The 57,671-nt window shown below is 40.0% G+C and carries 51 protein-coding genes and 2 pseudogenes (2 of these 53 cut by a window edge); 26 read left to right on the plus strand and 27 right to left on the minus strand.

From position 1 onward, the window contains the following. From NSMS1_RS29540 to NSMS1_RS29550, 3 genes are all read right to left on the minus strand, one after another. Positions 1-1,358, minus strand: partial view of a WD40 repeat domain-containing protein gene (locus tag NSMS1_RS29540; RefSeq protein ID WP_224088508.1) — the 5' portion only. It extends 328 nt beyond the left edge of the window; only the first 1,358 of its 1,686 coding nucleotides appear in the window; it begins with the start codon at positions 1,356-1,358; its stop codon lies beyond the left edge, outside the window. A gap of 60 nt (positions 1,359-1,418) precedes the next feature. Continuing rightward, positions 1,419-2,057, minus strand: a complete 639-nt coding sequence (locus NSMS1_RS29545) for a GTP cyclohydrolase II (protein ID WP_224088510.1) — start codon at positions 2,055-2,057, stop codon at positions 1,419-1,421. 357 nt (positions 2,058-2,414) lie between these two features. After that, on the minus strand, positions 2,415-2,723 hold the full coding sequence (locus NSMS1_RS29550) for an antibiotic biosynthesis monooxygenase family protein (protein WP_224088522.1): 309 nt from the start codon (positions 2,721-2,723) through the stop codon (positions 2,415-2,417). Between the two features lie 240 nt (positions 2,724-2,963). Between NSMS1_RS29550 and NSMS1_RS29555 the strand changes: the two genes are divergently transcribed. After that, on the plus strand, positions 2,964-3,689 hold the full coding sequence (locus NSMS1_RS29555) for a class I SAM-dependent methyltransferase (RefSeq protein WP_224088524.1): 726 nt from the start codon (positions 2,964-2,966) through the stop codon (positions 3,687-3,689). A 155-nt stretch (positions 3,690-3,844) separates the two neighbouring features. On the opposite strand, the gene NSMS1_RS29560 is transcribed toward NSMS1_RS29555, so the two are convergent. Further along, positions 3,845-4,267: a VOC family protein gene (locus tag NSMS1_RS29560; protein WP_224088526.1), complete on the minus strand. Its 423-nt coding sequence runs from the start codon at positions 4,265-4,267 to the stop codon at positions 3,845-3,847. Between the two features lie 70 nt (positions 4,268-4,337). Here NSMS1_RS29560 and NSMS1_RS29565 point away from each other — a divergent pair, with 70 nt between their 5' ends. The 4 genes from NSMS1_RS29565 (at position 4,338) to NSMS1_RS29580 (ending at position 7,472) form a co-directional block, all read left to right on the plus strand. After that, a complete protein-coding gene (locus NSMS1_RS29565) occupies positions 4,338-4,517 on the plus strand; it encodes a hypothetical protein (RefSeq protein ID WP_224088537.1) in 180 nt (59 codons plus the stop codon). A gap of 613 nt (positions 4,518-5,130) precedes the next feature. Continuing rightward, positions 5,131-6,242, plus strand: a protein-coding gene (locus tag NSMS1_RS29570; RefSeq protein ID WP_411908649.1) for an IS630 family transposase whose coding sequence is annotated in 2 segments (ribosomal slippage) — positions 5,131-5,551 and positions 5,551-6,242 — 1,113 coding nt in all. Because the reading frame shifts where the segments join, the coding sequence is not laid out codon by codon here. A gap of 230 nt (positions 6,243-6,472) precedes the next feature. Continuing rightward, positions 6,473-7,063 (plus strand): ParA family protein, encoded by a 591-nt coding sequence (locus NSMS1_RS29575; RefSeq protein ID WP_224088539.1) that lies wholly within the window; start codon positions 6,473-6,475, stop codon positions 7,061-7,063. A 145-nt stretch (positions 7,064-7,208) separates the two neighbouring features. Further along, positions 7,209-7,472: a CopG family transcriptional regulator gene (locus NSMS1_RS29580; protein WP_224088541.1), complete on the plus strand. Its 264-nt coding sequence runs from the start codon at positions 7,209-7,211 to the stop codon at positions 7,470-7,472. 154 nt (positions 7,473-7,626) lie between these two features. On the opposite strand, the gene NSMS1_RS29585 is transcribed toward NSMS1_RS29580, so the two are convergent. Together NSMS1_RS29585 and NSMS1_RS29590 are read right to left on the minus strand one after the other, a co-directional pair. Then, the gene (locus NSMS1_RS29585) at positions 7,627-8,145 is read right to left on the minus strand and encodes a GerMN domain-containing protein (protein ID WP_224088543.1); all 519 of its coding nucleotides are present in this window, start codon (positions 8,143-8,145) and stop codon (positions 7,627-7,629) included. A gap of 228 nt (positions 8,146-8,373) precedes the next feature. Continuing rightward, the gene (locus NSMS1_RS29590) at positions 8,374-8,868 is read right to left on the minus strand and encodes a TIGR00725 family protein (RefSeq protein ID WP_224088545.1); all 495 of its coding nucleotides are present in this window, start codon (positions 8,866-8,868) and stop codon (positions 8,374-8,376) included. Between the two features lie 102 nt (positions 8,869-8,970). On the opposite strand from NSMS1_RS29590, the gene NSMS1_RS29595 reads away from it, so the two are divergent. Both NSMS1_RS29595 and NSMS1_RS29600 read left to right on the plus strand, forming a co-directional pair. Beyond that, a complete protein-coding gene (locus tag NSMS1_RS29595) occupies positions 8,971-10,422 on the plus strand; it encodes an integrase (RefSeq protein WP_224088547.1) in 1,452 nt (483 codons plus the stop codon). 90 nt (positions 10,423-10,512) lie between these two features. Continuing rightward, positions 10,513-13,065 (plus strand): PAS domain S-box protein, encoded by a 2,553-nt coding sequence (locus NSMS1_RS29600; RefSeq protein WP_224088566.1) that lies wholly within the window; start codon positions 10,513-10,515, stop codon positions 13,063-13,065. Positions 13,066-13,072: 7 nt separating this feature from the next. Here NSMS1_RS29600 and NSMS1_RS29605 read toward each other — a convergent pair whose 3' ends face one another. The 5 genes and pseudogenes from NSMS1_RS29605 to NSMS1_RS29620 all read right to left on the minus strand — a co-directional run bounded on the left by NSMS1_RS29605 (position 13,073) and on the right by NSMS1_RS29620 (position 16,852). Continuing rightward, entirely contained in the window at positions 13,073-13,648 is a 576-nt protein-coding gene (locus NSMS1_RS29605) for a Uma2 family endonuclease (RefSeq protein WP_224088568.1), read from the minus strand. 219 nt (positions 13,649-13,867) lie between these two features. Next, positions 13,868-13,990 carry a hypothetical protein gene (locus NSMS1_RS35210; protein WP_263432548.1) on the minus strand — a complete coding sequence of 41 codons (123 nt, stop codon included), beginning with the start codon at positions 13,988-13,990 and terminating at the stop codon, positions 13,868-13,870. Between the two features lie 50 nt (positions 13,991-14,040). Continuing rightward, positions 14,041-15,095 (minus strand): IS630 family transposase gene (locus NSMS1_RS29610; protein WP_224085966.1). Its coding sequence is split into 2 segments (ribosomal slippage): positions 14,041-14,700 and positions 14,703-15,095, totalling 1,053 coding nucleotides; the frame shifts between segments, so codons are not numbered across the junction. 77 nt (positions 15,096-15,172) lie between these two features. Beyond that, positions 15,173-15,823, minus strand: a pseudogene (locus NSMS1_RS29615) (ABC transporter ATP-binding protein); the annotation flags it as partial. 39 nt (positions 15,824-15,862) lie between these two features. Next, positions 15,863-16,852: a FecCD family ABC transporter permease gene (locus NSMS1_RS29620; RefSeq protein WP_224088570.1), complete on the minus strand. Its 990-nt coding sequence runs from the start codon at positions 16,850-16,852 to the stop codon at positions 15,863-15,865. A 551-nt stretch (positions 16,853-17,403) separates the two neighbouring features. Between NSMS1_RS29620 and NSMS1_RS29625 the strand changes: the two genes are divergently transcribed. Then, positions 17,404-17,805: a PleD family two-component system response regulator gene (locus tag NSMS1_RS29625; RefSeq protein WP_224088572.1), complete on the plus strand. Its 402-nt coding sequence runs from the start codon at positions 17,404-17,406 to the stop codon at positions 17,803-17,805. Here NSMS1_RS29625 and NSMS1_RS29630 read toward each other — a convergent pair. Further along, positions 17,768-18,172: a DUF2294 domain-containing protein gene (locus tag NSMS1_RS29630; protein WP_224088574.1), complete on the minus strand. Its 405-nt coding sequence runs from the start codon at positions 18,170-18,172 to the stop codon at positions 17,768-17,770. The genes NSMS1_RS29625 and NSMS1_RS29630 overlap by 38 nt on opposite strands. Before the next feature lie 1,221 nt (positions 18,173-19,393). On the opposite strand from NSMS1_RS29630, the gene NSMS1_RS29635 reads away from it, so the two are divergent. From NSMS1_RS29635 to NSMS1_RS29645, 3 genes are all read left to right on the plus strand, one after another. Further along, the gene (locus NSMS1_RS29635) at positions 19,394-19,864 is read left to right on the plus strand and encodes a tetratricopeptide repeat protein (protein ID WP_224088576.1); all 471 of its coding nucleotides are present in this window, start codon (positions 19,394-19,396) and stop codon (positions 19,862-19,864) included. A gap of 305 nt (positions 19,865-20,169) precedes the next feature. Further along, the gene (locus NSMS1_RS29640; protein ID WP_224088578.1) at positions 20,170-20,349 is read left to right on the plus strand and encodes a hypothetical protein; all 180 of its coding nucleotides are present in this window, start codon (positions 20,170-20,172) and stop codon (positions 20,347-20,349) included. 106 nt (positions 20,350-20,455) lie between these two features. After that, on the plus strand, positions 20,456-20,617 hold the full coding sequence (locus tag NSMS1_RS29645) for a hypothetical protein (RefSeq protein WP_224088579.1): 162 nt from the start codon (positions 20,456-20,458) through the stop codon (positions 20,615-20,617). A gap of 97 nt (positions 20,618-20,714) precedes the next feature. Here the strand turns inward: NSMS1_RS29645 and trpC are convergent, their stop codons facing one another. The 3 genes from trpC to NSMS1_RS29660 all read right to left on the minus strand — a co-directional run bounded on the left by trpC (position 20,715) and on the right by NSMS1_RS29660 (position 24,645). Continuing rightward, positions 20,715-21,560 (minus strand): indole-3-glycerol phosphate synthase TrpC, encoded by an 846-nt coding sequence (gene trpC, locus NSMS1_RS29650; protein ID WP_224088581.1) that lies wholly within the window; start codon positions 21,558-21,560, stop codon positions 20,715-20,717. A 541-nt stretch (positions 21,561-22,101) separates the two neighbouring features. Then, positions 22,102-22,347, minus strand: a complete 246-nt coding sequence (locus NSMS1_RS29655; RefSeq protein WP_224088583.1) for a HetP family heterocyst commitment protein — start codon at positions 22,345-22,347, stop codon at positions 22,102-22,104. 117 nt (positions 22,348-22,464) lie between these two features. Then, complete coding sequence (locus NSMS1_RS29660) at positions 22,465-24,645, minus strand: anthranilate synthase (RefSeq protein WP_224088585.1); 2,181 nt, start codon at positions 24,643-24,645, stop codon at positions 22,465-22,467. Between the two features lie 1,697 nt (positions 24,646-26,342). On the opposite strand from NSMS1_RS29660, the gene NSMS1_RS29665 reads away from it, so the two are divergent. Further along, positions 26,343-27,209, plus strand: coding sequence for a DNA-binding response regulator (locus tag NSMS1_RS29665; protein WP_224095391.1), 867 nt, complete (start codon positions 26,343-26,345; stop codon positions 27,207-27,209). On the opposite strand, the gene NSMS1_RS29670 is transcribed toward NSMS1_RS29665, so the two are convergent. From NSMS1_RS29670 to NSMS1_RS29690, 5 genes are all read right to left on the minus strand, one after another. Further along, positions 27,206-27,520: a DUF3082 domain-containing protein gene (locus NSMS1_RS29670; RefSeq protein ID WP_224088587.1), complete on the minus strand. Its 315-nt coding sequence runs from the start codon at positions 27,518-27,520 to the stop codon at positions 27,206-27,208. The genes NSMS1_RS29665 and NSMS1_RS29670 overlap by 4 nt on opposite strands. 86 nt (positions 27,521-27,606) lie before the next feature. Beyond that, positions 27,607-28,554 (minus strand): 4-(cytidine 5'-diphospho)-2-C-methyl-D-erythritol kinase, encoded by a 948-nt coding sequence (gene ispE, locus NSMS1_RS29675; protein WP_224088589.1) that lies wholly within the window; start codon positions 28,552-28,554, stop codon positions 27,607-27,609. A gap of 58 nt (positions 28,555-28,612) precedes the next feature. After that, on the minus strand, positions 28,613-29,479 hold the full coding sequence (gene rsmA, locus NSMS1_RS29680; RefSeq protein WP_224088598.1) for a 16S rRNA (adenine(1518)-N(6)/adenine(1519)-N(6))-dimethyltransferase RsmA: 867 nt from the start codon (positions 29,477-29,479) through the stop codon (positions 28,613-28,615). A gap of 400 nt (positions 29,480-29,879) precedes the next feature. Beyond that, positions 29,880-31,064, minus strand: coding sequence for a methionine adenosyltransferase (gene metK, locus NSMS1_RS29685; RefSeq protein WP_224088600.1), 1,185 nt, complete (start codon positions 31,062-31,064; stop codon positions 29,880-29,882). Between the two features lie 61 nt (positions 31,065-31,125). Further along, positions 31,126-34,116, minus strand: a complete 2,991-nt coding sequence (locus NSMS1_RS29690) for a cation-translocating P-type ATPase (protein ID WP_224088602.1) — start codon at positions 34,114-34,116, stop codon at positions 31,126-31,128. Positions 34,117-34,549: 433 nt separating this feature from the next. Between NSMS1_RS29690 and NSMS1_RS29695 the strand changes: the two genes are divergently transcribed. Both NSMS1_RS29695 and NSMS1_RS29700 read left to right on the plus strand, forming a co-directional pair. Next, complete coding sequence (locus NSMS1_RS29695; RefSeq protein WP_224088604.1) at positions 34,550-34,993, plus strand: pyridoxamine 5'-phosphate oxidase family protein; 444 nt, start codon at positions 34,550-34,552, stop codon at positions 34,991-34,993. A 610-nt stretch (positions 34,994-35,603) separates the two neighbouring features. Further along, positions 35,604-36,116 carry a hypothetical protein gene (locus NSMS1_RS29700; RefSeq protein ID WP_224088606.1) on the plus strand — a complete coding sequence of 171 codons (513 nt, stop codon included), beginning with the start codon at positions 35,604-35,606 and terminating at the stop codon, positions 36,114-36,116. Positions 36,117-36,207: 91 nt separating this feature from the next. On the opposite strand, the gene NSMS1_RS29705 is transcribed toward NSMS1_RS29700, so the two are convergent. The 3 genes from NSMS1_RS29705 to cobS all read right to left on the minus strand — a co-directional run bounded on the left by NSMS1_RS29705 (position 36,208) and on the right by cobS (position 39,737). Continuing rightward, positions 36,208-37,674 (minus strand): aldehyde dehydrogenase family protein, encoded by a 1,467-nt coding sequence (locus NSMS1_RS29705; RefSeq protein WP_224088608.1) that lies wholly within the window; start codon positions 37,672-37,674, stop codon positions 36,208-36,210. Positions 37,675-38,038: 364 nt separating this feature from the next. Further along, positions 38,039-38,521: a peptidoglycan-binding protein gene (locus NSMS1_RS29710; protein WP_224088609.1), complete on the minus strand. Its 483-nt coding sequence runs from the start codon at positions 38,519-38,521 to the stop codon at positions 38,039-38,041. A 460-nt stretch (positions 38,522-38,981) separates the two neighbouring features. Next, entirely contained in the window at positions 38,982-39,737 is a 756-nt protein-coding gene (cobS, locus tag NSMS1_RS29715) for an adenosylcobinamide-GDP ribazoletransferase (protein ID WP_411908653.1), read from the minus strand. A gap of 113 nt (positions 39,738-39,850) precedes the next feature. Between cobS and NSMS1_RS29720 the strand changes: the two genes are divergently transcribed. After that, a complete protein-coding gene (locus NSMS1_RS29720) occupies positions 39,851-41,059 on the plus strand; it encodes a NupC/NupG family nucleoside CNT transporter (protein ID WP_224088611.1) in 1,209 nt (402 codons plus the stop codon). On the opposite strand, the gene NSMS1_RS29725 is transcribed toward NSMS1_RS29720, so the two are convergent. Further along, positions 41,060-41,464, minus strand: a complete 405-nt coding sequence (locus NSMS1_RS29725; protein ID WP_224088613.1) for a hypothetical protein — start codon at positions 41,462-41,464, stop codon at positions 41,060-41,062. 330 nt (positions 41,465-41,794) lie between these two features. Here NSMS1_RS29725 and NSMS1_RS29730 point away from each other — a divergent pair. Continuing rightward, positions 41,795-41,899, plus strand: a pseudogene (locus NSMS1_RS29730) (Uma2 family endonuclease); the annotation flags it as partial. A 117-nt stretch (positions 41,900-42,016) separates the two neighbouring features. Beyond that, the gene (locus tag NSMS1_RS29735) at positions 42,017-44,023 is read left to right on the plus strand and encodes a glycoside hydrolase family 10 protein (protein WP_224088620.1); all 2,007 of its coding nucleotides are present in this window, start codon (positions 42,017-42,019) and stop codon (positions 44,021-44,023) included. 202 nt (positions 44,024-44,225) lie between these two features. Here the strand turns inward: NSMS1_RS29735 and NSMS1_RS29740 are convergent, their stop codons facing one another. The 3 genes from NSMS1_RS29740 to NSMS1_RS29750 all read right to left on the minus strand — a co-directional run bounded on the left by NSMS1_RS29740 (position 44,226) and on the right by NSMS1_RS29750 (position 46,625). Then, positions 44,226-44,492, minus strand: a complete 267-nt coding sequence (locus NSMS1_RS29740) for a hypothetical protein (RefSeq protein ID WP_224088622.1) — start codon at positions 44,490-44,492, stop codon at positions 44,226-44,228. 437 nt (positions 44,493-44,929) lie between these two features. Then, positions 44,930-45,604: a response regulator transcription factor gene (locus tag NSMS1_RS29745; protein ID WP_224088624.1), complete on the minus strand. Its 675-nt coding sequence runs from the start codon at positions 45,602-45,604 to the stop codon at positions 44,930-44,932. A 1-nt stretch (position 45,605) separates the two neighbouring features. Beyond that, entirely contained in the window at positions 45,606-46,625 is a 1,020-nt protein-coding gene (locus NSMS1_RS29750; RefSeq protein WP_224095393.1) for a sensor histidine kinase, read from the minus strand. Positions 46,626-47,092: 467 nt separating this feature from the next. Between NSMS1_RS29750 and kdpA the strand changes: the two genes are divergently transcribed. The 9 genes from kdpA to NSMS1_RS29795 form a co-directional block, all read left to right on the plus strand. Continuing rightward, positions 47,093-48,838, plus strand: a complete 1,746-nt coding sequence (gene kdpA, locus NSMS1_RS29755; RefSeq protein ID WP_224088626.1) for a potassium-transporting ATPase subunit KdpA — start codon at positions 47,093-47,095, stop codon at positions 48,836-48,838. Between the two features lie 435 nt (positions 48,839-49,273). After that, complete coding sequence (kdpB, locus tag NSMS1_RS29760; RefSeq protein WP_224088628.1) at positions 49,274-51,415, plus strand: potassium-transporting ATPase subunit KdpB; 2,142 nt, start codon at positions 49,274-49,276, stop codon at positions 51,413-51,415. 87 nt (positions 51,416-51,502) lie between these two features. Continuing rightward, the gene (locus tag NSMS1_RS29765) at positions 51,503-51,739 is read left to right on the plus strand and encodes a potassium-transporting ATPase subunit F (protein WP_224088631.1); all 237 of its coding nucleotides are present in this window, start codon (positions 51,503-51,505) and stop codon (positions 51,737-51,739) included. Further along, complete coding sequence (gene kdpC, locus NSMS1_RS29770; RefSeq protein ID WP_224088640.1) at positions 51,739-52,350, plus strand: K(+)-transporting ATPase subunit C; 612 nt, start codon at positions 51,739-51,741, stop codon at positions 52,348-52,350. Before NSMS1_RS29765 ends, kdpC begins: the two co-directional genes overlap by 1 nt. Positions 52,351-52,423: 73 nt before the next feature. After that, a complete protein-coding gene (locus NSMS1_RS29775) occupies positions 52,424-52,606 on the plus strand; it encodes a hypothetical protein (RefSeq protein WP_224088642.1) in 183 nt (60 codons plus the stop codon). 29 nt (positions 52,607-52,635) lie between these two features. Continuing rightward, positions 52,636-54,003, plus strand: a complete 1,368-nt coding sequence (locus tag NSMS1_RS29780) for a serine/threonine-protein kinase (RefSeq protein ID WP_224088644.1) — start codon at positions 52,636-52,638, stop codon at positions 54,001-54,003. Between the two features lie 309 nt (positions 54,004-54,312). Beyond that, the gene (locus tag NSMS1_RS29785; RefSeq protein ID WP_224088669.1) at positions 54,313-55,941 is read left to right on the plus strand and encodes an iron uptake porin; all 1,629 of its coding nucleotides are present in this window, start codon (positions 54,313-54,315) and stop codon (positions 55,939-55,941) included. 174 nt (positions 55,942-56,115) lie between these two features. Then, positions 56,116-56,601, plus strand: a complete 486-nt coding sequence (locus tag NSMS1_RS29790; RefSeq protein ID WP_224088672.1) for a hypothetical protein — start codon at positions 56,116-56,118, stop codon at positions 56,599-56,601. A 260-nt stretch (positions 56,602-56,861) separates the two neighbouring features. Beyond that, positions 56,862-57,671, plus strand: the 5' portion of a protein-coding gene (locus NSMS1_RS29795; protein ID WP_224088674.1) for a DHA2 family efflux MFS transporter permease subunit. The gene runs 612 nt beyond the window's last position; only the first 810 of its 1,422 coding nucleotides appear in the window; it begins with the start codon at positions 56,862-56,864; its stop codon lies beyond the right edge, outside the window.

The following is a 57,671-nucleotide window of genomic DNA, read 5'->3' on the forward strand; positions in this document are numbered from 1 at the left end:
GCAATACGGTCATGAGCATTTTCTATACGTGAAATACATTCAAAGTCTAAGATGCCATGAAATGCAGCTGCACCTGTGGCGCAGACCGAAAAAATCCTCTCTCCTGCTGCGCTTACACCTTTAACTGCGTTGTTGTGCAGTTGAATAGTTGCAACAAGATTAATTTCACCATGCTCATTTTGCTGAAATACTAGACCTTCCCCAGTGTACGCACCGATAATTGCATGTGGTATGCCGTCTTTGACAAATGTAGCACCGCAGTTGAGGGGAGAATGGTGTTGGTAAATTGTTTTGCCGTTGACAGCATTAAAAACTATGCCTAATTGTCCACCAGTCAAGACTGTATCGCCAAATGGTAAGAGAAAATTACATAAACTGCCTAACTCAGCAATTGGCTGACCATCACGAAAGACAATACCTGCATCACCAACAGTATAAGTTTGATGATGGGCATAAGCTACAGCATTGAGGCTAATATCAGGTTCTATACCATTAACGTCCCAAACATTTGCGCTGTAGTCGTAAGTGGCAAAAGTCGAACCAAAAGTTCCAAACACTAATTTCGTGTCACTAAAAAAGGCGCAAGAGCGAGGCCAGACAACACTGGGTAAGTCTGCACAGCAGATTTTAGTTAAACTAGCTTCTGGACTGACTGACCAAATGATTAGTTTGCGGTCATAGCTGAGGCTGACTAACAGACGTTTTGCTTCATTATAAATAAGTCTTTTAATACCTGCATTGTGGGCTGGGATATGGCTGATACCAGTGCTAGCGATCGCAGATATTTTTCCTTCGTCATCGCCTGCAAAAATTACACCACTTTGGGTAATGACAATCGTATCAGTTTCCACGCCACTTAAGTCGATGGTTTCAATAAGTTCGCCAGTTAGTGTGTTCCATCTGCGAACCGTACCATCATCACTACTAGAAATTAAATAACAACCGTTGCTTTCCCAAGTTACTGAAATGACATCGGCTTCGTGTCCTTGCAAAGTTGACTTAATTGTCCCGTCTAGACCGAATATTTTAATTGTGCGATCGCGGGAACAAGTCGCAATTAAATCACCTTTTGAGTTAAATGCAGCCATTTCCACATCATCACTATGACCCGCTAATACAGCCTGTAATCGCATAGTAGGCACTTCCCACAGGCGTGCTGTGTAGTCACTGCTAGCACTGACCAAATATTTGCCATCAGGACTAAAGGCGCACTGATTAGCTAAATGATCATGATAAGAACGATGAATTGGCGTTTTTGTACTACCATCCCACAGCACAACTAAGTTGTCATAACCTGCTGTTGCCACGTATTTATCTTGATAAGCAGTAATTCCACTAATAGGGCCATAATGTTTCATAATTTTTCATTCCCGATTTTCAACAGCGAACTTTTGTTTTTAATATTTAATAATTAAGAGCTATTGAGAAGCCAGCAATTTATTTAATTGCCAGTTATTGTTTTGAGGTAAATTAATTATATGTTTGTGTTTCTTTACCTTAGCTTTCAAGTAACTAATATTATGCTTGTTTACATAAACTCCAGTTGAGATCATTTCTTTTACGTGGATGCCATAATCAGAAATTTGACGTAATTTATCTGGATTATTAGATAATAATTTAATCGATGTAATTTCTAATGCTTCCAGAATACCAGCCGCGCAAGCAAATTCTCGTGCATCATCTGGAAAGTTCAACTTGTTGTTAGCTTCATAAGTATCAAAGCCTTGGTCTTGAAGCACATAAGCATCAATCTTGTGATAAAGTCCTATACCACGACCTTCCTGACGTAAGTAAATTAAGTAGCCTCCTCTATCGGCAAGAACTTCCATTGCTTCTTTGAGTTGATTACCACAATCACATCGTAAAGATTGAAAAACATCTCCTGTTAAACACTCAGAATGAACTCGAACTAAAGGACAATCTTGATCGGGAGTACCGAACTTAATAGCAAAATGTTCTTGATGATTCTTAAAACCTAAAAATGTGTAAAAAGTCCCAGTTACACCCATTGATAAAGGAATATCTACTGAATTTCTCACTCTAACTTTTTCAAGCATTTTTCAAAAATCCTCTGTTTGCTATACAAATATCGACAGCCGCTAGAGCGATTTAACGCTCGTTTAGAAAATATTCTGTTTGAACATATATAATGTGTAATCCTACTTACATTTGGTGATGACTCAGCATCTATTTAAAGTAGAAAAACTGATGTGCAACTGAAAAACTTTCTCGTTTTTAGCAGTTAGTTATTATTCAGATTTAAGTTTTCTTTTTATGCAGGATATTCGTATTTGTAAAATTTCTTAACAAAGTCAGCAATTAATGGTTCAGATACATTGAGGTATAAGCATACAAATTGTACGTCCCTCAAACAAAATCGTTATTTAGCCAAAATTTTGGCAATCCTATACTTCCTAGCCTTGAGACTGCTTTAATAAATCATCAACGACCTGTAACTTCAGAATCGGATACCGTTCTTCAATGCTATCTTTCATCATTTGAGCAGCTTGTGCGTCTGGAGTTGGTGCTTGTTGGTCTATTTCCCAAGCTTGTTTGTCTGGCCATTGCGCGTATGCAAACCATGTTCCGTCCTCTGCTTGATGGAGACGAGAACCGAGACTAACACCTTGACGATAGATGGCTTCAGTCATTCTGTGCCAACCTTCCTGAAACAAAGCTTCCTGGCCTGCTTTTATCTTCCAATGATAGATAACCACAAACATTTAAAATAGCCTACTTGTACGAATGATCTGAACTTCAGTTAATATAACGAGATTTGCTGCGTACAAATTTCTGCGTTTTTTTATCAAAACTTTTAATAATCTGCATAAAAGGAACACAATACCCTGAAAAGTGGTTGTCACTCAAAAATCCATCATTTCTTTGTTCACAGGCAATGCTCCTAAAGTTTCGATAAAACAAACAAGCATTTCTGATTACTCAAATCTACCAGGACATGATTTATGCAAACTTATGAAAACGATCAGCCAATATCATTAGATGCTTATGAGACTCTAGCCGATGATTATGCAGCAGTAGTAGATTCCAATCCTTACAACGCCTATTATGAACGTCCTACTACACGTTCCCTTTTAGGAGATGTTGAGGGAAAAAGAGTTTTAGACGCGGGATCTGGTTCTGGCTCATACTCAGAATGGTTGGTTAATCGTGGTGCTGATGTTTTTGCCATAGAGGTTAGCCCCAAATTAGTACAGTTTTCTCGTCAAAGGTTAGGTGAACGTGTTGAAGTACGTCAAGCCGATTTGCGGAAACCGCTTGATTTTTTACAAACTGCATCGTTTGACTTAATTGTTTGCCCACTTGTGTTGCATTACATCGAAGATTGGTCAAATGTCTTGGCTGAATTTCATCGCATTTTAAAGCAAGATGGTTATTTAGTGTTTTCCATTCATCATCCTTGGATGGAAATTACATTGTTAGGAAACAACTATTTTGAGACAGAATTAGTGGAAGATAATTGGAAAAGGCGCAATGGTGAATATGTGAAGATGCGATATTTTCGCCGTCCATTGAGTCAAACATTATCGTCTCTAGCTCAAGCAGGCTTTGAAATAGAGCAACTCGTTGAGCCACAACCAACAGAGGAGTGTCAGATGAAATATCCGGCAATTTATGAGCAGCTTTCCCTACAACCTTGGTTTTTATGTATACGTGCAAGAAAAAAATAAATCTCTAACCCTTAATTCGTGAGGACAATAGCTGCACAAATTTGTCTCTTCTCAATTTATATGTATTATCTAGTATTTTTAGGTGGGAACTGAGTTCAAAATTGATATTGAAATTCCCGACTTCAAACAAAGCCGGGAATTTTTTCATTTCCACCTTAATTATCCATTGCCTGTTTAACGGTAAAACTAATTTCTTGACCATAAGAAACTTCTAGAGTGTGACCATCAGGGTCACGAATGTAAGCCCAGTAGCCAACAGGATAACCACCTTCACTGGCTTCCTTAAGTAGAACTCCCTCTAAACGTGCCTCATCACAAAGATGGTCAACTTCCTCACGAGTTCGGCAAGCTACTCCTAGATGCGATTCTGGTAACAATACTCCGTTTATCTCATCAGTTTTAATTAAGACAATCACAAAAGGTCTTGTTAAGTCACTTATCCAAGCTACTTCCGATTGATTTGCTTTGTCTTCACGACGATGCACAACTGTCATGCGTGCATATTTTGTGTAGAAAGAGACGCTTGCATCAATATCACTGACTGCAAGTGCCACATGAGTAAAACCAAAATCAGACATACAAACCTCAATCGCTTCGATATTTGCGTCAGCATGACGTTGCTTAGTGGCTATAAATATTTATTCTACGATGAGTTGGATCGGGGATTATTGCATTTATTTGTATCAGGACTTACGCATTTGGGCAGCAATTCTCTCTTGCGAGATGACAACGATCGCATCATTGGGGTTAAGCCCAGCTAATATTGCTTGCTGTAAATTAGCTTGCGCTTCCTTGGCTTGGGCGATGGAACTAATTTGCTTGTCTTGAAAATCTCGTTGACTACGACTGTGTTCTGCTTTAGCTGAGGTGATATCGCGCTGAGTGCGATCGCTTTCTGCGGCTATTTGTCCATCTAAAGCCCGAATTTGAGCATCAATTTGAGATAGTTGCAGTCTTGTTTGTTGACTATTTGTTAACAGTTGCTTGTGTCGATTTTGCAGGTGTGAGTATTGTCAAGTTGCAACTGTAAGTAGCTCAGTGTTAAAAATTATCGCTATGGCAAGGCAGGAGGCAGAAGGCAGAAGGCAGGAGGGAAGAGGGTTATAGCCTTGTTTACCTTTCTTAACTTAGCTTTGTTTTTTCCCACCGACTTACTTATGTTCGATTGCGTCTTTAGTGCTGCTGTCCGCACTTTATTAGGGAAGCGCGATCAGAATGCAGTCGCAGAAGCTCAAAGTGCTAAGTAGCAACTTTTATTGCCAACACAACAGGCTAAAAAGCACATTAGGTACGGTGGGCAATGCTCACCACCACCTTTTTGAGATGTAGCGATCGCTTACACGATGATATTTTTATACGCTAAGTATAACTAGTAGTCTGCCAAGGTAACTTTGCTAAGTAAAACCTCTAATTGGTAAAATAGCCAAAAACGGGGTGTAACATGGCGAAAAAGTACATTGTTGACTTGAATGAAGAGGAAGTTTCTCAGCTACAAGCAATAATTAAAAAAGGTAAACACAAAGCAAGAACCATAACCCGTGCAAACATTCTTCTAATGGCTTCTGAAGGAGAAACGGATCAAGCGATCGCTAGCATAGTTAGAGCGCATGTTGCAACAGTGCAACGAATACGAGAAAAATTTGTCATTGGGGGGTTAGATTTTGCTTTAAAGGATGAAGTTCATCCACCAAAACCTAAAAAGTTAGATGAAAAACAAGAAGCATTTTTAATTGCCACTGCTTGTTCCAATCCACCAGTTGGAAGAGTACGTTGGACAATGCAATTATTAGCGGATCATTTAGTGAACGTTGGTATCATAGATTCAATTTCGGACGAAACAGTGCGTCAAACTTTAAAAAAAATGAAATCAAACCGTGGTTAAAACAACAGTGGTGCATTCCTGAAGTTAACGCAGAATATGTTTTCCGAATGGAAGATGTGTTGGATTTATACAATGAGCCTTATGATCCTAAACGTCCTGTAGTCTGCTTTGATGAACGTCCCTACCAACTAGTAGAAGAAGTAAGACTTCCTTTGCCACCAGAGCCGGAGCAGCCTGAACGTTATGATTTCGAGTATAAACGTAACGGGACAGTAAATTTATTTGCGTGTTTTCAACCCTTGGCAGGTTGGCGGCATATCGAAGTTACAGAACGTCGAACTAAAGTCGATTTTGCTAAACAGATGAAAAATTTAGTAGATGTTTGCTACCAAGATGCTGATGTTATTCGTTTGGTAGTTGATAACCTGAATATTCATACTCCCAGCGCATTATATGAAGTTTTTCCACCAGAAGAAGCACGTCGAATTATTCAAAAATTAGAGTTTCACTATACTCCTAAGCACGCTTCTTGGTTGAATCAAGTAGAAATTGAATTATCTGTTTTATCCCGCCAATGTTTAGAACGGCGTATTCCTAATGCAGAAACATTAACTTCTGAGATTGCCGCTTGGGAGAAACAACGTAATCAGCAAAAAGCCAGTGTCTATTGGGGTTTCCAAACCAAAGATGCTCGCCGAAAAATGCAGCGTTTATATCCAACTCTAACCTAGCAAAGTTGTCTTGGCAGACTACTAGTATTATTTTTATATTTACCCCTCAACTTACTATATATATTACATATACTTATCTTTTTTAGCTAAATAATATATACATAAAACATAAGTATACTAAGTTAATCTATGTTTAAACATTTATAAATTTAAACATTTAAACATTTAATAAATGTCTAGATGTTTGTATATGCGGTAAAATTTTGAGATTACTTGTATAAGTATGAAAAATGATTATTACAGTGGCCGCCTTTAAAGGCGGGGTAGGCAAATCTACTACAGCACTACATCTAGCTACCTACTTTCAAAGCAAAGCTGACACACTGTTAGTAGATGGTGATTTAAACCGTAGTGCTTTAGATTGGTCAAATCGAGGCTCTTTACCCTTTAAGGTGGCTGATGAGCAGCAGGCGGTCAACCTTGCAGGGATTTATGAGCATATAGTCATAGATACCCCAGCGCGTCCTGATGCGGAAGAACTCAAAACTCTGGCGAAAGGATGCGATTTGTTAGTTATTCCCACAACACCAGATGCGATCGCTCTAGCTGCAACTTTTCACATGGTGGATTTACTATTGAAAATAAAAATAAAGTATAAAATATTGCTGACAATTATCCCGCCAAATCCCAACAAAGCAGGGGAAGAAGCCAGAGCAACTCTCTCAAATGCCGGATTACCTGTATTCAAATCAGGGATTCGTCGTTTGGCTGTGTTCCAACGTGCCGCTTTAGAAGGGGTTCCCGTCAACGCAGTTAAAGATCCTTATGCTCAAATCGCTTGGCGATGTTATGCCGAGGTAGGAAAAGAAATATTAGACTAATATCAATTCGTAATTCGTAATTCGTAATTCGTAATTAATAATGAGTCTAAAAGTTTTGTTCCAACATATTTTCAGGAGTTAATTTCTGTCTTCTACCAATACTATTTATGCCAATTGAGTTTAATTTGTAATTGAGTGAGGCTGCTTGAGTAATAAGAAAAAAACTAGTCGCTTTGATGATTTGATTGACGCAGCCCGTAGCCGTCAACAACGAGATCAGCCACCGTCAAAGGAAGATAAACCAACTTCCCAAAGCAAAAGCACAGACCCAGCTTATATTCGTACAACTCTCTATTTGCCAAAACAACTACATCGACAACTAAAAGCGGCCGCAGTGTCTCAAGAGCGGCAAATGAGCGATATTGTGACGGAACTTGTTGAGAAATGGTTTTCGGGGAGTGGGGAGTAGTGAGTGGGGGGGAGATGTGGTGTGGCTAAACGCCACGCTCCGCGTAGCTTGCTTCCACGGAGTGGTACGGCTACGCTCACCAACCGGGAGATGAGGGAGTGGGGGGAGTAGAGGAGAGTAACTGGACTATGGACTGTTGACTAATGACTAATGACTAAAGCACAATCTCTTCGCCTCTTTCTGTGAAGTGAACTTCTCTAATTCCCCATTGGGAGTTACTGGTTAAGGTTTTACGGAGGCTACCAAATAGGGCGAATTGTTCACAGCTAGATAAAGAGATAAATTGGCGTTTTGATTGGGATGAACGTCTTAAATCAACTGTGGCAATACCATTTCTGACTCTGACGCGATAACCGGATAAGCTAAAGTCGGCTGTGTCTTGTTCTTCGATAATTTTGCCGACTACGTTAGTTACGGGTGTTGTTGCTGGGACGCTGACTTTTTGTGGTACAAGTTCTTGACACTGAGTATCGCTGGTATATAAGGTGACGTTAACTGTTTTTCCAGAAACAGCTTTTGGTTCGATAGTTTTGGTTTTGGAACGCAGTCGAGCTACGCTTGGTGTGGGTGTTGGCGATATCGCGTTGGTTGTTGTGTTAGTGGGTTTAGGACTACAACTGGTGAGGCTGGCGATCGCTACTGTTGCCAATAGTAAAAAGCACCTGTTATTCATACCTTTAATGGGTTGATCTATCTCTTAGTTAACTTCAGTGTGGCTGGTATTCATTCCGTATAAATTAGCCATGAATTTTTGATGAGGCGCAGAGATGAAACTGTAGAAATACTTAGTTTTTACTATTGTAGAGTTAACTCAATCCTAATTTTTGTATACAAACAGATAATTTTGTGATCTTTTGGGTTTTGTCTATTTAAGTTTTGGGACAGACATTGTATTCTGTTGTTAATTTTTGGCAAGGATGGCTTTGACTGTCGTAATGGCTTCTTCTACACTTTCTACAATATAAAGATTTTCTGGAGATAATTTCCGAAAGAAGGCTTGAGTTTGGGTATCGTTATTCAATAAAATCGTCGCTTTATTTGCCTTTACAGCTAAGGAAATTTCAGAAGCAGTACCAGCACCCATGCCACAGGCAATGACTACATGACTAGAAAGCACATTAATATTATTACGGGCGTTGCCCATATCTGTGATAATGGCAATATCTACAGCCTCAGAAACGCCGTCTGCTTGATTTCCTGGCAGAATACCTATTGTTAAACCATTAGCCGATTTTGCCCCTTGGGAAGCAACTTCCATTACCCCTACGTTTCTTCCCCCAGTAAGTAAAATCCATCCAGCTTGGGCAATTAACTCACCTAATTTATAAGCATTTTCGCAATCATTCGCTGTTGCGCCTTCCCCAGCGCCCATCACCCCAATTATGATTTTTCTCATCGGTAAGTTGTTGGGATTATGCAATGTAGAGTTATTATAATCGAGTTCGTAGTTAGCATTTTAATCCTAACTACAAACCAATACAGCCTTTGAGACTAGCTTATGGCAAATAGTTTTGACCTACGCAAATCGGTATGGGAAAGTACGCTAATTGACCAATGGGAACCTTCTAAATGGAAGCAATGGAAAGCGAAACAAACCGATGAACAAGCTAAGTTAGAACGGGAATATTTACGAATTAAACATGCTGTCCAACAAGCTAATGCAGCTTTGTGTTTGGATAGAATTAAGATTAAACTTAAACTCACAAGTCCGAAGACTATCGGTTTACAAGGTACTTTTCCCTGTAGACCTGGTGATGTGGGTAAAGATGGGAGTCCTAATAAACAATATACAATTTCTTGTGGCTTTACTGCTAATGATGCTGGGCTGAAAATGGCAGTATTCAAGGCGAGGGAATTAGATTTATTATTAATTACAAAACAGTTTCAATGGACACCAGAGTTATTAGGTAAACAGGCTCAAAAGATAGAATTACCTAATTTTAAAAACTCTGGTAAATCGATTGGGGAATTAATTCAAGAATATGAGAAAGAATTTTGGAAAACCCATGAACAAAATAGACGGGGTATCCGAACTTGGGAAACTCATTACATGCGGCATCTTAAGAAGTTACCGCAGGATGTACCACTGTCTGCTCAAGCTCTAGAAATGGCTTTAGAAAAGACTAAACCTAACACATCTGCTCGGTTTTTTATGGTGTGGCAGTTGAAAAAGTTTTGTGAGTTTTGTGGCATTGATGATTTTAAAACAATTTATGCCTATGCAACTCCTAAGCCTCACCCTACTCTCCGCAAAATTCCTTCAGATGAGGAGATTATTCAAGGTTTTGAGAAGATTGGTGTCCCTCTATCAACATATACGAGCAAAGACAATCTTACACAACCAGAACAGTGGCAATGGGCTTTTGGGATGTTGGCTACTTATGGTTTAAGACCTCATGAGTTATTCGCTATAGATGTAGAGGCTTTTATTGACCCTGGAAATACTTTTCATTTAGTAACACTAAATCCTAGCTTGACGGAAGGAACCAAAACTGGTGAACGGAGTTGTGGTATTCCCCCTTTACATCCTCATTGGGTGGATTTATTTAAGTTAAAAAATATTAGATTGCCCCATAATGAAGGCAAGTTGAGTAATAAAACTGCAAAACTATATATCAAGTTTAAAAATGCCGATATAGGTTTTCGACCTTATGATTTACGTCATGCTTATGCTATCCGTGGTCATCGGTTGCGCGTGCCTATCAAGACTATGGCAGATTATATGGGGCATTCGGTACAAGAGCATACCAAAACTTATCAAAGATGGATGAATGAAGATACTAATTTAGAGATTTATAGGGAGGTGGTTATTCATAGGCAAGGGACTACTAAGGAGGCGATGAAGGAGAGAATTAAGGAATTAGAAGCTGAGAATATGGCTCTGAAAGCTGAAAATTCTACGCTCAAAGGTTTATTAATACAGCATCAATTGGGTGAGTTATTAAGTTGAAAATGGTCATTATTGATATTGCTGAATGAAGATTGGGCAATATAGATATTGAAGTTGTCTTCATATTTGCCGCAGGTAAATAGTATACCTATGACTGATAATCTCATCACTATAGATATAAATACTTATAATTCTCTGCAAGAGGAACTGACTTATTTACGCCAGTTAGCGGCAAAGACTTTAACACCAGAGTCATATATCGAATATACACCTGCGGCGATCGCTATATTTGACCAAAAGATGCGTTACCTGCTATCTAGCCGTCGCTGGCGGGAGGACTATGGCTTAATTGATGAAGATATTATTGGTCGTTGCCATGATGAAGTTTGTTCTGGTGGTACTTTAGGTTGGCAAAGAATCTTTCAGCGTTGCTTGGCGGGAAATACGGAAAAATACGAAGAAGATATCCTCATCCGCAAAGATGGTACAAAAGATTGGGTAAAGTGGGAAATCAACCCTTGGTATGACGCATCAGGCAAAGTGGGGGGAGTAGTCGTCTTTTCTGAGTTAATTACGGTACGGAAACAGGCTGAAAACGCTCTTGCTGACAGTGAAAGGCGTTTAAGGGATATTGCCGCTAATATGCCTGGAGCTATCTTTCAGTTCACAAATCGCAATGGTAGTTGGCAAGTAGACTATATTAGCGATTTTATCTGGAAACTGGCAGGGATTACCCCCGAACAAATGATGACCGATTTAAGCTGCTTTTTTGCGCTTGTGCATCCAGATGATGTAGAAGGTTACATTGCTTCAGTAGTAGAGGCTGTGGAAAATGCCACTCCTTGGCACTATGAAGCGCGTTTAATCAAGCCGAACGGGGAAATGCGCTGGTGGCAAGGAGACTCCACCCCTACAAGGACACCAAGTGGGGAAGTAATCTTTTGTGGAGTTTTGTTAGATATTACGGAACGTAAGCAAGCCGAAGCGGAACTCCAAAGATTAAATGAGGAGTTGGCTGCCAGAATTTCAGAACGCACTGTAGCCTTACAGCAGACAGAAACACTATTGCAGCGACTAGCCGATAATGTGCCAGGAATGCTTTATGAATGTCGTCTTAGAGCTGATGGGACGATTTATTTCCCTTATCTTTCTTCTGGGTGTCGAGAACTAATGGAACGAGATCCCCAAGAAATACAAAAAGATGGTTCAGTTACGTTTTTGGATATTCATCCTGAAGATATCGTCAATGTACAAGAGGCGATCGCTTACTCTGCCCAAACTCTGCAAAACTTTAAATCTGAGTGGCGCATCATCACCCCCTCTGGAAAGCAGAAATGGTTGAAAGCTTCTTCCAAACCAGAACGCCTAACAGGAGGTGAAGTTACTTGGTATGGTTATCTTTTTGACATTACTGAACGAAAACAAGTAGAAGCATTACTTCAAGAACAAGAGCAATTTTTACGCAGTATTTATGAGGGTGTTGACCAAATTATTTTTGTGGTCGATGTTTTCGATAATGACGAATTTCTTTTTGCTGGCTGGAACCCTTCAGCAGAGAGAGTTTTAGGAGTGAGTAATGCAGAAATTACTGGTAAAACTCCTGAATATTTGCTTGGTAATCTTGAAGGTGCGGTTGTTCGTCAACGATATAAAAACTGTGTAGAAACTGGTACTACTATTGCTTATGAAGAGTGTTTAACTTTCCATAATCAAGAAATTTGGTGGTTAACTAAAATTAATCCTCTTAAAAACAGTGCAGGGACAATTTATCGCTTGGTAGGTACAACTTTAAATATTACCAAACGTAAACAAGCGGAAATTCAATTACAGCAGCAAGCCCAAGATTTAAAAAATACTTTACGAGAATTGCAATATGCTCAAACTCAACTTATCCATAGTGAGAAAATGTCTTCTATTGGAAATATGGTTGCAGGTGTTGCCCATGAAATTAATAATCCAGTGAACTTTATTCATGGTAATCTCATTCCCGCCTGTGAATATGCCCAAGATTTGTTGCACTTACTAGAACTTTATCAACTTCATTTTCCTTATCCTCCAGAAGAAATTCAGGAATTTATTATAGATATTGACCTAGATTTTCTCAAGGAAGATTTGGTGAAACTCTTACAATCTATGCGTGTGGGAACTCAACGCATTCGAGAAATTGTTCTTTCACTACGCAATTTTTCCCGCCTTGATGAAGCCGAATTTAAGCAAGTATATATTCATGAAGGTATTGATAGTACACTCATGATTTTACAAAATCGTTTAAAGGCTAAATCAGACCATCCAGAAATTATTATTGTGAAGGATTATGGCAATTTGCCGCCAGTTGATTGTTATCCCGGTCAATTAAATCAGGTGTTTATGAATCTCATCAGCAATGCTATTGATGCTTTGGATGAGTCGATTGTTAATGGTAGGTTGTCAGTTGCTACACCTACAATTTGTATTCACAGTGAGGTTGTTAATAATGACTGGGTACGAATTTCTATTGCTGATAATGGTGTTGGTATTCCTCAAGCAATACTATCAAAATTATTTGACCCATTTTTTACTACTAAGTCTGTAGGTAAGGGAACAGGATTAGGCTTATCTATCAGTTATCAAATTATCGTAGATAGACACAAGGGTAAATTATCATGTAACTCAACTTTAGGGCAAGGAGCCGAGTTTGTGATTGAAATCCCTATTCATCAGTAATTTGTAATTACCAAATTATTTGCAAGTTGAGGATAAAGCCTGGAAGTATACCTTCCCCAGATAATTCTATGGGTGAGTTTAATACTTGTATTGATTTTCCTTGACGATAGATTTCTACTTGGCGTGTTTTGCGGTTAATTAACCAGCCTAGCTTGACTTGATTATCGATATATTCCCGCATCTTGGCTTGCGCGTCTTCTAAGTTGTCGCTAGGAGACATTAATTCTAAAACGAAATCTGGTGCAATGGGGGGAAATCTGTCTTGTTCTTCTGGTGTAAGTGCGTCCCATCTTTCTTTTTTTATCCACGCAACATCAGGCGAACGATTTGCACCATTTGGTAGTTTAAAACAGGTGGATGAATCGAAGCATACTCCTAATTTTGTTTGCCGATTCCATATTACGAAGTCAGCGTTTATTTCTGAGTTTTTGTTGCCTGTTTCTCCCCCTGTGGGTGGCATAATGATTAATTCCCCTTTAGTATTACGCTCTAATTTTACTTCTGGGTTTTCTTGACATAGTTGATAAAACTGCTCATCTGTAAGTTTGATGATGGGGTTTAAGTTGATTGTATATGCTGTCATATCTATAGGACTCATACTTGATTTTTGAAATATACGTAGGGTGGGCAATGCCTACCCTACAAATACTGAGATTTTTATGGCTACGCTCCCGTAAGGGATACAGAAATCAAATCGGATTCCTATATGAGCCTTTATAGTATCAAATGGGTGAATATTTGAAATATTTTCAACATTCATATATTTATTCCAGTAAATATTATACATAAAAATTATGATTTTTTATTCATGAATTGGATTTAAAGGACAAATTTGTAATCCTACAGGTGTATTTAATACTGCTACTTCTATACCTAGAACTTGAGCTAAATTATCCGGCGTAAGCACAATCTCTGGTTGACCCAAAGCGGTAATAAGTAAGTCGTGGAGAAAATTTATAAGTATGTAACAAAGAATTAAGCAGAAGAATAAGAGTTAAATTTTACACGTTGCGTACTGTAGTTTCCCTTTTCTCCTCTATTTTGAACTCCATCAATGACAGCATAGGCAAGGTCTAATTCATCCTCAAAACTTTGAGAAGCTAGTTCATTTTTTTTCAGGTGTTGCCACTCCAATTCAATTGGATTCATCTCTGAGCAATATTTAGGTAAAAAGAAGATGTACAAACCCATCTCTTCCCACTTTGTCCATAATTGCTGAACTTCTTTGCACCGATGTATCGGGCCGTTGTCCTGAACGATGACTCTGATACGACCTGCTTTTTGGGCTTCAAGTGCTTCAAGCTCCATCATTTGAATATAGGATTTGCGTGAAACGCCACCAATCACTAGACCGTACACAAAACTAATTAGGGGTTGAAGAAACCCAATAATACTTAACCTTCGACCCCGACGCTTACTCTGCTCCAGGCGTTTTTGCTGACCTCGGAAGTAGTAACTGTAACTGGGTTCACTCCAGGCACAAAACCCTGATTCATCCATATACTTTAAATCGATTTCTCCAGCAGCAGCAGATAATTCCAACATCTCTAAGTCTGCCTGTTTGATTTGCTGCAATACTTTGTCTTGCTTTCCTTTGTGGCTTTTTCTAGTTCGCTTCCAAATGACCCCCTTTTTTTGAGTACCTGCCTTAACCAGTCAGGACTCAATTTCACGGAGCGTTCTTGCTCTAATTTTTGGGCTAATTGAACACTATTATATGTACGTGGTTCTTGCTCCAAGCATTTTTCTAAGAACGCCATGTCAGCTTCTGCCCACCTTGATTTTCCTCCCCGCCCTGCTTTCTCCCACAGTCCTTCTAGACCTTGTTTTTCCCATCTATGCAAAACTTCTCTTACTGTTTGGGCAGTCCAGTCAAAGTGATCTGCTATCTTCTCTACGTACCAACCATGTGCGCTTAATCTGATCACTTCGGCTCGGTCTTTCACTTTCTGGGGTACATCTGCCGTTCTCAGGTTGAACAAAATTTTATCTTGCTTAGGAGTCAGAAATACCCTTAAACGGCTGCCCATATCCCTGTTACCTTGGTAGACACATTTATGTATTTACTTATCTTTACACACTTTGGTTTTTTCACCTTGTTCTACTTATTTCCTTGATGCAGTAAGGCAATGCGAGAACTATATCTAGCTGCTAAATTGATTTCATGCAGCACAGTTAGAATGGTAATTACCGGTTTTTGATTCAGATTTTTTAATAAATTTAATAGTTCTAACTGATAGCGAATATCTAAATAGGTGGTGGGTTCATCTAATAGTAATATTTGCGGATTTTGAGCTAGGGCTAGTGCTAAGAATGCTCTTTGTCTTTCACCACCTGAAAGCTGTTCTACTAGTCGGTCTTGATAGCTTTCCATCTGAGTTAAATGCAAAGCTTCATTCACTTTTTCTCTATCTTCTGTATTTAAGTCCCATTGCCACCAAGGTTGGTGCGGGGTGCGTCCTAATGATACTAATTGCCGAACTGTTAAGCCTGAAGGAATTGCTTGTTGTTGGGGTAATAAGGCTAGTTTTTGAGCAACAATGGCGGCGGATTGAGTATGAATTGCTTTTCCATCTAGTAATACTGTTCCTGTTTGTGGAAGTAATAGGCGACTCATAAGTTTTAGTAGGGTAGATTTACCAGAACCATTCGCACCAACTAAACTCAACCATTCGCCTTTTTCAATTACTAAGGATATGTCTTTAACTACGGTTTTATTTGTGTATCCACCTGTGAGATTTTGTGTTTCTAAAGGCATAATAATAATTGGTAATTCGTAATTCGTAATTTGAGAGATTTAGATTCTGTTTTGGCGGCGGTAGAGTAACCAAATGAAGAGGGGGGAACCTAGTAATGCTGTGACGGAACCAACTGGAAGTTCTATTGCACCTAAACGAGAAAGTAAGTCTGCAATGGTCATGACGATCGCCCCTCCTAAAGCGCTGAGTGGTAAAATGGCGCGATAATCATTACCTACAAGTAAGCGGATACCGTGGGGTACTATTAAGCCGACAAAACCAATCAAGCCGCCAATACTCACTGCACCTGCGGCTAATAGTGTAGCAACTCCACCGATGAAAATACGCGATCGCCCCAAGGAAACTCCTAAACTTACAGCTAACTCATCCCCCAGATTTAATAAATTTAGCGATCGCGCTAACAAACATCCCCACACTAAGGCGACACTAATATAAACCCCGGCTGTAGTGACTTCCGCCCATCCCCTACCATTCAAACTACCTATTAACCAGTTTAAAGCAGTCTGTATGCGTCCATCTTCTGTTAACAGCAGTAAAACAGACTGTACTGCTCCAAACATGGCGCTAACCGCCACGCCACCCAAAATTAGCCGTTCTACAGAAATACCATCCCCTGTTTTGGCAAGGAAATAGACAATCACCGTCGTCAGTACGCCCCCAAACCACGCCCCCAAGGGAACCCAAGCTAAGAACACGCCTAAACTAAACATAGCTATTGCTACCAAACCTGCACCCGCAGATATGCCTAGTAGAAATGGATCAGCTAGTCCATTCCGTAACATCCCTTGCAGTAGCGCCCCAGACATTCCCAAAGCTGCACCTACCAAAATCGCCGCCACAGTCCTGGGTAAGCGCAAATCCCAAAGGATGGTTTGATACAGTTGTTCTCCCTTTCCCCAGACCGCCAGCCACAATTGCTGCGGGGTGATGGCGACAGCACCAAAAGATAGGGAAGCGCCTACTGCTAAAAGTAGAACGACAATTAAGCATAGGGTGGCTAAGGGTATTTTGGCTTTGTTATTAGTCATTAGTCCGCGCTTCAACGTTTCATAGTCATTTTCCCCTACACAATTGCAAAATCCGCGCCCAGTTCCGTGTTTTTGGAGCGCTAACACTGGTATTAGTGTAAAGGATTTCTGCTTTAGTTACGGCTGTGTAAGTTGTACAAGATTTATATCAAAGCCGTCTTACTACACGTTTACTAGACCCAGAAATTTAGTTGATCGTTTCTCTAACTCAATAGGAAACCTTGGTAAGTTACTCTTTTGTGACTAGATTTATAGATTACTATGGTGGGTAATGTCTACCAAGAAATTACGATTACTACTTGACTTCGTGTAAATTTAGTATCAAGATATTAGCTTGGTGTGCTTAGTAGCTTGTTACAGTTTATCCCCAACATCAGCATAAACCTTCAACCTATCTAAGTACATACGAGCCAGTCTGCATGAAGGCAGCCTCGTACATCCGTTAAAACACTTACCAGAGAATTTAGCCCTGCTAGTAGCCGGGTTGTTCCTAATGCTTAAACAGAACAGTATTGGATGTATAGCCTTTCATCAAAGGTGAGTATTTGCTTATGTATCAACACCCATTGATTTTAGTTGTAGACGAAAATCAACAAAACTTAGAATTACTAAATTCTTACTTCAAAAAATTAAAAATTGCTTGTATTGGTACGAAACAAGGAGTTAAGGCAATTATTTTAGCACAAACACACAAACCTGACCTGATCTTATTAGACATGATGGTGTCTGATTTAAGTGGTAGTCAAGTGATTAATTACCTCAAGCAGAACCTAACAACAGCAAAAATACCAATTATTGCTGTTTTACCTTTTATTTTAGTACAGAATCAAGAATACCTTTTTCTTACAGGTACAGAGGAATATATTACTAAACCATATAATTTTAGTCAGTTATTTTTTTTGATTGACCGTTATGTTAATCTGCTAAATTCTTCCAGTTCACTTTCGGGATAGATTCTGGATTACGTACTTCAGGTAATTGGTCTAAAATCACGACTATTCCTGTGCGTCCTGTGACCAAGTTGGTATTACTCAGTAAGTCAGTAATAGGTTTATTAATTACCTCTTCAATGACAATTTTTAGCTGAGACTTAATGATTTTATCAAGTAATGTTCTTATATGTTCAGCTAAACTCTCATGCCCTGATTCTAATAAAGTTTTCTCAATTTGGGTTATTGAATCTTCTAGAGATATCACTAACTCAGAATCAAAAAAATGACAAATGATTTGGCTGGGTCGTCGTCCTATTTTTTCGTTATATAAAGAACTAACCCGTTGTGAAATCTTTCTTTCTAGTTCTCCAATAGTTGGGTTTACCATTGTTTTACATCATTTTATTAGTTTAATGAGTAGAGATGTAAGTTAATCTATTTTATAGCAGTTAAATATATATTATTTATGCCACACATATTTAGTATAAATAGACTTAATACACAGGTCATCGTTTGATTGATAAAGTTAAATTTATTACATGTTATCATAGTTTTTCTTCTTTTATGAATGATTTTATTAACTCCTTAAATGTTATTTAGACATGATTAGTTTATACAATATTTTATTTACTAAAAACTACCTTATTTTCTTTGAATGATACCATAAGGGTTCTTGATCTTCTACGCTTTTAGACAATGATTATTTGTTCATAAATGCAAATTATTGTATTTAAGTACAATTAAAACAATTAGTGAGACAAATTTCCAGATTTTCGTCATACATGAATATAACTGTCTTATTCAAAACTGACGCTACTGGCAAGGCAAGACTCAATTCTATGAGGATATTTTCTTAAAGAAAGTTAACCGCAGATATAAAGTCCGAAAATTGACTGTCCTCTAAAGAAACGCTAGTTATAGAGATTTGGGTTTTAGTATTTGGTAAATGCACTCAATTAATTCGGTTTCGTGAATAGGGTAAACTACTTACCTCATACACCGCTTATGAGAACTACCTCAACGTGTTTGTTAGTTGTATTCTTTTTGAAATTGGTATAAAATCCAAACACTAAGACAAAATAGTTAAGGTTAGTAGGAAAGTTAATTCTGGCTTTGCTACAGATTGATTAAGCTTTTTACTAGCGACCTAACCGTTTTTTATTTGGTAAATAGGCGATCGCTAGCAGAATATAACCCTATCATTGATATCTACCACAATCATAATCTAGCTGTTTAAGGTTGAGTACATCTTGAAATAATACTCAACAGCAAAGAGACTGCTGAGTGCTAGGTAGCATCTCACCTCTGTATATTACTGACCTATTGTAATGATTTTGTAAATCCTTATTTACTGAGAGTGTGACATCTACTGATATTTAGCTTTTGTTTTTAAAACTTGGATTTTTTCATGATTTATTACGTAAGCATGTATTTATCAACTTACAGTTAAAAAGTATTAGTTAATACAAAAAGTTATAGTTTTTACTGGTTTTTACATGATCGAGGCAAAATTTTAATCATGAATTTAAAATTAGTTTAAGCAATTTCCGACAAAAGTTGATACCTTGTTATCAGGAGACAATTACTGACAAACATCATTCTAAAATTCATGGATTCTTCATCAATTACCTATTTACTTGAAGATTTGAAAAATCCTGATGCTTCAGTACGGGAACAAGCAACAAAAAAACTTTGGCGGATATGGTTTCAGCAAAAGGGAGTCTATGGCTTAGAAAAAATTGATCAGAGTCAGAAATTACTTGATGCTGGTGAAATTACGGAAGCTGAAGGAATGCTGACTCAGTTGATTCAAGAACAGCCAGACTTTGCCGAAGCATGGAATCGACGGGCTTTCCTCTACTACAGCATGGGAGAATACCAGAAATCTTTGGCTGACTGTCAAATGGTCATCCAAATTAACCCAGTGCATTTTGGCGCACTTCATGGTATTGGTTTATGCTACGCAGCACTAGGCAAATACGCTAAAGCTATTAAAGCTTTTAAACGTGCTTTAGAAATCCAGCCGTATTCTTTGGTAAATCAAAAGTTGATTTTAGAATGTACTTTCAGACTCAGCTAAAACCTGAGAAGGAGGATTCAATAAAAGCACATTCTCTGATTTTATGTATTCACTACCACCTGTTCATCTCCTGAGTCGTCGATTTATTCAGTATGGTTCTGTGTGCTTTGTAGCAGTCTAATTGCTGCTTGTGCCAATCTAACTCACAGTTAAGTAAGGTTACTTTTGGGACTAACTGGTTAACCCAGGTAGAACACGGGGGCTTTTACCAAGCAATCTTACGCCATCGCCACGAGCATCACAACGACCACGGCTTAGATGTCACTATTAAAATGGGTGGGTCATAAATACCTAGTGGTACTCAATTGTTATTAGGTGGTGCAGTAGACTTTTTCATGGGTTATGGTATTGATGCCGTCAACGCCATAGCACAGGCAATACCCAAAATTACAGTAGCAGCTATTTTCCAAAAAGACCCGCACTCTACTATCCTTACCCATCCCAACCCAGCAATCAAAACTCTATTTCTGCGGCTGCTAATGTAACGTTTTGGTCTTTATTAAAAGCTTGTTCTGATAATTTTCCTTCCGTGCCTTTTCTCGCTGACAGAACTTCTGCACAGCAAGGTTATATAACTAAGATAATCCGGAAATGACAGACAAACAACTCGCTTATGGTCTGCAAAAACTCAACGAATACGGGATTATTGTCTCTGAGGCTGCTAAAACGCAAGGTATCGGTTCAATGAATGAACAACAGTGGCGATCGCTGTTTGAGAGTATGGTTAATATAGTGTTAGATCAACAGAAATAAAACCCCTGGTTTCGCCAGGGGTAAGGGTTTCGCTGAGATAAGTAATTGATACTACAATCTGTCCTCAACCCATTCCTGACGACTACCCGACATTTTTTTACTTTTTACCGCCTCTAAGTAAATCGTGTACAGCCATCTCAATATTTTCTTCTTTAATTAAAGATTCTCCTACTATTACAGCATTTGCGCCAGCTTGGGCTATTAAAGATAAGTCGGTGTGGGTATATATTCCCGACTCGCTGACGACGGTGATACCTAAGTCTTGCAGTTGCGATCGCCTAGCCGCTAATAAGTTTTGTGTATTGCTGATATCAATGGTTAAATCCTCTAAGCTTTGGTTGTTAATCTCAATGAGGCGAACGTCGTCGAGTTTAAGTATTCTATCTAGTTCGTCTAAGCTGTGAACTGCTATTAAAGCATTCATCCCCAAATAGTGAATGATGCGTAAAAAGTCCTGTATCTCTCTATCTGTAAGAATGGCGGCAATTAATAGTATGGCATCTGCCCCAGCTGCTCTTGCTAGATAAATTTGGCAGGGATCAATGATAAAATCTTTGCATAATATGGGTAATGATAGTCTTTGGCGGATAGTGTGGAGAATTTCCCAACTGCCATGAAAAAATGAACTATCTGTGATTACCGATAGACAAGCTGCGCCACCCCTTTGATAAGCTTTGGCGATCGCCACTGCATCGAAGTCTGCACGAATAATACCACAATTGGGTGATGCTTTCTGAATTTCTGCAATTAAACTAGGCTTATAGGGATTTTGCTGTAAGGCTGTTAAGAAATCGCGTACTGTTGGCGCACCAGTTAATTGACGTTGTAAAGAAGCCAATGACATCTGTTTATGTAATTGAGTTACTTCTTGCTTTTTCTGCCATACAATCTCTCTAATAATTGGTTGCAGACGGTTAGTATAAATAGCACTGGGATACATCATAACTTGTTACAAGTCTGGAGATGGGGTAATGAAAAAGGTGTATGGGTATAGGTTTAAAACCCTTACACCCAGTCTTAACAAACAATTTTGATGTGTAATACCAATTCAAAATTCAAACTTTGCAAAGATTTCAAAGCTTGTATCTGATGCTCAATTTTGGAGAATTGGTACAATACCGATTCAAAAAATCTTGGCAACACATTCATTATCTGTAGGGGTGTACAAGGGTACACTCCTACCCAGATATCTGTCGCATTCGGTTTTTAAATTAGCGATCTGTGGATTAGCTGTAGATTTGTTGGGAATTTCTCTGTCTTCCCAACAATCAAGATGCAGGTATTCGATGCAAAGGAAATTTTTTTCAGAACATATTCTCCCTACTCTTTTTCATATAGAGTAGGGATTGCTATAGGAATCTGATTTGATTATTGAAATTACTCGTGGCGAGAGGGAATAGGGAACAAAAATTGTACTAAGACTGTTTCAGAAATCAAATATAAATCCTATATACCTAAGTTACTATCTCAAATCCTGACGTTTTTTAAATCAATACTTCTTGACTATCTCTTCTGCGTTCTTGATTATCACCGCTTAGGCAGTTATTTTTTATTAATCGAATATAAGTCCGATAAGGTATGTAATCTATGGGGTTATAACCAGAGTAACGCAGGAGCAAAACACAAGCCCAGGAATACTTACCAGCAATGATTGATTTAATTATTTGGTCTACCTGTTCATTATTGATTTTCTTTACATTCTGTGAATTATAAATTTCTTGCTGACGCATAATTTTCCCTGATGATTTTTGATGATGGCAAAGGTGAAAAATTGAATTTATAAAAGGAGGTAGGAGCAGCAAGGGAGAAGCTTTCTCTCCCTTTGTGCTGATGTTTGTCGATGGCTACTAAGAACCAATAGATGCTTCTAAATTTTGTGTGTATCTCTGCACTACATTTTGAATAATGGTCAAACCAACTTCACCTGCTAAAGTCATGATTGATTCTGGGTGAAATTGGACGGCGGCGATGGGTAGTGTTTGATGTTCAATAGCCATGATGACATCATCCTCAGAAACGGCTGTTACTTGGAGTACACTCGGTATTGTTTGGGGTTGGGCAAATAAGGAATGATATCTACCCACGGTGAATGAGACCGGTAAACCTTGAAACAGCACAGAATTAGGTGCGGTAACGGAAATCTTGGCGGTTTTACCATGTTGGGGATAATTAAGTACGCCTAATTCCCCCCCAAAAGCTTCAACAATGCCTTGTAATCCCAAGCAAACGCCAAAAATGGGGATTTGGCGGCGCACAAGGGCTGCAACTATTTCTGGGACGCGGAAGTCGCTAGGTCTACCGGGGCCGGGAGACAATACTACTAAGTCTGGGCGTTCTGTATCAAAGTATGATTCAGCAAAACCATGACGTAGGGTAGTGACGGTTGCGCCTGTGGTGCGGATGTAATTGGCTAGGGTGTGGACAAATGAATCTTCGTAGTCGATGAGGAGGATACGCTTATTCTGGACGATATGAGAAATGCGATCGCTCCCTTTAGTTGACTTTCCTGGAGTATCACGCCCAATAGTGGCAAATAAGGCCGCAGCTTTGGTAATTGTTTCCTGTTCTTCGGCTTGTGGGATGGAGTCATAAAGAACTGTTGCACCCACTCGCACCTCCGCGATGGAGTCCTGTAGACGAATTGTCCGCAAGGTTAAGCCAGTATTCAAGTTACCATTAAAGCCTAAGTAACCCACTGCTCCCCCATACCAACGCCGGGCGCTGCGTTCATGCTGTTCGATAAACTGCATGGCGGCGCGTTTTGGTGCGCCTGTGACTGTCACCGCCCAGGTATGGCTTAAGAAGGCATCTAAGGCATCAAACTCTGGTCTGAGGATACCTTCCACATGGTCTACTGTATGAATTAGGTGGCTGTACAGTTCAATCTGGCGGCGACCAATTACCCTGACTGAACCGGGTTCACAAATCCGCGACTTATCGTTGCGGTCTACGTCAGTACACATGGTTAACTCAGCTTCATCTTTATGGGAGTTGAGTAACTGACGAATTTGTATAGCATCCCCTAAAGCATCTTCCCCCCTAGTAATAGTGCCGCTAATTGGACAGGTTTCCACGCGCCTACCATCAACTCGCACAAACATTTCTGGTGATGCACCTATGAGGTATTCCCCACCCAAATTCAACAGAAAACCATATGGACTAGGATTAATTTGTCTTAAGGTTTGGAATAGTTGAGCGGGTGATTGTTCACAGGCGGTAAAAAAGTTTTGACTAGGAACTACTTCAAACAAGTCACCCCGGCGGAAGTAGTCGAGTGCTTGTTCAACGAGGATGGCATACTCACCTGGTTGATGGTCGGCTGATTGGTTTGGTAGAAGACGTTTACCCCGATAGTCTATGGACTGACCTGTCCTGGGAAGTTGTTCGGTAGTGCCACCTTCTATGGCAAATTCATATTGGAGACGATACGCCTTTTGCAGATAATAGTCTACAACTATGAGTTCATCGGGCAAGTAAAGTACTAAATCCCTTTGGTCTGCGGGACGGGCAATTTGTTGAGGAATGGGTTCAAATTGGAATACTAAATCGTAACCAAATGCCCCATACAATCCTAAATGCTCGTCTTCATCACTGGCGAAAGTCTGGAGAATTTCGCGGATGAGGGTAAAGGCGGAAGGTTGCTTGCTGCGTTCTTCTTCGGTAAAGAACTGTTTTGTGGGCTGAATTTCACCTGTGATGCAGTCATGATTGAGGCTGAGGAATTGTAGTTGCGATTGGGCTGATAATCGTTGTAACAAGGTTGGTAGTAGCACCTGACCACGAGAATTGAGTGAAGAGATGGTAAATGTGTTTTCTCTTGTTGTCAGTTGTATTGGGGGATTGATAAATCCTATAGCCCATCTTTTGTATCGCCCTGGATATTCGTAACTACTGGTAAATAAGCCTCCCCGCACTTGATTTAAGTGAAAGAGAATTTCATCTAGTGCAGTGTCCATTTTCACTTGGCTAGTGTTGCGAGTAACGTGCACATTACCAAGGGTGGTGTAAGTCAAGGATTCGCAGATCATAGTCTTTTCTTTTGTTGTGTGTTGGAGGAGTATAGCGCGAAGACTCACTTTCGTAAGTAGTTCATCACTATTTCACTATCTCAACAAGAAGAGTTTGACACTACAGCATAGGTAAAACAGCACCAATAATCTGCGATCGCTCCCAGATTATCGTCTACAGTTCTTGAAAATAGGGGTGAATTTAACTAATTACTATTTTGGTTTCCCTAATAAATATCTAGTTAAACCAGCCCCTAAAATATGAACCGTTTTGCAGAAGCAACTTCTTAGCTAAGATTACTCAATATTTGGCATTAAATATACGATCTATTTTTTGATAGACATATCTCTTTTTTCTTCCTTTACCTTTTTGTCTCTTTTTAACTTTAATATTTAATATTTTTTATTATGTTTAACGGCTTAAAATTATACCACATAATAGATAAAATGTTTTTTCTTACTGGCGTTATGTCTCAATACTTATCCCACGAACTTATACAAATCACATGGTTGAAATTTTCTATAGCAGCATTATTTCTAACTGATGTAACAAAGTATTGGATACACAAAGCTAGATTTATGTCTTAAATTAACTATTTATCTCTATAGATTATTGTTAATTTAAGCAGTAAAAATATTGTTATGTAAATTTTTGTTTCTCACTGGTCTTTGAGAATGAGGAGTAGGGACGCAAAGCTTTACGCCCCTACCTATGTGCCTGTATCAGGCATTCCGTGTAATTGTATGACTGGAAGGTTATATGTAAATCCATTGTAGTTTGTTAAAAGGTTATTGTCAGGTTAATAGCATGATTGCACTAGCTTTTTGAGCTTCACTTTTATGGCTAAATCAACTATTGTCAGCTTGTTTGTATTTTAAATCACATTATAAGTTAACAATTTATATGCCTTTTGAGAGATAGCCTGTAAATACTCAGATGGATGATATTAAACGAAGGTATCTCTATTGGCAGATGACTTGGTTTGTTCTCCATAGTTTAATCTCAGTTAAAATAAACTAATCAAAATTAATTTATGATTTAAACTATAAAAATTTTAACTATTATTGAAGCGACAAGATATGGCAATTAATTCAAAGCTAAATATTAAAAATTTTTTAGATAAAAATATTAAATATAAATATTAACTGTTTTTGTCCAGAATTTTAAATGAAGAATTGAAATTTATAGGAACTGGAGAAATACAGAAAATTGGCTGAACCACTAACCTGGAATCACAGGTTAGGTTGTAACCTCTGGTAGCCTGTAAAAATTGCCCAATATGTTTAAGCAAATCATTTGGACTCTTTCTGGAGTTTGATAACCTGTCATTTATACGAAATCAGGGAAGACTTAGCAATGAAATCTCATAAACCAGCCAAAGAGCTTCTGAGGAATGTAAATATTATTTGCTTGACGCAATTAACAATTCAATATTTGATTTAATTATTTAAGACAATGTTAATCTTTAGAAAATTGTCAATGCTTTAATTTTTTTGTTTAAGATATCCTTTTTGGTCTGAGAATTTTAGGTACTATTGATAGCTTGATTAACAGGAGTTAATAAGAAGATGAAATATGCCAATAATCAATTTACGTTAATTACTGGGCGGAATTAGGTGGTATCTACTACCTCTGGGTTAAAGGCATAGGATTTTGATGTATAACCGATACTTTATCTCTGGTAAGTGCAATGACCACCAATTTTAATGATGAAAGAATGTCCCATGAATCATCGAAAACAATTCTAGTAATTGAAGATGAGGCTGATACTCGCAATCTATTTTTAGTGGTGCTTGAGGCTAATGGTTATGATGCCATAGTGGCAGAAAATGGTGTTACAGGGATTCAACAGGCACATAAACATCTACCGGACTTAATTATCTGCGATATTATGATGCCTGACATGGATGGTTATAGTGTTTTAGATACTCTACGCCAAGACCCTTTAACAGCAATTATTCCCTTCATTTTTCTGACGGGAAACCAAGATAAAGCCAGTCTGCGTAAAGGTATGGAGTTGGGTGCAGATGATTATCTTACCAAACCTTCTACCATAGAAGAGATACTCAAAGCGATCGCCACCCGTTTAGAAAAGCAAGCTATCCTGAGATATTGGTATGCAGCGAAATCTCACGAACTTTCCGAAGCTTTGGCTGTAGAGTCTGAGTTAATTTTCCCTACTATTCCCCACCTCAAAGAAGTTTTTGATTACATAGAAGCTCATTATCATCAGGGAATTACATTATCAGATGTCGCTAGTGCTGTGGGTTATTCATCAGCTTATCTTACCAGTAGAGTTTCCAGAGAAACCGGAGATACCGTAAACGGCTGGATATTGAAACGACGCATGGCCGCAGCGCGTCCTTTACTCAAGGATACCAACAAAAGCATTGAACAAATTGCCACAGAGTTGGGTTATCAGAATGCTTGTCATTTCTCTCGCCAGTTCCGTCAATATCACGGTTTACCCCCCAAGGCTTGGAGAAAACAGCAACAGTCTCTCCAGTCTGGTAGAAGCTTGAAGCCACAACTAAATCAAACTTGTCCTCAAACAGAAAGGTGTTTAATTGCTAGTCGGGGTTAATTACTTTTAGGCTTTGTCAACTGCTGTATTAATAACTGTACAGCCAAAGCCAATAAACCAATCGTCACTATCCCAAATATCGCTGTCCCCAAAGCTACTACACCAACTACCAAGGTACGCACGGCAGAGGTTAAGTTGATAACTAACTGATTATCAGAATGGACAGGTTTTTTCGCAAAAGTTATGGCAATAGATATCATTAATTGATATAGAGCATATCCTAGTCCGCCAGACATCGCTGCGCCAGTGATACAGCGTAGGGGAGTTGGCGGAACCTGTGTCGGCGTATCTGTTTGTGGAGTTTGGTTCATAGTTATTAGTTATTAGTCATTGGTCATTGGTCATTAGTCAACAGTCCATAGTTAATTAATGTCTCCCTTGTCTTTTTTCTCTCCTGTTAACTGTCAACTGTCAACACTTTCACCCCATGTGCAATGGTGCGAGTTACAAATAATTCTAAATCTTCGTCGGGGATTGTTTGTCTTACTTGTTGCTTAATTTGTTGGGCTTGTTGTTGAGTTTCGCAAAGTGCAAATACTGAGGGGCCGGAACCGGACATCATGGTTCCTATAACTCCTGGTTGAGATGCAAACAACTCTCGTAGTTGCAAAACTTGGGGATAGGAAGGTAATACTACTTTCTCTAAATCATTATGCAGCTTTTGGGCGATCGCAATCGCATCTTTTTCGAGAATAGCTTTAACTATAGGCCCTGAATGGACTGCGGCGGCACGGGCTGCTAAATCGTTGGTATCGTGAAGATAGGTATGACCATATTCTTGCCGATAGGTTGTATACGCCCAAGCAGTGGAAACTTCCAAGCTGCGATATTTGCCCAATACTATATATATATGATCCAAACTTGGTAAAGGGGAAAGTTGTTCACCCCTACCCGTGGCGATGACTGTTCCACCAGCAACGCAAAAGGGAACATCGGAACCCAAAATAGCACCCAACTCTTCTATTTCCGTTTGAGTAAGTCCCAAGTTCCACAGTAAGTCTATCCCCACCAATACGGCGGCGGCGTTTGTTGAACCTCCAGCCAAGCCAGCCGCTACAGGAATATTTTTATTCAGGGTGATTTCTACACCGCCATATTTGGCGAAGGCTTCAGGAAATTTTGTCGCCATCAGTTCGGCGGCGCGATAGATTAAATTACTTTTATCTGTGGGAACTTGTGGATGGTTGCAATTTACGCGGATAGTTCTATCGTTGATGGAATATATTTCAATCTCGTCAGCTAGGTCGATACTTTGCAATATCATCACTAACTCATGAAAACCATCTGGTCTGTTGCCGATGATTTCTAGATACAAGTTGATTTTAGCAGGGGCGATTAGTTTCATGGTCAGTTATCAGTTGTCAGTTATCAGTTATCAGTTGTCAGTTATCAGTTATCAGTTATCAGTTATCAGTTATCAGTTGTTCTTCTCCCTCATTTCCCTCATCTCCCCTACTTCCTACTCCCACCAAGTTGGCTAACTCTACCCACTGCTGAGTGCTGATGTCTTCTGCTCTAGCTTGGGGGTCTATATTTAATTGTTCCATTAATTGGGTGAGGCGATCGCGGTCAACTACTGATTGCAAATTATTACGTAGCATTTTGCGTTTAGCGCTGAACCCCAACTTTACCAAAGTCTCTAACCTTTTTGGCTCCTGCGCGGGAATTTCTATGGGTCGAGGACGCAAGCGCACGACTGCGGAATCTACTTTTGGTGGTGGGTGAAAGGCACTAGCCGGAACGTGACAAATTAATTCACAATCAGCTAAATACTGTACTCTGACTGATAATGCACCAAAGGTTCTCGATCCTGATTTAGCATATAACCTTTCGGCAACTTCTTTTTGAATTAATAATACTATCGAATCAAATGGTTCGGGGTTGGGGTTGGCGATAGTGCCTAATAGTTTTTCGATTATCGGCCCGGTGATGTTATAGGGGATGTTAGCTACAACTTTATTTTGCTTTTGGAAGTTGGAAAATGCAACTAAATTTGCTGCTAAATCTAGAGTGAGAAAATCACCTTGTAACAGTAAAAAATTCTCTTTCTTCCCTAATTGTTTCGCCAATAATGCACATAAATCTCTATCAATTTCTACTGCTAATAAAGACTCTACCAGAGGTAATAAACGCTTAGTCAGAATGCCCGTACCGGGGCCGATTTCCAATATGCGGTCATTTGTACTACACTCTGCCGCCTTAACGATCGCGTCGAGTACCTTATCACTTTTGAGCCAATGTTGAGCAAAGAGCTTGCGCGGTCGTACCATCAATTTTCCTTACTATATCTAAATCTGAGCATTTTACAAAAAATCCATTTCTTACTTTTTTCTTACTTTTAGCTGCCGATTTTTTGGGCTTTTTGTTAGTTGTTCTATTGACTTTAAGTAATACATGTGGTAAAAGCTATGTGCGATCGCCCGAAAGTATCCGACAATAAAAGTGCTGAAATATCCTCCTCTTATCCATCCTTTGAGAATATTATCAGATGACCTTACTTAAATAATTAACATTCCCCAAACGCACATAAATAAGTAAATAAAAAAACCACCCACAACAAGGATAGAATCTTACTCATTTTAAAATTATTACCACAAGAAAAACTCTCCTCAACTCCTCATATTCCTCTGCGTAAACCTCCGCGTTCCTCCGCGTTTAAAAAACAGACTTTCAAAACACACCCACCTTATCCACTGTCTCCCAAGGTAAATCTATATCCTGCCTTCCCACATGACCATAAGCAGCAAGTTTCCTGTAAAAACCACCCTTAATTAATGATGGTAAATGCCTCAAATTAAACTCCTTAAGTATCCCCGCCAAACGAAAATCAAAATGCTTTTCTAATAAAATCGTGATATCCTCATCCGATATCTTCCCCGTACCAAAAGTTTCTACTTGCACACTCACAGGTCGAGAAAGACCGATAGAATAACTCAACTGCACCTCACATTCATCAGCGAGATTTGCAGCTACAACATTTTTCGCAGCATAACGGGCAACATAAGCACCCACCCTATCTATTCTGATGGGGTCTTTACCACTTAAAGCCGAACCACTGTGCTTAGAATATTCACCGTAGGTATCTATCGCATTTTTTCTGCCAGTTAAACCAGAATGTACCGCCGGGCCGCCAACAATAAAAGCACCATCGGGGTTAATAAATATTCTCGTTTTTTCATCTGGTTGAATTGCTTCATCAGCAAACACAGGATAAATCACAGTCTCTCGAATATCATCCTGTAATTGCTTTAAATCTGGCTTGCCAACTTTATTTTGACTGGCGATGACTGTAATACTATGGATGCGATAGGGACGACGATTTTTATATTCCACTCCCACTTGGGTTTTACCATCGGGAGTCAGGTAACTCAAAATATTTTGTCGCTTCACCTGGGTGAGTCGTTTAGCTAGTTTGTGTGCTAACCATATGGGTAACGGCATGAGGACAGGTGTTTGATGACAAGCGAAACCGAACACCGTTGCTTGGTTGGTGACGGTAATTTGTTCTATTTGGGCATCAGATAATTTTTGTTCATCGAATAGATGATAGGGGTCAGACGGTAATTCCTTTAAGCTAGTCAAGATGCTACAGTTTTTCCCATTGAACTCCATCTGTTCATAACCAACTTGGTCAATTACCTGTCTGGCTATGTTGGTAAAATCGACATTAGTATTAGGTTCAAATCTGGCGGCGATAAACACGATGCCAGTAGATGCAGCGCATTCAGTAATGACTCTAGCGTAGGGGTCTTGTTGTAAAAATCTATCAACGATCGCATCACTAATCTGATCACACAGTTTATCAGGATGCCCCTCTGTGACTGATTCAGATGTAAACATGAAATCTTTTTTCATAATTCACCTTGAGAGTGAGGAGTAATAAATTTCCCTGTCTACCTTGTCTAGCCCCTATCCCTCATCTTTTTTTTTGAATTTTGAATTTTGAATTTTGAATTGTCTTACTTCCTTCATTCACAACTAGAGGTAACAAAGCACTACCACCAATAACTGCACCATCTACTAGACCAATAGAGGTAATCTTCAACAGATTTCTTAGCGGTGGAACAGCTACAGCTACTAATTGCAAGGCAAAAGAACCAGTCACCGCCGCAGTTAAGTAGGGGTTCTTGGGAAGTTTTTCTTGACTAAATATGCTGTGTTTTTCGGAACGGCTGCTAATTGTATGTAGGAGTTGGGCGGTTGTCAGACTCATGAAAGCCAGGGTGCTAGCTTGGGGACTGATACCATATTTGAGGAGGCCGTAACCGTATGCGGCTAGAGTGCCGGCAGATATAGTGGCTGACTCAAAGGTAATGCGGCCGAAATCTGACTTCTTAATTATCGAGTCTTGGGGGTTGCGGGGTGGTTGACTTAAGACATCTGGTTCCGGCGCTTCCATTGCTAGGGATAAGCCAGGGAAAATATCTGTAACTAAATTTAGCCAGAGTAGTTGAATGGCATTTAGGGGTTCGCCAATACCTGCGGCTGTGGCGGTAGTCATGACGATGATTTCACTTAAGTTTGTCGCCAACAGAAAATGCACCGACTTACGAATGTTGTTGTAAATTGTCCTTCCCCGACTCACAGCAATAATCATTGTTTCTAGTCGGTCATCTTCTAAAACAATATCTGCTACTTCACGGGCGACATCGGTTCCCCCCTTACCCATCGCCACACCAACTTGGGCAGCTTTCAAAGCAGGGGCATCGTTAATACCATCGCCAGTCATAGCGACAACTTTACCCGCACCTTGTAAAGCTTGGACGATTTGGAGTTTGTTGCTGGGACTGATGCGGGCAAATACATCTACCTTATCGCTGAGGGCAGTTAAGGCTTCGGGGGTGAGGTTGTTGAGGTTGGTGGAGTCGAGGATTTCTAATTGAGGCGATCGATTTAATTCTAATTCTTTTGCGATCGCATAAGCTGTAGGACTTTGATCCCCAGTAATCATGACTGTATTGATCCCCGCATGGTGGAAGTCGGCAATTAATTCCTTTGCCCCCCTTCTAATGGGATCGGCCATCCCTACCAAACCCAACCAAATCAAGTCTGCTTCATGGTTGCCGTTGTGAGATTCATCTATATGGTTGTAAGCGACACCCAACACCCGCAACGCCTTACCCGCCATGCGGTCATTTTCAATTTCCAAAAATTGGCGGTCTTCGTCGGTTAAAGGGGCGACTTGACCATCCTTCATCCACCCTTGGCACATCTGCGCCACTTCACCAGGGCTACCCTTCACAGCAACTAATTTATGTCCATTATGAGTTTCATGGATGGTACTCATAATATTGCGATTTTCCGATCGCAGGTTCGTTTGTAGTAAGGGATACTTATCTCGTAAAGAAACTGCATCTACCCCAGCCGCAATACTCATGTAAATTAAGGCGTTTTCTGTCGCCGAACCTGTAACTACATACTCACCCTCGGTCTTACTGACTTGGGTTTCATTACACAAAACTGAGACATGAATCAGCTTTAACAGTTCATCGTACATATAGGGGTTGATATTTTCCTGCCCAGCGATGAACTGACCATCGACTACTTTAATTTCCCGCGAGTTGGTGTGAATTTCCACCACCGACATTTTATTTTCCGTAATTGTCCCAGTCTTATCCATGCAAATTGTCTGCACGGAACCCAAAGCTTCCACCGCACTCAAACTACGTACCAGGACGTTATTCCGCCGCATATCGCGGATACCCAAAGCTAAGGTTGTGGTGGCAATTGTTGGTAAACCTTCAGGAACAGCCGCCACCGCTAAAGATATGGATGACTTCAACATCTGCACTATTCCATATCCCCGCAGTAGTCCCATACCAAACACCAACCCGCAAAGACCCATGCCAATAATTACGAGTTGACCACCTACCTCATCTAATTGTCTGGCCAGGGGTGTTTCTGTAACATTGGCTGTACCTACTAGGGTTTGGATATGACCCATCTCCGTGAATTGACCAGTAGCTACAACCGCCGCCAGTCCTTGACCCCCGGTGATGTAGGTTCCCCTGTAGATCATATTTAAGCGATCGCCTAAAGGTACATCTTCCCCAGTCAAAGATGCAGTATTCTTACTAATAGGCAGACTCTCGCCAGTTAAAGCCGATTCATCAATACTTAAATTATCTGCCGCAACCAGTCTGGCATCTGCGGCTATATAACTACCCGGTTTGAGAATTAAAATATCTCCCACCACTACATTTTCTGTAGGAATTTCCTGTGGCTTCCCATCCCGTACCACCCAAGCAGAAGTTTGTTCTTGATGCTTCAAAGAATGAATGATGCGTTCTGACTGAGTTTCCGTAGCGAAGCCAATGACAGCATTCAACCCTACCACACCCAAAATTACCACAGCATCAATCAATCCTCCAGTAAATACCGAAACCCCAGCCGCCACACCCAGCAAAGCCACGGGTAGAGATTTGAACTGGTCAACTAAGATACTTAAACTAGAACGCACCTCCATCTGGGAAAGTACATTTGCCCCGTATATACTTAAATTATTGGCAGCCGCCTCATTAGATAGTCCTGATGAAGAGGTTTTAAAGGTATCTAAAACAGTGTTTGCTGGCATTAAATGCCAAGCTTCCGTTTTTTGCTGTTTACTAGCAGCGATTTGTTTCTTCTTCTTAACAATTTTCCCTGGCTTTTTCGCCCTAACTAGCTGACTGCTCTTGCGATAATTTAATATAACTTCATCAATTAAATAAGCAATTTGCTTGTAATTATATTTTGGCGAGAAAAATACCAAGATATTGCTTGTAGAAATGTTAGCTGAAATATCAATAATTTCCGGTCTATTGATGAGCGATCGCTCCAAATATGCTTTTAGAGATAGGGAACGATAAAGTTCTTTTACCTTATATCTAGCTCTCCCTTTGACATTAGTATGTATTGCTTGAATCACCTCGATAGCAACTCCTGTAACGTTCTGAGCCGATCTAAACTTCTATAATATGTCTGCCTGCAACTAATTATAAAGATTAAAAATAGGGTTTATATTCACAAAAAATGTTAAGAGTTTCAAAGTTATATTCATCACAACTTAACAGATATAATTATCTTCTACATTCTTTTATCAAATCTAGCCTTGGCATTGCATCAACAAAATTTTACTCTGATAGAATATTAACCATATAAAACATTACTTAAATAAATTTATCCATCCATCAGCCTAAAGTCACAAACAACAAATGACAATTAGCTTTTTCTCATCAATAATCTAACTTAGCGATTATTCAAACTACCTCTTTAGTCTGAAGGATTCACTAAATAAAAATGCTAGTAGTAATTAGGTGGCTTGCCAGCCAACATATTCATAACTAACACATACTAAATAAATGACAATTTCTACAGACCGCAATCAACAAATTCAACAGTTGCAACAACTAATTCAAGACATCGATTATGTCATGCTAACTACCATTGATGATGATGGCAGTTTACACAGTCGCCCAATGTACTTTAATGGTGATATTGACACCAATGGCACACTCTGGTTTTTCTCATCTGCTAGTTCTCACAAAACCTTGGAAGTAGAAAACCGTCAACAGGTGAGTGTTAACTTTTCATCCCCAAATCAGCAGCGATTTGTATCTATATCAGGTACAGCAGAATTAGTAAAAGACCGTCAAAAACTTGAAGAAGAATGGCAGCCTGAATTAGAAACTTGGTTTCCCCAAGGATTAAATGAACCCGATATTGCTTTACTCAAAGTGAACATCAATAGAGTAGATTATTGGGAGAATGAATCCAATTTTCATGCCAAAACAATTAGTCTATAAATGATGCAAATATTGATAAGGATGAAGATAGATTTTATCCTTATCAATATATAGAGACATCACTATTTTAATCATATAGATATGCAAGTATGGACTCACATTTGCTTGTTACTACTTATACAGTAATATACTACGGTATTTGCTTTGTTTAAATATAAAGAAAATTTAAGTATTAACCTTGAGGCGATCGCCACAACACATCTTACCTCAATATTCCCAAAACTAACCTGATATCAGGCAGATGGTAAACAGGGAAACTGTTGAACGAAAAAATACCTATCTTAATGATTAACATTAATTGTTTACAATCGACACTCAACAACGTTGCAGAGTAAAAATCTTGTTGTTGTAAAGTTAATTCGTTAGATTATTTATACAAGTATAACTTTTCACTTACTTTACTTAAAAATTCATCCATCGTAGAGTAAGAATAGTTTAAATTTTTTAGAATCATATCAAATTTATTTTGAGGTTTGTTGATTTAGCTTACTACATCAGCAACTTCAGTTAATATTAATCAGGTTTTACTGTTTAGTTGCTCATCCTGACTTAGTAGCTCACTTGGTATTAATTTCAACTCATTCAATAGCTTTTAGCCCTCATTGCTCCCATGCTGACCCATCACCGCAAACCCGTGTGCTTATCACTCATATCAACTGATCTGCCATTCTGGTCAGTTGTGGAAACTGCTGGAACACTATATCAAAAAGATATTGATAGGTTCCATTTATTACTGACTGCACCACCACTAATCACCTGTGAAATAGCTAGTCCCGAAAATCCAGAAGAAAAACTTTTACCTCGTACTAGTAAAGCTTATGCCCCTGCTAGTCCTAGAGTTTTATGGTTAGAAATTTCTCCCTATCGAGTAATTATGACCATGCAAGGTAACGACCAAGTAAGTTATCGTCACTTTTGGGAACAGGGGGTTTATGGTGTAAGTAGGTATTGGTTGCCTACCGAATCATTACAACCAAGCGATCCCATTCGCTTACGAAACTATACCAATAGCTTAAGCCTAAGCGGACACGAACTGCCAGAAAATTTGCGTGTAGAATACGAATTATGGGCAGAAAAAGTTCAATTAGGTCGCTATATTCTTAATTTAGAAATTCAACATTAATTAAAAATCTCCGCCCTGTGTGGGTGGAGATTTTGTCATTGGGAATTGGTAATGGGTAGTTGGTTATTAGTTCCTCATCTCTCACCACTGCTTACAACTTAATAGTCACAGTCTTAACTTCCGTGTACTGCTGCAACCCATATTCTCCTAATTCTCGACCAATACCAGACTGCTTGAACCCACCAAAAGGTGCAGCCGCATCGAATACGTCGTAACAGTTTACCCATACAGTACCCGCGCGGACATTGTTAGCGATCGCATAAGCTTTGGTGATATCCTTTGTCCAGACTGCGGCTGCAAGGCCATACATGGTAGTGTTTGCCCGTTGTATGACCTCATCAATGTCTTTGAACTTGATAATACTCATCACCGGGCCGAAAATTTCCTCTTGGGCAATTTTCATCTCATCGCGTACATCAGCGAACACTGTGGGAGCGATAAAAAAGCCCCGTTCCCCGACGCGATTTCCCCCACATAAAATCTGTGCGCCATCTCGCATCCCCGCCTCGATATAACCCATCACCCGGTCGAATTGTTCCTTATCTACCTGCGGCCCTTGTTGGGTATTGGCATCGAAGGGATCACCAACTACACGCTTCTTAGCTTGTTCTACAGTTCTAGCGACAAACTCGTCATAACATTTCTCCTCCACAAATAGCCGCGAACCTGCACAGCAACATTGACCTTGGTTAAAGAATATCGCATCGTGAGCGCCGGCGATCGCTTCATCAAAGTCAGCGTCAGCAAACACAATGTTGGGACTCTTACCACCCAACTCCAAAGTTACTCGCTTCAGGTTAGTTTTCGCGGCGGCTTCCATAATCAGATGTCCCACCTCAGTCGAACCAGTGAACGCCACCTTATCTACATCCATGTGATGCGATATTGCCGCCCCAGCCGTTGGCCCGTATCCTGATAAAATATTCACCACCCCAGGAGGGAAACCAGCTTCCACAATCAACTCTCCCACCCGTAAGGCAGATAGTGGAGTTTGTTCGGCTGTTTTCATCACCACAACATTACCCGTGGCTAAAGCTGGGGCTAACTTCCACGCCTGCATTAACAAAGGGAAATTCCAAGGGATAATTTGCCCAACTACACCCATCGGTTCGTGACGAGTGTAACAGAAATAAGGCCCATTAATGGGGATGGTCTTTCCTTGTACCTTATCTGCCCAACCTGCGTAGTAACGATAGCAGGCGATGACTAAAGATAAATCACCCAAAGAATCTTGTAAAGGTTTACCGTTGTCTAGAGTTTCTAACCGCGCCAACTCATCAATATTCTGTTCAATTAAATCTGCTAACTTATAAAGCAAATCACCCCGTCTGGTAGCAGATATCTTCGACCATTCTCCATTGAAAGCAGCACGGGCTGCTTTTACAGCCTTATCCACATCCGCCGCATCTGCTTCCGCCACATCGCATATGACATCGCCTGTAGCTGGGTTAATCGTCTCAAATCTTCGACCGCTAACACTCTCTACCCACTCATTGTTAATTAGCAGTCTGGTTGGGCCGACTTTCACCTGTTGTTTTGGTTCCTTCGCTGTAACCATCAGGCCCTCCTCAAGCTATAAAAAAGTTTGTTTAAATCTATATCTTTATGTTTCCTGCTATACAGCAGTTAGCTAGATTTCTTTAGATATTTTTTGTATTTGCTTAATATTACTACGTGAAATATTACTGACAAGAGCAGGCCACTATTAATACTCATCCAAATGAAATATTATTTTATTCCTTAAGTTAGTAGCAGAAAGTTGATGTATAACTTTAGTTGTATTTCTAAAGTATGAGAAAGGTTTTTTTCTAATTAAAAATCAATTGAAAATAATACATTTATTTATAGAATAGACGATTGAAGAAATTCTCAAGACACAATTATAAGATTTACCTATAAATTTGATAGCAAATACTAATAATTTAACCGTTAAAAATAGGTGCATTGCTAATAGCAAACCAAGTGCGATCCCCCACAACACCATCAACCTTTAAATTATTACGCAATTGAAAAGATTTCACGGCTGCTTCTGTAATTAAACCGAAATATCCATCAAGCAATCCTGTATAGTATCCAGTAAGATGTAATCTTTGTTGCAGTAATCTCACCAGTTCACTTTGGCTTCCATATTGAATTATCGGTAAATTAGTCGCCCCGCCTGCGTATAATGAAAGCCAAGTTTTATACTCTACGATCCCAGTATCTAGCAGAAAAACGCGATATTGAAATAAGATTACACCCCCAACAGTCTCCAAATCTAACACCCCATCGATAGGCCCAGAATAACAATAGTACTTGCTTAAAAGCCGTTGTAATTCTTTTACTGCTTCGCCTGTATCACCTTGTTTGAGAGTTGGTTGCTCTTCAGGAAATTTTTGACTAATTTTCTCTGTCATAATGCTCATGTCGGATACTCCAAAATCGTTGTGCTTGAGACAACAAGAATAAAATAGGAAGCTATATCAAAAATTCACTCACTATCATTGATTTTGAACCATCCAACTGGTTAGCCCAATAGCAGGAAGACAAAATATAATAATGGGTCGGCATCATTTTTAACTGTTATTGTTTTAACAGGTAAAGAGCGGAAAGAAAAGATAAAAGCTTAAAAAAAAACCAGTCTAATTTACTTGACACATGATCTGAAGAATAATGCTAATAAGCGCTGATACAGAAAATAGCAAGCCAAATTTATCCCTTGATACAGCACTTCCCGCTATTATGAAATACAATTTTTCTCTTTAACCCTCTCCAGCAATAGTTTTCAGGTTTGAGGATGTACCTCATAGCTGCAGGAAGTGCTGTAAAATAGGAAGATTTTCCTGTAATCAAATCCTGGTTTCAAATGTGTGGCAGAGCAAATTCCTATACCAAAATACTCAGTACACACATAAATAGAGCTTCAGTCCATTCCACAACTGCACCGTAGGTATCGCCAGTGTGTCCGCCTAATTTGTGGTTAAACCAAGCACCGATTAAAGTAGCGATCGCACTCCCAGCAATCACCATCACCATCGGCACGAAGAAATTGTGACCATTGCCAAACCAGAGTAAACCACTGACTGCAAACATCAGCAATAATCCTGGTAATAAATCTTGATAGTTGCGAATAGCTTGTTTATGAAAAGCGCCTTTACCAGTGGGTTTGAGGTAAGGATAGCAGGCGATCGCCACTTGTTGTCCCCAACGTCCCCAACCACAAGCCGCCATCAAAACTAGCCAGCGAAAAGACCCTATATCAGTTAAAGCTGAAGTCTTGAGTAACAGGATGGCGATCGCACTCATCGCCCCAAACGCACCTGTAGCGCTATCTGCCATTACCTCTAACCGCCGTTCCGGGTTTCCCACCGCCAAACCATCAGCCGTATCCATTGCTCCATCCAAATGTAACCCGCCCGTAATAAAAATCCACAGCCCCACTACCAAAGCGCTACGAGTTAATACAGGCATTGCTACATAACTTAAACCAGTATCAACCAATCCTAAAACCCCCCCAATCAATAACCCCACCACAGGCGCAAAACGCGCCACCCCTTGAAAATCCAAACCATTTGTATAAGGTAAAGGAATACTCGTATAGAATAAAACACTCGCCCACAAACCCAACAAAAACCTCATCATCAGCCGCTTCACTCCTCATAAAGACCTCTCCGCGTTAAAAACTCCCGCAAACCTCACAAATCAATAAAATCTCATGTACACTTTTTGACCAAACCACAAAAAACAAAAACCACATGGAACGCGCCATTTCTGCTTTAGGAATTTTAATATTCATTGGTATCTCCTACGCCCTCTCAGTTCGGCGTGATGCAGTACGCTGGCGCACAGTAGCTTGGGGATTAGGTTTAGAATTTGTCTTTGCTTTGATAATTCTCAAAACACCTTGGGGATTAAACGTTTTTAAATCTTTGGGGGATATAGTCAGCAATTTTCTTTCATTCTCAGATGTAGGTGCAAAATTTGTCTTTGGTGATAACTATAAGGATCATCTATTCGCCTTTCAGGTACTCCCAACCATCATCTTCTTTTCTGCCTTCATTAGTGTGACGTACCATTATGGCATCTTGCAAAAAGTGGTAAACGGGCTGGCTTGGGTGATGATGAAGACAATGAGAACCTCTGGTTCCGAGTCTCTATCCTGTGCTGGCAACATTTTTTTAGGGCCGACAGAATCAGCACTCATGGTAAAACCTTATGTCGCCAACATGACCTTATCAGAAATTCACGCCGTGATGACTGGAGGCTTTGCAACCATAGCTGGTGGTGTATTGGGCGCTTATCTTTCCTTTGGCATTCCCCCAGAACATCTAATTGCTGCCTTTTTTATGACCGCTCCCACTTCATTAGTAGTATCAAAATTACTTTATCCAGAAACGGAAATATCGGCAACGGCTGGCAAAGTTCAGATGGATGTGGAGACGAGTTATATAAATGTGATTGATGCTGCTACTAGTGGAGCAATTGACGGTGTGAAGTTAGCAGTCAATGTTGGGGTAATGATTATCGCTTTTTTAGGATTACTCGCCGTGGTCAATGCCCTATTAGGATGGCTAGGTTCCTTTGTTGGATTGGCACAATTATCTTTAGAATGGATGTTGTCTTTTATTATGGCTCCCATTGCCTTTTTTATGGGTGTACCTTGGGCAGATTGCGCTCAAGTAGGAGCGCTACTAGGTAAAAAAACTATTTTGAATGAGTTTCTAGCTTATGTAGATTTAGGCAATTTAATTAAAAGTGGGAAAATTTCTCCTAGAGGCGTAATTATTGCCACTTATGCCTTGTGTAACTTTGCAAATATTGGTTCAATTGGTATTACTATTGGTGGCATGACTGGGATGGCTCCCCAACGTCAACAGGACTTTGCACGTATGGGTGTAAGAAGTATGATTGGCGGATTACTAGCTAGTTTTATTACTGCCTGTATTGCTGGGATACTAATTTAGTTATTTTTTGACATAGCCAAGTTGCCAATTTTGCGGTTGCAACAACTGATTTATTTTGCCTTGAACAATTAAGTTGAGAGCGATACGAGTATTCAAATAACCCTGCATTAAATAGTATCCTTGCTTGCGAGGAATGCCAGCAAGGAAATTTTGCTTTACAGGTACAAGTCCCCCACAATGAATAGGTTCTCCAGGGATTTTTAGTCTAAATAAATATTCATGTTGATAACCATTGGGAATCTGAAATACAGCATATGTATGATGCTGACCATGCCAGGGCTGAATAACTATCTTTTCAGGATATGTATAGTATTTAGCATTCTTTGTTTGAAAAAATCCATAGGGCATATTGCAGCTCATAACAGGCGATCGCTCTAACTTATCGGAGATAAAAGATACGCCCATTACCCCAATTAAACTCAGGGCAAAGAATATGTATAATAAAGACTTTCTTAGCACTTATTATATCCCTACATTACTTCTGTTTGCTATTTTAGCTATTAATAAAAAAAGTAATCGAGCATAGATTTACTCAAAATTCTAGGATTTTATGCTACTGATTAGATTTACAAACCTCATAATCCCCACATACCATACTTCACTAAATAATCAGGACAAATTTACTACAGGCTGCTGTAAAATACTTGATAAATTAATATCTGAATAGTGCAAGCATGAAAAAAGATAGGGCAAACAAGTAAGAGCAATGAGCTACGCACAGATAAACGGCAATAAATTACAATTCCAGCCTTACGTAAACTAGTAACCTTTGAAGATTTTGCAGCGTGGCGACCCGAAGGTGGAAGATATGAGTTAAATAATGGCGTAATTGTTAAAATACGAGATCGCCATTTTTACTAAATATGAAAATTTACCCGCTATTCAAGTAGCGATCGCTTTCAGCTTGCTAGATTAACATGGGATATCTACAATCAAGCAAGCTAGCAGCAAATAACAATGGTATCTACTACTACACGCTTCTCGGATACTCAAAACCATTGGGCGAGTTTATTCATTGAAGCCTTATCTAAACGGCGAATTTTGAATGGGTATGCTGATGGGACTTTTCGCCCTAATAACCCAGTTAACCGTGCTGAGTTCGCCGCCATAATTGCCGCCGTCTTTAATCTATCAGTCAAACGTCCGTATATCAACTTTACGGATATTCCTGCCAACTTTTGGGCGGCTAGTGCAATTAAAAAAGCTTATGAAACCGGATTTTTAAGTGGTTTCCCTGATAAGACCTTCCGTCCAGGTAATCAAATTTCCAGGGGTGATGTTTTAGTATCTCTGGTGAACGGCTTGGAAATTGCCAGCAAAATTAAACCAGATTTACTAGACAAATTGCCGCAAATATACCAAGATGCAGATACTATTCCAGGCTATGGCAGAAATCAAATTGCGATCGCCACTAGTGCAGGTTTAGTTGCTAGCTTTCCCAATACCAAATTACTCAACTTTGGCAATGCTACTACCCGTGGTGATGTAGCCGCAATTATCTATCAAGCTCTAGTCTATCTCGGTCAAGCAGAAAAGATTCCCTCTGCTTATTTAGTTGTACCGCCAACATCTACATCCACAGTCAGAGTCAGCCATACCAGAGAGTTTCGCGGCGCTTGGATAACCACAGTGTGGAATAGTGACTGGCCTTCCAAAGCTGGACTTTCAACAACTCAGCAGCAAGAGGAGTTAGTAGCAATTCTTACTCGGTTGCAACAGTTAAATTTCAACGCCGTAATTTTGCAAGTGCGTCCAGAAGGGGATGCTTTGTATGCTTCTGAGTTGGAACCTTGGAGTGCTTGGTTGACTGGTACACAAGGTAAAGCCCCAGAACCATTTTATGATCCTTTACAGTTTGCGATCGCTGAAGCCCACAAACGCAACCTAGAAGTTCATGCTTGGTTCAACCCCTACCGCGCCAAAACTACAATCAAAAGTGGGACTAACGTCCGTCCTCATATAGCCGTAACCAATCCAGAAGTAGTTTATCAATGGGGGAATCAACTGTGGATGGACCCTGGAATAAAAATTGTCCAAGATAGGGCTTATAACGTCATCATCGATGTTGTGCGCCGTTACGATATAGATGCAGTCCACCTTGATGACTATTTCTATCCCTACCCCATCCAAGGACAGTCTTTCCCCGATGATAAAACTTACGCCGCCTATAAAGCAGCCGGGGGACAACTTAGCTTAAGCGACTGGCGACGGCAAAATGTGGATCAAATGGTGCTGCGTCTGTCCCAAGGCATTAAAGCTACCAAACCTGATGTAAAATTTGGTATTAGTCCCTTTGGCATATATCGCCCTGGACAACCAGCAGGAATCACAGGCTTAGATGCTTATAGTGTATTGTATGCCGACTCCAAGAAATGGTTAGAACAAGGTTGGGTAGATTATTTAGCACCTCAACTATATTGGCGTACCGACCAAACCAAGCAGAGTTATCCTGTACTGTTGAAATGGTGGACAGACGTTAATTCTGGACGACGACACATTTACGCAGGTAACAATATCGAACAACTTGATGGTAAAGCTTGGAAAAGTGAAGAGATAGAAAAGCAAGTCAAGATTAGCCGCAACCAAGCACCAGACTTATCACTAGGTAATATCTTCTTTAGTGTCGGTTCCATCATTGAAAACCGCCAAGATATCTCCGACACCTTCCAAAACTCCCTATATTCCAAACTTGCCTTAGTACCCACAATGTCTTGGCGGGATACAACACCACCACCACCGCCAAAAGAATTGCAAGTCAACAACCGCAAACTCAGTTGGCAACCAGGAGATAACCAACCTGTGCGTTCCTGGACACTTTACCGCCAAAGTGATTCCAACTGGACAATACAGCGAGTGTTGTCAGCAGGTACAACATTCGCCACAGTCCAACCAGGAACCTATGCTGTATGTGCAGTAGATAGGTTAGGAAATGAGAGTCAAGGTGTAGTTATTAGTGTTAGTTGACAGTTGACAGTTGACAGTTGACACTTAAATTAAGTAAGTCGGTGGGAAAAAACAAAACTAAGTTAAGAAAGGTAAACAAAGCTATAACCCTCTTCCCTTCTGCCTCCTGCCCTTTCGATTTTGGATTTAGGATTTTAAATTTTAGATTGATACACCAATCTAAAATCCAAAATCTAAAATCTAAAATTCTCCTGCCTCCTAATTAATTACAAAAATCATCTACTCTAATATCTCGCCAAATATCCGAAACCTGCCAGCCGGAGTTACCCACAGAATGAATTACAGGATTATCTAGGACAGGAATATAGTTAGGTTCTCTAATATCTATATATAGTTCTTTTGGTTCTTCAATAATGGGTTCTAAAGTATCCAAAGGTTCAAGTGGCAGGTTTTGGTCTTCTGTTTCCTCCATCATTTTGATCTTTTTCAGAACTAATTTTTCCGATTTTTTTATTAATCGTATATCCATTGATTTTTATGCCTTATACAGTGACAGAAAAAAAGTTAATCTCAAGATTGATTTTTAGACACACTAGTACAGTTCTTCATGGCTCTGGGGAAAGATCCGTAATGAAATATATGTAGTGTCTAATGTTGTAAAAAATACTCAGGAAAAACTAGAATACACTAAATTCAGGTAAAATAAAACTAAGATGCTGAAAAATTTATAGAAGTTAAGAGAAGTCAATTATTAAAGAATAGCGAATTACTCAAGATTCACCACTAGTTTTCCCTAGCTTCTCATTTTTTATAAAAATCTTTATAAAAGCAAAATAAATTTCCCTAAAAAATAATACCTGAAGCATCAATATAATTCATCTTACTTAACTAGCTCGAAATAGTTCTATAGCTATTGACAGATAGATTAAAACATATAGTTATCATAAGACACTGTTTTCTGTCATATTACCCATTGCTAGATTTAATTAATTGTTTTTGTAAGGCGACAACTACAGCTTGGTGGCGATCGCTCACCTCTAACTTATGTAAAATGGTGTGAACATGAACCCTAACTGTACCTGGACTGATGTATAGTGCCAGAGCAATTTCTTGATTTGTCTTCCCCTCAGCTAACAAAGACAAAATTTCCAATTCACGCCCAGTTAAAAGGTTAGGAGATTTGGTGATGTTAGTTGCTGTTAGGGACTGACTCCCTTCAATAGAAGAACGAATCTCTTTAGTTGCAGTCTCATCCCACCAAGAAGCACCAGCCGCCACAGAACGCAGTGCTAATACTAATTTTTCCGCCGCAATTCCTTTAAGACAATACCCTTGAGCGCCTACTTCAATTAACTTAGAAATTAGGGGTTTTTGAGAATGAGAAGTCAAAACCAAAATGGGTAATTGGGGGTTTTGCTGCTTAATTTCTCTACAAGCTTCAACACCGCCAAGTCCTGGTAAACCCACATCTAATAACACTACATCTACAGGGTGTTGCTTAATCAAATCAAGGGCTGTTTCTCCATCTTCCGCCTCAGCAATAATTTCTAAACCCGTCTCTTGTTGTAACCGCACACGTAAGCCTAAGCGAAAGAGTTCGTCATCTTCAACCAACAGAATTTTCACAGGATGAGAAGGCATTTTACGCAGTCACAGAAGGAGGACATGGGAGAATGGGCAATTTAAAAGCAAACATTGCACCATGAGGAACGCGATTCTCTGCCCAAATTATACCGTTATGCGCGGCGATAATTTGCCGCGATAGATAAAGTCCTAACCCTGAACCTTTGGCTTGCCGTTCACTATGTCCTTGATAAAATCTGGCAAATAAATGAGGAAATTGTTCTGGTTGAATACCTGCACCAGTATCTAAAATTTTTACTATTTGATAAGAGGCTTGTGTTTCTAATACCACCTCCACGCGATCGCCACGACGCGAATGATTGATAGCATTAACTAGGAGATTGTGTAATACCCTTTGCAATTGTAGAGGATCGCCTTGCACCCACAAACTCTGCCGCCAACCAGCATCACCATAGTTAAACGATATATGAACTCGGCGATTAGCTGCTAATTCTGTCAGCGTAGTGGCTGCTTCTTCTGCCAAACTAGTTAAATCTACAGGCATTAAATCTAAATGTAACCCTTCTGTATCATTGCGATAGATGTCTAATAGAGTTTCTAACAGTTGCAGAGAAGTTTGATGAGAGCGGATAATTGTAGTCAATAGTGGCTGCTGTGCTGGGAGTACCACCCCAAACTTTTCCTGTTGTAAAGCCTTAAGAGTTTCAATAGCACCTAAAAGTGGCGTTTTTAAATCGTGGGTGAGTGTAGAAGCAAAATCCTCTCGCAACCTTACCAACTCCGCTTGTGACTCCAACTTAGCGCGGGTGAGAGCGATCGCTTCTTGAGAACGACGCAGGCGATCGCTTAAAATACCAGTAACAATCAAAGCGATAGTAGCGATCGCTCGATTAGCTACCATAGCAGTTGTAATTATTTCACATCCAGGAACTACTAAATTTAAGATAGTTAAACTCACAGCCATCACTGTTGTCAGCAAAGTGCCTACTCTACCAAACCAAAAATTTGCTAACAATATCGCCCCAGTATAAAGATAGCCAAATACATAATCTGCTGGCGTGACAAACTCCATCGACATGACGAGAATAAATAAGCCAACGATGATAGAGATTCTGATTAACTGTGAGTTTCTAGATACCAATTTTTTAACTTTGTAATATTCCGGTAACAACTGTCTGCTAAATATAGCGTTTCCTAATCATCATTAATAAAACTGGTAAAACCTCTGCGTTCCTCTGTCTTGAAAAGTTTCCTACGGAGGGAAACCCTCCTACAGAACTTTTCGCTGCGCTTTCCTCTGCATTCCTCCGCGTTTAAAAACATTACTCTACTTTACTTAGTCGGAAACCGCTATAAGTCAAATTTTATAACATTAAGTATATAAAACATCGCGTTTAGAAGATATCTAAACGACATAAACACCGATATATATTTACCACTAAACATCATCTAGAAAAATAAACCCACTTTTATATCCATCTACTCCTTGTTTTCCCCAGTACAAAAGTCAATCATGTAATCATAATTACGAATTACAAAGTTCCCATGTTGCAAGGATGGATACAAATAGGCTTAACCTTACTAATTATAGTAGCCATAACTCCCTTTTTTGGGCGATATATGGCGCGTGTTTATCAAGAACAACGTACATTTCTTGACCCAATTTTCAACCCAGTTGAACGATTACTTTACGCTTTAATTGGCGTAAGTAATAGAGAAAATATGAGTGGCTGGCAGTATGCACGGGCAATTGTGTACAGCAATATAGTCATGGGGTTACTGATATTTTTGATCTTAATGAATCAGGGATGGCTACCCCTCAACCCCACTAAAATAGGTGCGCCAACTTGGGATACCGCATTACACACAACTATTTCCTTCATTACTAACACTAACCAACAACATTATTCAGGAGAAACCTATTTAAGTTATGCCAGCCAAATCTGGGGATTGGGATATCATATGTTTACCTCAGCCGCCACTGGTTTAGCAGTAGGAATTGCCTTTATTCGTGGGTTAACTGGTAGACCTTTGGGTAACTTTTATGTAGACTTAACCCGTAGTATCACGAGAATATTTTTACCTATTTGTCTTGTGGGTGGGATTGCTTTAATGGCAGCTGGTGTACCAGAGACTTTAGGGGGGCCAGTTGTATTTCCTACCATAGAAAATCCTAATATAAGTCAGGCGATCGCACTTGGCCCTGTTGCCCATTTTGAAATCATCAAAGAACTAGGAGAAAACGGTGGCGGCTTTTTCGCCATCAACTCAGCCCACCCATTTGAGAATCCTAACGGCTTTTCTAACTTAATAGAAGTTGTGGCGATGCTGTCAATTCCTACCTCCCTCATATATACCTACGGCTTATTTGCAAATAATAAAAAACAAGCGTGGTTAGTTTATGGGATGGTGAGTGTAATATTTATCGCCTTTGTCATAATTAACGGTATTGGCGAGTATAACGGTAATCCAGCAGTCAATACACTATTAGGAAGTACACAACCAAATTTAGAAGGTAAAGAAGTCCGTTTTGGATGGGCGCAGTCAGCCCTATTTGCCACAGCCACCACAGCCACAATGACAGGTGCAGTCAACAGTTTACATGATTCATTCATGCCCAATGGCGGTTTTGTCACCCTCTCAAATATGTTCCTACAAATTGTTTGGGGAGGGCAAGGTACAGGAACAGCATATTTATTTGCCTACCTAATCTTGGCAGTCTTTGCTACAGGCTTAATGGTCGGACGCACACCAGAATTTCTCGGACGCAAAATCGAAAAACGCGAAGTAGTCCTAGCAAGTTTCCTCATTCTCCTAGTCCACCCCATCGCCATCATGATTCCGGCTGGTATCACCCTAGCCTTCCCTGAACAACTAGCAGGAATTAGTAACCCAGGCTTCCACGGCTTGGCGCAAGTCATCTATGAATACGCTTCCGCCGCCGCCAACAACGGTTCTGGCTTTGAAGGCTTAGGAGATTCCCAACCCTCACCATTAGCCATTGCGGCTGGTGCAAAACCCAGCATCACCGCCCTTTGGTGGAACCTTAGCACCTGTTTCAGCCTCCTCGCCGGGCGTTATATTCCCATCATCGGCTTACTGTTACTAGCAGATAGCCTATCCCGCAAGCAAAAAGTTCCTTTAACAGTCGGCACATTACGCACCGACACCAGTTTATTTACAGGCGTAACAGCAGGCGTAATTTTAATTCTCGGCGCACTGACATTCTTTCCAGTTCTAGCATTCGGCCCCATCGGTGAAGCGTTTTGGATTAATAAAGGTATTGGGTAATACCAATTCAAAATTCAAAATTTTAACTTCAAAGGTGCAACTGTCAGGCTTAAAGCCTCAACGTTCTAGTTCAAAACCTCAACGTTTCAGTTCAAAGCCTCAACGTTCTAGTTCAAAGCCTCAACGTTCTAGTTCAAAGCCTCAACGTTCTAGTTCAAAACCTCAACGTTCTAGTTCAAAGCCTCAACGTTCTAGTTCAAAACCTCAACGTTCTAGTTTAAAACCTCAACGTTCTAGTTTAAAACCTCAATGTTCTAGTTTAAAACCTCAACGTTCTAGTTTAAAACCTCAATGTTCTAGTTCAAAGCTTCAACGTTCTAGCTCAAAACTTCAACGTTCAACCTCAAAGCCTCAAAAACATTACAAATTTATCACACAGCTTCGCTTATCTCTCCCTCATCCCCCTCATCTCCCCCCACTCCCTCATCTCCACATATGACAACTATCAACTCATCCCCCTCACCCCGTACTCCCCAAGGAACCCGTGACTCGCGCAGACACACTCCCAAGGCAAATATGCAGGGCATCTATCAAAGAGCAATTAAAGAGTCATTTGTCAAGCTCAATCCTCAATATGCAGTCAGAAACCCAGTCATGTTTATTGTTTGGGTAGGGACAATTGTCACATTCTTAGTCACTCTAGACCCCAACTTATTCGGCACAGTCCAAGCCAATGTCAACCAACAACGTCTATTAAATGGATTAATTACCTTAATTCTCTTTTTCACAGTCTTATTTGCCAATTTTGCCGAAGCTGTAGCCGAAGGACGGGGTAAAGCTCAAGCAGATACCTTAAGAGCCACCCGTTCTGATACTCCTGCTAGAAAAATCTTACCCAATGGTTCTATAGAAACAGTTAATTCTACACAACTGCGTCGGGGCGATTTAGTCAAAGTAATTGCCAATGATATGATTCCTGCCGATGGGGAAGTGATACAAGGCATTGGTTCAGTCGATGAGTCGGCAATTACTGGAGAGTCTGCACCAGTCCTCAAGCAACCCGGTACAGATATTGCTAGTTCTGTCACCGGAGGAACACGCCTCCTTTCCGATGAGTTGACAATTCGCATTACAGCCGATCCTGGTCAGGGTTTTATTGACAGGATGATTTCTCTTGTGGAAGGGGCAGAACGTTCTAAAACACCTAACGAGATTGCCCTAACGGTATTACTTGCTGTACTTACACAAGTGTTTTTGATTGTAGTGGCAACTATGCCGCCCTTGGTGAGCTACATTGCCAACTTCATTAATACAATATTTGGCGCAGAGGCAGCAAACAGTTTACGCGCCGGTGTAAGTATCGCCATCCTCATTTCCCTGTTAGTGGCTTTGATTCCTACAACTATTGGCGGTCTATTAAGCGCCATTGGGATTGCCGGAATGGATAGAGTTGCTCAATTCAATGTCATTGCTACTTCAGGACGAGCTGTCGAAGCCTGCGGTGATATCAATACTTTGGTATTAGATAAAACAGGGACTATCACCTTGGGAAATCGGCTGGCGGATGAGTTCATTCCTGTGAATAGCTATACAGTTGAAGATGTGGCACGTATTGCCAGAAATGCCAGTGTATTTGATGAAACCCCGGAAGGCAGGTCAATTGTTCAACTTGCCCAAAGATACCAGATTGAGGTTGATTTTTCTCTTAATCAAGCCGAGGGTGTAGAATTTTCTGCTAAAACTCGCATGAGTGGCACTAATTTACCCAATGGTAAACAAGTCCGCAAGGGCGCAGTCGATGCGATTAAGGGGTTTGTCCGTTCCCGTGGTGGTTCAGTTCCCCCTGATGTTGATGCTGCTTATGAGCGTGTTTCTCGCTTGGGTGGTACACCGTTAGCCGTCTGTCAAGATGACCAAATTTTCGGTGTGATTTATCTCAAAGATATCGTCAAGCCGGGTTTGCGGGAACGATTTGACCAACTGCGCCGCATGGGTGTACGTACTGTCATGCTGACAGGTGACAATCGAATTACGGCTGGTGTCATTGCCGAGGAAGCGGGAGTTGATGATTTCATTGCCGAAGCTACACCAGAGGACAAAATCAGTGTCATTCGCTCTGAACAATCTCAGGGTAAATTGGTAGCCATGACTGGGGATGGTACTAACGATGCACCCGCCCTTGCTCAAGCTAACGTGGGTGTAGCAATGAACTCTGGGACACAAGCTGCTAAAGAAGCTGCCAATATGGTGGATTTAGATTCTGATCCTACGAAGTTAATTGATTTGGTAACTATTGGGAAGCAATTATTAATTACTCGTGGTGCGTTGACTACATTTTCTATTGCCAATGATATCGCTAAATATTTCGCAATTATTCCTACTATCTTTGGGGCTGCGGGAATTGGGGCGTTAAATATTATGGGTTTAAAAAGCGCTCAATCTGCGATTATTTCGGCTTTGATTTATAACGCTTTGATTATTCCGGCTTTAATTCCCATTGCACTTAAGGGTGTGAAGTTTCGTCCTCTGACGGCGGATCAGTTATTAAGACGCAATATTTTAATTTATGGGTTGGGTGGAATTATTGCGCCTTTTGTGGCTATTAAGTTGATTGATGTTGTTTTGCCTTTTTCTTGAGGGTTTATTTGAGAAATGCAGAGGAGCGCGGAGGGGCGCAGAGTTTTTATTTCTCACATTTTTTACAATTGATGTTTGCTGAATATTATGAAACTCATTCTTTCATCTTTTTCCCAATCTCCAATCCCCAAATTTAAGCACAAACTGCCCTTATTTTTATTCTTGGCAATGTGTTTCAACCTTGTGGTTGCACCTGTTGTTTATGCGGCTACGGGGGAGAGTTTTTCTCACTTTCAAGCTTGGGCTTTGGGGCTTTTAGGGTTAGTAACTCTGAGTCTTTCTATCTATCTATTTTTTGTCATGTTTATACCGGAGAAATTCTAATGAGTTTTGCACGCGAAGCAAGTAGGGCTATTCGTTCTACGTTGGTAATTTGGGTAATTGCTGCTGTTATTTATCCTTTTTTGATGATTGCTTTGGGACAGATTGTATTTCCCTATCAGGCAAATGGTAGCTTGATTAAAGATAGTCGAGGTCAAGTTTTGGGTTCTGCTTTAATTGGTCAACCATTTACAAGCGATCGCTATTTTAACTCCCGCCCTAGCACCACCAGCTACAGCACCGCCGACCCCAAAAAAGACGATGCAGGTGTCTTACAAACAGGGGTATCCGGCGCAAGTAACCTAGCTCCCAGCAATTCAGATTTAATAAAACGCATCAAAAATGAGAACTTAAAAGCTCTTACAAGTGCAGGTATCCAACCCACCGCCGATTTAGTCTACACCTCTGGTTCTAGCCTTGACCCCCACATTACCCCAGCCGCCGCCAGAGCGCAAGTAAACCGCATCGCCACAGCACGAAGACTCCAACCGCAGCAATTAGAAAATTTAATTAATCAAAATACTGATGGTCGTTTTCTGGGAATTTTTGGAGAACCTGGGGTGAATGTTTTGCAATTAAATCTCGCGTTAGATAGGTTAAAGTCGGCTGCTTAAGTTCTTTCCAACTCTGATGATTACGCCAGAAAAAATCAAAACATTTATTTGTCTTAACTTTGTTATTTGGTTGATGTTTACATCCTTTTACTCTTACGTCATCTTAGGATGGCAACATCAATCTTTAACTAACATTAGTTTCAGCACAGATACTCAGCAAACAAAACTATTTCAACGTGAACGTGGTGGCGTTAGACGTATAGCAAGTAATAGTGGCAGAAACATCACAAAACAGACTTGGAGCAAATCAGTTTAAATTCAGCAATTTAAGGAGTAATCCGTTGTATGTACGGCGGTTTTTCCGATCATCAAAAACACTCACAGTTTCTACAACAAAATAGCAGCCCTGAATTTGAGAAGTCAGACATTGTTCTCAATGACCGTTACCGTATCCTTAAGTCATTAGGACAAGGAGGCTTTGGTAAAACGTTTCTGGCTCTTGATCAAAAGTATCAACAAAATAGCGAATCCTCTGATACAAAAAATAACTTCTGTGTCATCAAACAATTTTTAGCGCCCTCTCAAACTTCCTACCATAGTCACAAAGCTTTTGAACTATTTCAACAAGAATCTGTCCGTTTAGCAGAACTCGGTAAACATCCCCAAATTCCCCAACTCCTAAATACTTTTGAGCAAGAAGGTAAACAGTATTTAGTCCAAGAATGGGTGGATGGACAAAATTTACAACAGGAATTAGCCGAGACTGGAGCATTTAATGAAGCAGACATTTACCAAGTATTAAATGAATTGTTACCTTTGTTGCAGTTTATTCATGCTCATCAGGTAATTCATCGAGATATTAAACCTGCTAATATTATTCGTCGCAGTCAAGACCACAAATTATTTTTAGTAGATTTCGGCTCTGCTAAATATAAACGGCTTAATTGGGAAACGGAAACTATAATTGGCAGTGCTGAATATGCTGCACCAGAACAGGTTCGAGGTAAAGCAGTATTTAGCAGCGACCTGTACAGTTTAGGTGTGACTTGCCTACATTTGCTTACTCAGATGTCGCCGTTTGATTTATATGATTGCAGTGAAAATGTTTGGATATGGCAATCATATTTAGTTGAGCCAATAAGTTCATCTTTAGAGATGATTCTCTGCAAATTGGTACAACCAGCAACTAAACTACGCTATCAATTTGCAGCAGAAGCGCTATTAGATTTGCATAGTTTATCAAAATATTGTGATGTTGTAGCTAAACCTTCTGACAACACCGAGATAGACGCAGACTTTGAAAATCCTTATTTTGGATTAGAGCGTAAAGCAGATTTACTTGCTAGTGTCTCATCTTTTCCCGATAGTTCTTTATCATCCGTCACTATTTTTGACCCAAAAACAAAAACTTGGCATTACTTTCCTGCAATAACTGAAAGTAGCGAACTGACGCGAAAGGTAGCAGCATTTTTAGCACCGCGTCTAGCTGTAGTTACACCTATACAAAAGGAAAAAGCGGCTAAGGTTGGTAAAAAAGCTAGATACAAACTGAGTAGGATTTGCCAAACAATGATCACAGCGATCGCTTTTACTATTGCTTGCGTAGCTGTAGTAGTTGAATCAAATTCAATTCCTCACAATTTGCAGCTAAATATCACAAGAACTTTTCAGCAATTTATGAACATGAGACAAAACGAAAAAACACTTCCTTAATCCCTCATAGTTAAACTTATTAAACGTATAAGAGTAAATTATCATAGAAGCTTCACAAAGGTTATTTCTAGCAAATAACTTAAATTCTTTACAGGGGTGGCTTTCTCTATCTTCAAGAAGTTCCTTAACTCCACAGAAGAATACATCTTTTATCTCGATGCTCTGAGTCACCCCTCTTTGATGTGCCAATTTCTGCGCCTGTTTCCGTAAAATTTGTATTGTAAATAACAAAAAAACGAAGTAAAAAATATATCATATTAGTCTTGATTCTTAGTGACAACACTAACGGTAATATAAGGTGTGAGGAAGATGTCTCAGATATTGTGGAAAGCGATCGCATTAAGTCCGATAGTTTTGGGAATCAGTATCTTCGCTTCAGCTAACGCAGATGCGGTGGAAACAATCGGCTCATCTCAAGGTACAAAAGTAGAAACTAATCTTTTAATTTCTCAAGTCAAAGCTGATGACAATAGCACAACAGCCGAAACCAATAACGCCTTGTCTCAAGTCACATCAGTTTCTCAATTTTCTGATGTACAACCTACCGACTGGGCATTTCAAGCATTACAATCTCTAGTTGAACGTTATGGTTGTATTGCTGGTTATCCCAACGGCACTTACCGAGGTAATCGTGCTTTAACTCGTTATGAATTTGCCGCAGGTTTGAATGCTTGTTTAGATAGAGTTAATGAACTAATTGCCACAGCTACGTCTGATTTAGTTAGAAAAGAAGACCTAGCCACATTACAACGCTTACAAGAAGAATTTAGAGCCGAACTGGCAACTTTACGCGGACGAGTAGACGCGCTAGAAACACGTACCACCGAGTTAGAAGCAAATCAATTTTCTACAACCACCAAACTAGTAGGAGAGGCAATTTTTGCCGTCACCGATAGCTTTGGAAATGATGACGATAACAACACCGTCTTCCAAAACCGGGTAAGATTAAACTTCCAAACCAGTTTTACAGGTAAAGACACCTTAAATACACGTCTTGCGTCTGGAAATGCTAACCCATTAACTTTACCAAATGGTACATTTGAAGGAACTCAAACTTTTAATATCTCCCCCAATACTAGCAATGGCGTTGCTATAGATTGGTTAAGTTACTACTTCCCTGTGGGCAATACCCAAGTTTACCTTGCTGCCACAGGTGCTATTCACAGCGACTACGTGCCTACAGTTAACCCTTACTTTGAAGACTTCGACGGTGGAAATGGTGCTTTATCCACATTCGCCACAGAAAGTCCCATTTATCGTATTGGTGGCGGTGCGGGTATTGGTGTGAATGTACCTTTTGGTAGCGGTAGTTTCAAACCTACTCTCACCTTGGGTTATTTTGCCTCAGAACCGAATAATCCTGTTGGTGGTTCTGGTTTATTTGAGGGTAATTATGCCGCTTTGGGACAATTGAAACTTGATGTAGGCGATCGCTTCACCGTAGCCGCAACCTACGTTCACGGGTATCATGGTGGCGGAACAGCTTTATTCGATTTAGGTACAGCCTCAACAACTGCCGGTGTAGTTGGTACTAGTCAAGCTAACTTTGTTGCTGGTGGTAACGCTTACTCTAGTAACTCCTACGGTTTTGAAGCTGCTTTCAAACCTAGTAATCAACTCTCCATTAGTGGCTTTGTACTGTACAGCGATATTACAGGCTTTGGTGCTAACGATGATGGGGAAGTTTGGAGTTACGGACTTGGTGTCGCCTTGCCAGACTTCGGGAAGAAAGGCAACCTATTAGGGATTTTTGCTGGCGCTCAACCATATTTAGGTAGTGTAAGTGGTGATAGACCTTATCATATAGAAGGTTTTTACAGATACCGCGTCAGTGACAATATTTCTATTACCCCTGGTGTCATTTGGTTAACCAATCCTGGTCAAGTCGATGCCGATAATGCCATAATTGGCACTTTAAGAACCACTTTCACTTTTTAAGTTAGAAAAAATACATTGGGTAGGATTTACATCCCTACCCAGAGATTAATTGACAACAGGTGAATCTACCATTTTCTTGACATAACATTGACACATTTCCGTCAAAACTTTTATGTGAAAATACAGTCTAAATTGTCAGACCAGTTAAAGTTTTGAATTTAGGTAATAAATGTTATGTCTCATAGAATCAACGCTATCAGCAGCTTGTTGGTTGGATTAGTTGCGGCTTATTCTAGTCAAAGTATTGCATTTGCAGACATATCTGGCAAACATCCATATTATCTCCATGCACGCAGTGACCTGCAACAAGCAGAATTGATATTACAACAACCTGATGAACCCAATGTTAGTGAACAAGAAAAATTAGCATACAACAAAGTTCATGAGGCTATCCAAGAGATTGACAAGGCTGCTGTTCTAGATCGTAAACAGGTAAATACTCATCCAGCCATTGATAGTTCATTAAAACATTTGGATAAGTATCGTAGTATTTATAAACTTTTACGCAGTGCAGAAAAGGATATATCCATAGAGGAAGATAATCGTTCTGCTATAGGTTGGCGTAATCGAGCCAAAAATGAGATTGAGCAAGCCAAACGCTATGTAGAAAATGCTGCTAGTAAAGACGTAGTTGATGATTTACGAGAAAATAGTTACTAATCATTTAGAACTTACACATGAAAACGAAAGATTAATGGTTTTAGCAAGGAAGGTATAGAGGTGTAAGGCTTAAACTTTTACCCCCACAACCTTACACCCTGTCTCAATAGATAATCTTGGAGCGTAAGTCCTGATAGTGATTAAACTTGCTTCTGAGATTTGTCTATGATAATTTGCTATCTATAAAACTACGATGACACGATAAAGTCATCGTAGTTTATTTGTTGAAACTTAATTTAGTCTGGAGTTAATTGCCTCCATTGCCAGCACAACCTCTGACTGTATCAGGCGCTAGTAAATTTTGGGTTCTACTCGGTGTAGGACTGGGAGTGTTCATGTCTACCCTAGATGTAGGCATCATTAACGTCGCCCTCCCTTCCATAGTTAAAGCTTTCAATACCACTTTCCCTACAGCACAGTGGGCTGTACTCGCCTACTCATTGGTGAGTTCTGGTCTAGTTTTAGGTGCAACTCGCTTGGGGGATATGTGGGGGAAAAAATCGCTATATCAGACGGGACTGGCTGTATTTACCTTCAGTTCCTTTTTGTGTGGTCTAGCACCTAGTATTGAGTTATTGATAGGCTTTCGTGGACTGCAAGGATTAGGTGCAGTATTTATTTCTGGGTTGGGTTTAGCAATTGTAACGGAGGTGTTTCCGGCTGCTGAACGGGGTCGGGCTGTGGGTATCATTGGCAGTGTAGTGTCTTTGGGTATTGCCTTTGGCCCTTCTTTTGGCGGACTTATCTTGAGCTATTTTGGCTGGCACGCTATATTTTTAATTAACGTACCATTGGGAGTTATTGCCAGTATTTTGGTAGCGCGAGTAGTACCGCCTTCTGTGCGTGCAGAAGGAAAACAAAAATTCGACCCCTTCGGTGCAGTATTAGCTCTCCTGACTTTGGGAAGTTTTGGTTTAGGGATGACTTTTGGGCAAAGTCAAGGCTTTACCAGTGCTACCTCTTTGGTTTTACTATTGATTGCTGTTATCAGTTTTCTCACGTTTCTCGTAGTGGAATCAATTTTAGAGTTTCCACTGGTTGAGTTAAAGCTATTTCGCAACCTGCAAATG

This window comes from Nostoc sp. MS1, assembly GCF_019976755.1.
GTDB lineage: Bacteria > Cyanobacteriota > Cyanobacteriia > Cyanobacteriales > Nostocaceae > Trichormus.

What these genes read in the sequence shown, in the direction of transcription:
- NSMS1_RS29545 (WP_224088510.1), bottom strand. Translation starts at nt 2,057, where the DNA reads ATGCTTGAAAAAGTTAGAGTGAGAAATTCAGTAGATATTCCTTTATCA.
- NSMS1_RS29550 (WP_224088522.1), bottom strand. Translation starts at nt 2,723, where the DNA reads ATGTTTGTGGTTATCTATCATTGGAAGATAAAAGCAGGCCAGGAAGCT.
- NSMS1_RS29555 (WP_224088524.1), top strand. Translation starts at nt 2,964, where the DNA reads ATGCAAACTTATGAAAACGATCAGCCAATATCATTAGATGCTTATGAG.
- NSMS1_RS29560 (WP_224088526.1), bottom strand. Translation starts at nt 4,267, where the DNA reads ATGTCTGATTTTGGTTTTACTCATGTGGCACTTGCAGTCAGTGATATT.
- NSMS1_RS29565 (WP_224088537.1), top strand. Translation starts at nt 4,338, where the DNA reads ATGAGTTGGATCGGGGATTATTGCATTTATTTGTATCAGGACTTACGC.
- NSMS1_RS29575 (WP_224088539.1), top strand. Translation starts at nt 6,473, where the DNA reads ATGATTATTACAGTGGCCGCCTTTAAAGGCGGGGTAGGCAAATCTACT.
- NSMS1_RS29585 (WP_224088543.1), bottom strand. Translation starts at nt 8,145, where the DNA reads ATGAATAACAGGTGCTTTTTACTATTGGCAACAGTAGCGATCGCCAGC.
- NSMS1_RS29590 (WP_224088545.1), bottom strand. Translation starts at nt 8,868, where the DNA reads ATGAGAAAAATCATAATTGGGGTGATGGGCGCTGGGGAAGGCGCAACA.
- NSMS1_RS29595 (WP_224088547.1), top strand. Translation starts at nt 8,971, where the DNA reads ATGGCAAATAGTTTTGACCTACGCAAATCGGTATGGGAAAGTACGCTA.
- NSMS1_RS29600 (WP_224088566.1), top strand. Translation starts at nt 10,513, where the DNA reads ATGACTGATAATCTCATCACTATAGATATAAATACTTATAATTCTCTG.
- NSMS1_RS29605 (WP_224088568.1), bottom strand. Translation starts at nt 13,648, where the DNA reads ATGACAGCATATACAATCAACTTAAACCCCATCATCAAACTTACAGAT.
- NSMS1_RS29620 (WP_224088570.1), bottom strand. Translation starts at nt 16,852, where the DNA reads ATGACTAATAACAAAGCCAAAATACCCTTAGCCACCCTATGCTTAATT.
- NSMS1_RS29625 (WP_224088572.1), top strand. Translation starts at nt 17,404, where the DNA reads ATGTATCAACACCCATTGATTTTAGTTGTAGACGAAAATCAACAAAAC.
- NSMS1_RS29630 (WP_224088574.1), bottom strand. Translation starts at nt 18,172, where the DNA reads ATGGTAAACCCAACTATTGGAGAACTAGAAAGAAAGATTTCACAACGG.
- NSMS1_RS29635 (WP_224088576.1), top strand. Translation starts at nt 19,394, where the DNA reads ATGGATTCTTCATCAATTACCTATTTACTTGAAGATTTGAAAAATCCT.
- NSMS1_RS29645 (WP_224088579.1), top strand. Translation starts at nt 20,456, where the DNA reads ATGACAGACAAACAACTCGCTTATGGTCTGCAAAAACTCAACGAATAC.
- trpC (WP_224088581.1), bottom strand. Translation starts at nt 21,560, where the DNA reads ATGATGTATCCCAGTGCTATTTATACTAACCGTCTGCAACCAATTATT.
- NSMS1_RS29655 (WP_224088583.1), bottom strand. Translation starts at nt 22,347, where the DNA reads ATGCGTCAGCAAGAAATTTATAATTCACAGAATGTAAAGAAAATCAAT.
- NSMS1_RS29660 (WP_224088585.1), bottom strand. Translation starts at nt 24,645, where the DNA reads ATGATCTGCGAATCCTTGACTTACACCACCCTTGGTAATGTGCACGTT.
- NSMS1_RS29665 (WP_224095391.1), top strand. Translation starts at nt 26,343, where the DNA reads ATGTCCCATGAATCATCGAAAACAATTCTAGTAATTGAAGATGAGGCT.
- NSMS1_RS29670 (WP_224088587.1), bottom strand. Translation starts at nt 27,520, where the DNA reads ATGAACCAAACTCCACAAACAGATACGCCGACACAGGTTCCGCCAACT.
- ispE (WP_224088589.1), bottom strand. Translation starts at nt 28,554, where the DNA reads ATGAAACTAATCGCCCCTGCTAAAATCAACTTGTATCTAGAAATCATC.
- rsmA (WP_224088598.1), bottom strand. Translation starts at nt 29,479, where the DNA reads ATGGTACGACCGCGCAAGCTCTTTGCTCAACATTGGCTCAAAAGTGAT.
- metK (WP_224088600.1), bottom strand. Translation starts at nt 31,064, where the DNA reads ATGAAAAAAGATTTCATGTTTACATCTGAATCAGTCACAGAGGGGCAT.
- NSMS1_RS29695 (WP_224088604.1), top strand. Translation starts at nt 34,550, where the DNA reads ATGACAATTTCTACAGACCGCAATCAACAAATTCAACAGTTGCAACAA.
- NSMS1_RS29700 (WP_224088606.1), top strand. Translation starts at nt 35,604, where the DNA reads ATGCTGACCCATCACCGCAAACCCGTGTGCTTATCACTCATATCAACT.
- NSMS1_RS29705 (WP_224088608.1), bottom strand. Translation starts at nt 37,674, where the DNA reads ATGGTTACAGCGAAGGAACCAAAACAACAGGTGAAAGTCGGCCCAACC.
- NSMS1_RS29710 (WP_224088609.1), bottom strand. Translation starts at nt 38,521, where the DNA reads ATGAGCATTATGACAGAGAAAATTAGTCAAAAATTTCCTGAAGAGCAA.
- cobS (WP_411908653.1), bottom strand. Translation starts at nt 39,737, where the DNA reads ATGATGAGGTTTTTGTTGGGTTTGTGGGCGAGTGTTTTATTCTATACG.
- NSMS1_RS29720 (WP_224088611.1), top strand. Translation starts at nt 39,851, where the DNA reads ATGGAACGCGCCATTTCTGCTTTAGGAATTTTAATATTCATTGGTATC.
- NSMS1_RS29725 (WP_224088613.1), bottom strand. Translation starts at nt 41,464, where the DNA reads ATGGGCGTATCTTTTATCTCCGATAAGTTAGAGCGATCGCCTGTTATG.
- NSMS1_RS29735 (WP_224088620.1), top strand. Translation starts at nt 42,017, where the DNA reads ATGGTATCTACTACTACACGCTTCTCGGATACTCAAAACCATTGGGCG.
- NSMS1_RS29740 (WP_224088622.1), bottom strand. Translation starts at nt 44,492, where the DNA reads ATGGATATACGATTAATAAAAAAATCGGAAAAATTAGTTCTGAAAAAG.
- NSMS1_RS29745 (WP_224088624.1), bottom strand. Translation starts at nt 45,604, where the DNA reads ATGCCTTCTCATCCTGTGAAAATTCTGTTGGTTGAAGATGACGAACTC.
- NSMS1_RS29750 (WP_224095393.1), bottom strand. Translation starts at nt 46,625, where the DNA reads ATGTCGATGGAGTTTGTCACGCCAGCAGATTATGTATTTGGCTATCTT.
- kdpA (WP_224088626.1), top strand. Translation starts at nt 47,093, where the DNA reads ATGTTGCAAGGATGGATACAAATAGGCTTAACCTTACTAATTATAGTA.
- kdpB (WP_224088628.1), top strand. Translation starts at nt 49,274, where the DNA reads ATGACAACTATCAACTCATCCCCCTCACCCCGTACTCCCCAAGGAACC.
- NSMS1_RS29765 (WP_224088631.1), top strand. Translation starts at nt 51,503, where the DNA reads ATGAAACTCATTCTTTCATCTTTTTCCCAATCTCCAATCCCCAAATTT.
- kdpC (WP_224088640.1), top strand. Translation starts at nt 51,739, where the DNA reads ATGAGTTTTGCACGCGAAGCAAGTAGGGCTATTCGTTCTACGTTGGTA.
- NSMS1_RS29775 (WP_224088642.1), top strand. Translation starts at nt 52,424, where the DNA reads ATGTTTACATCCTTTTACTCTTACGTCATCTTAGGATGGCAACATCAA.
- NSMS1_RS29780 (WP_224088644.1), top strand. Translation starts at nt 52,636, where the DNA reads ATGTACGGCGGTTTTTCCGATCATCAAAAACACTCACAGTTTCTACAA.
- NSMS1_RS29785 (WP_224088669.1), top strand. Translation starts at nt 54,313, where the DNA reads ATGTCTCAGATATTGTGGAAAGCGATCGCATTAAGTCCGATAGTTTTG.
- NSMS1_RS29790 (WP_224088672.1), top strand. Translation starts at nt 56,116, where the DNA reads ATGTCTCATAGAATCAACGCTATCAGCAGCTTGTTGGTTGGATTAGTT.